Origin of the sequence: Haloferula sargassicola (assembly GCF_040362925.1) — a bacterium.
GTDB classification, from domain to species: Bacteria; Verrucomicrobiota; Verrucomicrobiia; order Verrucomicrobiales; family Akkermansiaceae; genus Haloferula; species Haloferula sargassicola.
In genome coordinates this window covers 1-57,671 of sequence record NZ_BAABRI010000023.1, presented here as the reverse complement: position 1 = coordinate 57,671, position 57,671 = coordinate 1, and the positions used below count along the sequence as shown (strand labels likewise).

The 57,671-nt window shown below is 64.3% G+C and carries 36 protein-coding genes (1 of these 36 running past the window's edge); 22 read left to right on the top strand and 14 right to left on the bottom strand.

From position 1 onward, the window contains the following. Positions 1–726, bottom strand: the 5' portion of a protein-coding gene (gene ald / locus ABXH26_RS17520; RefSeq protein WP_353568398.1) for an alanine dehydrogenase. The gene continues 399 nt to the left of window position 1, outside the view; 726 of the gene's 1,125 nt are visible here — the first part of the coding sequence; its start codon is at positions 724–726; the stop codon falls past the left edge of the window. Between the two features lie 194 nt (positions 727–920). Here ald and ABXH26_RS17515 point away from each other — a divergent pair, with 194 nt between their 5' ends. Both ABXH26_RS17515 and ABXH26_RS17510 read left to right on the top strand, forming a co-directional pair. Further along, positions 921–1,097 (top strand): hypothetical protein, encoded by a 177-nt coding sequence (locus ABXH26_RS17515; RefSeq protein ID WP_353568397.1) that lies wholly within the window; start codon positions 921–923, stop codon positions 1,095–1,097. Between the two features lie 127 nt (positions 1,098–1,224). Further along, complete coding sequence (locus ABXH26_RS17510; RefSeq protein WP_353568396.1) at positions 1,225–1,653, top strand: hypothetical protein; 429 nt, start codon at positions 1,225–1,227, stop codon at positions 1,651–1,653. Positions 1,654–1,700: 47 nt separating this feature from the next. On the opposite strand, the gene ABXH26_RS17505 is transcribed toward ABXH26_RS17510, so the two are convergent. Continuing rightward, entirely contained in the window at positions 1,701–4,019 is a 2,319-nt protein-coding gene (locus ABXH26_RS17505) for a beta-galactosidase (RefSeq protein ID WP_353568395.1), read from the bottom strand. A 70-nt stretch (positions 4,020–4,089) separates the two neighbouring features. Then, positions 4,090–5,016, bottom strand: a complete 927-nt coding sequence (locus ABXH26_RS17500) for a diacylglycerol/lipid kinase family protein (protein WP_353568394.1) — start codon at positions 5,014–5,016, stop codon at positions 4,090–4,092. 145 nt (positions 5,017–5,161) lie between these two features. Here ABXH26_RS17500 and ABXH26_RS17495 point away from each other — a divergent pair, with 145 nt between their 5' ends. After that, entirely contained in the window at positions 5,162–7,411 is a 2,250-nt protein-coding gene (locus ABXH26_RS17495; protein WP_353568393.1) for a GH92 family glycosyl hydrolase, read from the top strand. A gap of 1,042 nt (positions 7,412–8,453) precedes the next feature. Here ABXH26_RS17495 and ABXH26_RS17490 read toward each other — a convergent pair. After that, a complete protein-coding gene (locus tag ABXH26_RS17490) occupies positions 8,454–9,194 on the bottom strand; it encodes a ThuA domain-containing protein (RefSeq protein ID WP_353568392.1) in 741 nt (246 codons plus the stop codon). A 169-nt stretch (positions 9,195–9,363) separates the two neighbouring features. On the opposite strand from ABXH26_RS17490, the gene ABXH26_RS17485 reads away from it, so the two are divergent. The 7 genes from ABXH26_RS17485 (at position 9,364) to ABXH26_RS17455 (ending at position 20,228) form a co-directional block, all read left to right on the top strand. Then, complete coding sequence (locus ABXH26_RS17485; RefSeq protein WP_353568391.1) at positions 9,364–10,332, top strand: glycoside hydrolase family 43 protein; 969 nt, start codon at positions 9,364–9,366, stop codon at positions 10,330–10,332. A 22-nt stretch (positions 10,333–10,354) separates the two neighbouring features. Continuing rightward, the gene (locus ABXH26_RS17480; protein ID WP_353568390.1) at positions 10,355–12,763 is read left to right on the top strand and encodes an alpha-L-arabinofuranosidase family protein; all 2,409 of its coding nucleotides are present in this window, start codon (positions 10,355–10,357) and stop codon (positions 12,761–12,763) included. A 507-nt stretch (positions 12,764–13,270) separates the two neighbouring features. Beyond that, positions 13,271–14,608 carry a radical SAM protein gene (locus ABXH26_RS17475; RefSeq protein WP_353568389.1) on the top strand — a complete coding sequence of 446 codons (1,338 nt, stop codon included), beginning with the start codon at positions 13,271–13,273 and terminating at the stop codon, positions 14,606–14,608. Continuing rightward, positions 14,595–14,948: a hypothetical protein gene (locus ABXH26_RS17470; protein ID WP_353568388.1), complete on the top strand. Its 354-nt coding sequence runs from the start codon at positions 14,595–14,597 to the stop codon at positions 14,946–14,948. Before ABXH26_RS17475 ends, ABXH26_RS17470 begins: the two co-directional genes overlap by 14 nt. Before the next feature lie 3 nt (positions 14,949–14,951). Continuing rightward, complete coding sequence (locus ABXH26_RS17465; RefSeq protein ID WP_353568387.1) at positions 14,952–15,626, top strand: prolipoprotein diacylglyceryl transferase family protein; 675 nt, start codon at positions 14,952–14,954, stop codon at positions 15,624–15,626. Between the two features lie 8 nt (positions 15,627–15,634). Beyond that, positions 15,635–16,750, top strand: coding sequence for a glycoside hydrolase family 76 protein (locus tag ABXH26_RS17460; RefSeq protein ID WP_353568386.1), 1,116 nt, complete (start codon positions 15,635–15,637; stop codon positions 16,748–16,750). A 115-nt stretch (positions 16,751–16,865) separates the two neighbouring features. Continuing rightward, positions 16,866–20,228, top strand: coding sequence for a BNR-4 repeat-containing protein (locus tag ABXH26_RS17455; RefSeq protein WP_353568385.1), 3,363 nt, complete (start codon positions 16,866–16,868; stop codon positions 20,226–20,228). A 7-nt stretch (positions 20,229–20,235) separates the two neighbouring features. Here the strand turns inward: ABXH26_RS17455 and ABXH26_RS17450 are convergent, their stop codons facing one another. Next, positions 20,236–25,455, bottom strand: coding sequence for a lamin tail domain-containing protein (locus ABXH26_RS17450; protein WP_353568384.1), 5,220 nt, complete (start codon positions 25,453–25,455; stop codon positions 20,236–20,238). A gap of 216 nt (positions 25,456–25,671) precedes the next feature. On the opposite strand from ABXH26_RS17450, the gene ahbA reads away from it, so the two are divergent. Beyond that, complete coding sequence (gene ahbA, locus ABXH26_RS17445; protein ID WP_353568383.1) at positions 25,672–26,736, top strand: siroheme decarboxylase subunit alpha; 1,065 nt, start codon at positions 25,672–25,674, stop codon at positions 26,734–26,736. 431 nt (positions 26,737–27,167) lie between these two features. Here ahbA and ABXH26_RS17440 read toward each other — a convergent pair whose 3' ends face one another. The 3 genes from ABXH26_RS17440 to ABXH26_RS17430 form a co-directional block, all read right to left on the bottom strand. Beyond that, positions 27,168–27,872: an SDR family oxidoreductase gene (locus tag ABXH26_RS17440; RefSeq protein WP_353568382.1), complete on the bottom strand. Its 705-nt coding sequence runs from the start codon at positions 27,870–27,872 to the stop codon at positions 27,168–27,170. A 108-nt stretch (positions 27,873–27,980) separates the two neighbouring features. Further along, a complete protein-coding gene (locus ABXH26_RS17435) occupies positions 27,981–32,114 on the bottom strand; it encodes a beta strand repeat-containing protein (RefSeq protein WP_353568381.1) in 4,134 nt (1,377 codons plus the stop codon). Between the two features lie 262 nt (positions 32,115–32,376). After that, positions 32,377–32,940: a type 1 glutamine amidotransferase domain-containing protein gene (locus ABXH26_RS17430; RefSeq protein WP_353568380.1), complete on the bottom strand. Its 564-nt coding sequence runs from the start codon at positions 32,938–32,940 to the stop codon at positions 32,377–32,379. A gap of 225 nt (positions 32,941–33,165) precedes the next feature. Between ABXH26_RS17430 and ABXH26_RS17425 the strand changes: the two genes are divergently transcribed. Together ABXH26_RS17425 and ABXH26_RS17420 are read left to right on the top strand one after the other, a co-directional pair. Continuing rightward, positions 33,166–33,807 (top strand): lamin tail domain-containing protein, encoded by a 642-nt coding sequence (locus tag ABXH26_RS17425; protein WP_353568379.1) that lies wholly within the window; start codon positions 33,166–33,168, stop codon positions 33,805–33,807. Positions 33,808–34,011: 204 nt separating this feature from the next. Then, positions 34,012–39,663 (top strand): lamin tail domain-containing protein, encoded by a 5,652-nt coding sequence (locus tag ABXH26_RS17420; RefSeq protein ID WP_353568378.1) that lies wholly within the window; start codon positions 34,012–34,014, stop codon positions 39,661–39,663. On the opposite strand, the gene ABXH26_RS17415 is transcribed toward ABXH26_RS17420, so the two are convergent. Continuing rightward, complete coding sequence (locus ABXH26_RS17415) at positions 39,664–41,694, bottom strand: TonB-dependent receptor domain-containing protein (RefSeq protein WP_353568377.1); 2,031 nt, start codon at positions 41,692–41,694, stop codon at positions 39,664–39,666. It abuts the gene before it with no gap. Positions 41,695–41,825: 131 nt separating this feature from the next. Next, complete coding sequence (locus ABXH26_RS17410) at positions 41,826–42,245, bottom strand: hypothetical protein (protein WP_353568376.1); 420 nt, start codon at positions 42,243–42,245, stop codon at positions 41,826–41,828. A 106-nt stretch (positions 42,246–42,351) separates the two neighbouring features. Between ABXH26_RS17410 and ABXH26_RS17405 the strand changes: the two genes are divergently transcribed. From ABXH26_RS17405 to ABXH26_RS17395, 3 genes are all read left to right on the top strand, one after another. Next, on the top strand, positions 42,352–43,659 hold the full coding sequence (locus ABXH26_RS17405; protein WP_353568375.1) for a cytochrome ubiquinol oxidase subunit I: 1,308 nt from the start codon (positions 42,352–42,354) through the stop codon (positions 43,657–43,659). Continuing rightward, on the top strand, positions 43,656–44,666 hold the full coding sequence (locus ABXH26_RS17400; RefSeq protein ID WP_353568374.1) for a cytochrome d ubiquinol oxidase subunit II: 1,011 nt from the start codon (positions 43,656–43,658) through the stop codon (positions 44,664–44,666). The genes ABXH26_RS17405 and ABXH26_RS17400 overlap by 4 nt, the downstream gene beginning before the upstream one ends. Before the next feature lie 70 nt (positions 44,667–44,736). Continuing rightward, a complete protein-coding gene (locus ABXH26_RS17395; RefSeq protein WP_353568373.1) occupies positions 44,737–45,426 on the top strand; it encodes a hypothetical protein in 690 nt (229 codons plus the stop codon). Between the two features lie 2 nt (positions 45,427–45,428). On the opposite strand, the gene ABXH26_RS17390 is transcribed toward ABXH26_RS17395, so the two are convergent. The 3 genes from ABXH26_RS17390 to ABXH26_RS17380 all read right to left on the bottom strand — a co-directional run bounded on the left by ABXH26_RS17390 (position 45,429) and on the right by ABXH26_RS17380 (position 47,605). Then, positions 45,429–46,208 carry a rhomboid family intramembrane serine protease gene (locus ABXH26_RS17390; RefSeq protein ID WP_353568372.1) on the bottom strand — a complete coding sequence of 260 codons (780 nt, stop codon included), beginning with the start codon at positions 46,206–46,208 and terminating at the stop codon, positions 45,429–45,431. Between the two features lie 158 nt (positions 46,209–46,366). Beyond that, positions 46,367–46,840, bottom strand: coding sequence for a DUF6515 family protein (locus ABXH26_RS17385; RefSeq protein WP_353568371.1), 474 nt, complete (start codon positions 46,838–46,840; stop codon positions 46,367–46,369). Positions 46,841–47,017: 177 nt separating this feature from the next. Next, on the bottom strand, positions 47,018–47,605 hold the full coding sequence (locus ABXH26_RS17380; protein WP_353568370.1) for an EF-hand domain-containing protein: 588 nt from the start codon (positions 47,603–47,605) through the stop codon (positions 47,018–47,020). A 644-nt stretch (positions 47,606–48,249) separates the two neighbouring features. Here ABXH26_RS17380 and ABXH26_RS17375 point away from each other — a divergent pair. After that, positions 48,250–48,630, top strand: a complete 381-nt coding sequence (locus tag ABXH26_RS17375) for a hypothetical protein (protein ID WP_353568369.1) — start codon at positions 48,250–48,252, stop codon at positions 48,628–48,630. A gap of 218 nt (positions 48,631–48,848) precedes the next feature. On the opposite strand, the gene ABXH26_RS17370 is transcribed toward ABXH26_RS17375, so the two are convergent. Then, entirely contained in the window at positions 48,849–49,484 is a 636-nt protein-coding gene (locus ABXH26_RS17370; RefSeq protein WP_353568368.1) for a hypothetical protein, read from the bottom strand. Positions 49,485–50,355: 871 nt separating this feature from the next. Between ABXH26_RS17370 and ABXH26_RS17365 the strand changes: the two genes are divergently transcribed. From ABXH26_RS17365 to ABXH26_RS17345, 5 genes are all read left to right on the top strand, one after another. Next, positions 50,356–53,361, top strand: a complete 3,006-nt coding sequence (locus tag ABXH26_RS17365) for a type I restriction endonuclease subunit R (RefSeq protein ID WP_353568410.1) — start codon at positions 50,356–50,358, stop codon at positions 53,359–53,361. A gap of 12 nt (positions 53,362–53,373) precedes the next feature. Then, positions 53,374–54,648 (top strand): restriction endonuclease subunit S, encoded by a 1,275-nt coding sequence (locus ABXH26_RS17360; RefSeq protein WP_353568367.1) that lies wholly within the window; start codon positions 53,374–53,376, stop codon positions 54,646–54,648. After that, positions 54,645–55,775 carry an AAA family ATPase gene (locus tag ABXH26_RS17355; RefSeq protein WP_353568366.1) on the top strand — a complete coding sequence of 377 codons (1,131 nt, stop codon included), beginning with the start codon at positions 54,645–54,647 and terminating at the stop codon, positions 55,773–55,775. The genes ABXH26_RS17360 and ABXH26_RS17355 overlap by 4 nt, the downstream gene beginning before the upstream one ends. 6 nt (positions 55,776–55,781) lie before the next feature. After that, the gene (locus ABXH26_RS17350; protein ID WP_353568365.1) at positions 55,782–57,452 is read left to right on the top strand and encodes a type I restriction-modification system subunit M; all 1,671 of its coding nucleotides are present in this window, start codon (positions 55,782–55,784) and stop codon (positions 57,450–57,452) included. Positions 57,453–57,479: 27 nt separating this feature from the next. Next, positions 57,480–57,671 (top strand): hypothetical protein (locus ABXH26_RS17345; RefSeq protein WP_353568364.1); only part of this gene is annotated, 192 nt, incomplete at its 3' end.

Genomic DNA, 57,671 nt, shown 5'->3' with positions numbered 1-57,671 from the left:
GCCGATCAGCAAATCGACGCGCGGCAGGATTTCCATGAGGTTCGCCTCGTTCGAGTAGAGCGTGTGCGTCGAGCCCATGGTCACATCGAGGAAACGCATGCGCTCGAGGTCGACTTCGAGGATGGTGACATCGGCCCCCATGCCCATGGCCACGCGGGCGGCATTCACGCCCGCGGCGCCGCCGCCGATCACGCACACGCGACCGGGCAGCACGCCGGGCACGCCGCCGAGCAGGGTGCCGCGGCCGCCGTTCTGGGTGCCGAGGTGGTAGGCGCCGACCAGCGCCGACATGCGGCCGGCGATCTCGCTCATCGGCTCGAGCAGGGGCAGGCGGCGGTTCACCTCGATGGTCTCGTAGGCGATGCAGGTGGCGCCGCAGTCCATCAGGCCGCGGGTCAGCCCGGCATCGGCGGCGAGGTGGAGGTAGGTGAAAAGGATGTGCTTCGGCCCGAGGAGCGGAATCTCCGAAGCCTGCGGCTCCTTGACCTTCACGATCAGTTCCGCCTGCTCAAAGACGCCTTCATGGCTGTCCACCATGGTGGCCCCGGCCCGCTCGTACATCACGTCCGGGTAGCCGGCTCCGGCGCCGGCTCCTTTTTCCACGAACACGCGGTGGCCATCGCGCACCAACTCGGCGGCGGTGGAGGGAATCAGGGCGACGCGTTTTTCCTGCGGTTTGATCTCGCGCGGAACGCCAACGGACGAGGGTGTGGGTGTCGATTTCATGAGTTGTCTGAAAACAAAAACGAGCCGGTGGGCCCGGCTCGAAGCGGGCAGCAGAAGCAGGGTTCCTGCCATCATACGCAGCCAAGCGAGGGATTGCATGAGCAGGATCACAAAAAACGCCGGAAAATCATGCCGCCCGTTTGCGCATTTGCGGGTCGCGTCTATCAGTGAGCGAACCTGCATCCCCAGAGATCATGAAAACGAAAAAACTGACCCTGATGTTGGCCGCCGGCCTGTTCGCCCTTGGTGCCGTTTCCTGCGACAACAAGGAAACCGTACTCGATGCCGACACGCCTGCCGGCGACATGAAGGTGGAGAAGGACAAGGACACCGGTGCGATCGACGTCGAAGTGGACGGCGACAACCCATAAGTCCGTCCGCTTAGCCATTCCACCCGGACAACCCCGTTTTCCCGATATCCGGGAAGCGTCGGTTGTCCGGGTTTCTTATTATAAACTGCGGGGCGGACGTCGGAACGCATGGGGCTACCCTGCCATCATGAAGCATCGAATTCCCCCCATCGTGCTCGCCTGCCTGACCTTGGTCTTCGCCCTGCCCGCCGCGGCGCAGCGGGCGAGCTGGTCGAGCCTCGCCCAAATCGATGACGAACTGATCCTCCGCGAGGGGGAAACCGCGTTCGTGGTCAGTGTTTCCAAGCCGATTTATCTTTCGATCGAGCCCAAGGACCGGATCTGCCGCGGCATCCGGCTGCGACCGCAGCGTCACGCCACCTTGGTGGAGCGGCCCGGCACGACTTATTACGAGCGGAATGAAATCGTGGAAGTGGGCTGGCACCAGCCCTTCCCGATCGCCGGGCCGTGCAAGATCCGGCTGGGCACGCCCGCGCTGGTGACCATGCAGGTGGTTTCCCCGCCGAAACCGGAGCCACCTCAGCCGGCCCCGGGTTTCATCCGTCGGTTCCGCTAAGGGCGTGAGTCGGCGAAGCACCCGGACCCCGAGACGAGGAGGGCGGGCTATTCTTTCTCCACGGCAAGTCCGTCGCCGACGTAAATGCGGTAGTCCTTGATGTCTCCCGGATTGTGGCCGGAGCGGGGAACGAGCTTGAAGCCGCCAATGGTTTCCTGCTGGCCGAGGTCGATGACCAGACGGTGGGGGTAGTCGGGCGAGGCGTTCTTCCACTCGCTGTGCCAGAAGTCGGAGGTCTGGCCGTTGATCGCGTTGCTGGCGGAGCCGTCCTCGCCGACCATTTCCTGGCTGTCGACGTAGCCGATGGTCCACTTGGCGTGGGAGATCGACTGGCCGCGGCCATCGAGGATGTCGAGCTCGGCGATGGCGGCGTAGGGCTTGCCATCTTGCGAGTTGAGCGCCTCGAGGCAGAACTGGGAGCCTTTCACCGGCTTGTTGAAGTCGACGACCTTGTCCTTCTTGTCGCGGTCGAAGCTGGCCTCCAGCACGGGTTCCACGCCGTCGAGTTTCAGCTCGGTCTTGCTGCCGAGGCCGCGGGCGAAGTCGAGTTCGGGACGGAGGTCGTTGAGGATGGGCTTCTCATGACCGGACGACGACGGCTTTTCCGGGCCGACCAGATCGAGGATGACGATCTCGTTTTCCCCTTCCTTCAGCCACGGGCCGGGGATGTAGGCGGTCTGCGTGGGGCCGATGTTCCAGTAGCGGGCGAGGCATTGGCCGTTGACCCACACGACGCCCATGCCCCAGCTGCGCAGGTCGAGGAAGGTGTCGGCGGCTTTTTCCAGCGAAACGGTGGCCCGCCAGAACTTCGGACCCTCGCCGGCCTGGTCGGCGGGCTGGTATTTCAGAACGGGGAGCTGGGTGTCATCGAGCGCGAGCTTGTAGGCGCCCCACTGGCCCTTGATCTCGTCGCCGCCGAGTTTCACGGCGCCGAGGATGCCTTTCCGGTCGTGGATTTCCTTGCCGAAATTCACGTGGCCCATGGTGTGGACGAGGATATCGAGGACGGCCTCCTTTTCCCGGCCGGGCAGGGCGACTTTGAAGCGTTGGGAGCGACGGTCCATGATGCCGACCTCTTCGCCATCGACGCGGATCCAGGCGAAGTCGTGAAGCTGGTCGATCTCCAGCGGCGCGGCGGGGCCGGCGGGGATCTTCGTGCGATAGAGCATCGCGCCGTGGCCTTGGCCGTATTTTTCCATGACCTGGGGTGCCGGGGTGACCAAGGGTCGGGGGAGATTGTCGAAAATGGCGGCGGCCTCGGTGAACTCGAACTCGGGCACGCTCATCACGGGCATCGGGGCGGGCGGCTCGGGCAGGGTTTCGCCGGGCAGGAGGTATTTGCCCATCAGCTCGCGGGTTTGGTCGAACTTGTCGCCGATCCAGCCGGCCTCGCTGATCGGGGCGTCGTAATCGTAGCTGGAAGTGTCCGGCTTGAACGGTCGATCGGCCCCGGCCCACATGCCGAAAGAGGTGCCGCCGTGGGCCATGTAGATGCTGAACGACGCGCCTTCCTTGAGCATGTATTCGAGGTCGGAGAGGTAGCGCGAGGTGTCGCCGAGGTGGTGTGGGGCACCCCAGGTATCGAACCAGCCGGGGTAGAACTCGCCGCAGACGAGAGGGCCGTCCTTTTGCACCTCGCGCAGGGCGGCGAAGGAGCCGGCGGGATCGCTGCCGAAGTTGACCACCGAGAAAAGGTCGTCCCGGAAGCCGTTGCGGAGGTTGCCCCGCGGGTTGCAGGCGAAGAGCGGGACGTCGAAGCCGGAGTCGATCATCATCTGGAGCAGCTCGCCCATGTAGCGGGCGTCGTTGCCGTAGAAGCCGTACTCGTTTTCCACCTGCGCCATCAGGATCGGGCCGCCGTGGGTGACCTGCTGCGGACCGAGCACGCGGCCGACCTCGTTGAGCCACGCCTTGGTGGCCGCGAGGAACCTGGGATCGCGGGAGCGGAGGGCGATGTCGTCGTTTTTCAGCAGCCACCACCGCAGGCCGCCGCCATCCCACTCGGCGCAGGCATAGGGACCGGGGCGGAGCACGACCCACAGGCCTTCTTCCTGGGCGATCTTGCAGAACTCGACCGCGTCGCGGCGGCCGGACCAGTCGTATCTCCCTTCCTCGAACTCATGGAAATTCCAGAACAGGTAGGCGCAGACGGTGTTGAGGCCCATGGCCTTGCAGAGCTGCAGGCGGTGGCGCCAGTACTCGCGCGGCACGCGGCCGAAGTGGATCTCGCCGCAACGCATCTGGAAGCGCTGGCCGTCGAGGAGGAAGTCCTTTTTCCCGATCTTGAAGGTGTGGTCGGCGGCGGTGACGGGGACGGCGGAGAGCAGGGTCGCCGCCAAGGTCAGGGTTTGGAAAAGACGCGACATGGAACGTTTCTTGTGGAGGGCGGCCGCGATACTGGCCCCGACGCCGCGTCCTTGCAAGCCGGGTCGGAAATCAGGGCAGGATGTCCTTGTTTTCCGCATACTCGCGCGGAACGACCAGCATCGCGCCGCCGGGAATGACGTGGGCCTCGAAGGGCGTCTTGCCGATCGGTTCGCCATCGATCTCCAGGTTGAGCGGCGGGTCGGCCTCGACCTTGATCTTTTCCGCGGAAAAGTAGCGCAACTCGGTGGCGCCCTCGTAGCGGCGGGTGAGCAGCCGCCAGAGGACCTTGAGAATGCCGCCGATGCTGTTCGGCGAAACGATGGCCAGATCGAGCTTGCCGTCGTGCGGGCTGAGGTTCGAGCCGAGCGCGATGCCGGAGCCTTGGATTTCGCCGACGTTGATGGCGATGACCGTGTGGGCGCGGAAACGCAGCCGGCGGTCATCGACCGTGAGGCGGATGCGCGAGCGTTTCAGCGAAAAGAGGCTCTTCACGCCGGTGATGACGTAGGCGAAGAAGCCGAGCTTGTCCTTCAGGTCGCGGTCGGCGGCCTTGATCAGGTCGGCATCCCAGCCGGAGCCCGCCATCAGGGCGAAATAGCGGTCGTGATCGACCAGGTGGCCGACATCCATCGGCACGGCGACGCCGCTCCGAAGCGCGAGTTCGAGGGCGTCATCGACGTCGGTCGGCACGCCCAGCGCGCGGGCGAGCAGGTTGGCGGTGCCGGTCGGGATCTGGGCCAGCGGGATTTCGCGTTCGTTTTCGATGATCCCGGAAAGCGCCTCCATCACCGTGCCGTCGCCGCCGGCGACGAGGACCAGCTCGCGATCCGTCTCCGCCGCCCAGCGGCGGGCATCGCCTTCGCCCTCGGTTTCGCGCAGTTCGAAGTCGAGCCCGCTTTCCTCCAGCCTGCGGCGGATGGTCGCGAGGATGTCCTCCGCCTGATCCTGGCCGGCGGCGGGATTGACGATGGCGAGGACTCGGCGGGGCGGGCTCATGCGGTTCTTTTCCCGATACGTCAGTTAGAGAAGATGTCCAACGAAGCTGGCGGCGGGGCATGCTGACCGGAAAAATCCCGGGATTTCAGGAAATTGCGGAGATTCCGGGGTCCGGGCGCGTAGAAGAGGGGGTATCAACCCCACCATGAATCATCTACCGCTCCTCCTTCTCCCCGCGGCGGCCTTGGCGGCCGACCTGCCGGCACCGGCCAAATACGTCGATCCCATGATCGGCACCGCCGGCCACGGCCACGTGTTTCCCGGTGCCACCGCGCCCTTCGGCATGGTCCAGGCCAGCCCGGATACCGGCCTCCACGGCTGGGACCGGTGCTCGGGCTACCACTACGACGATACGGGCATCATCGGCTTCAGCCACACCCACCTCAGCGGCACCGGCTGCGGCGACCTCGGCAACCTGATGTTCATGCCGATGACCGGCGACATCCAGTGGGACCCCAAGCCGACCGGCAACGACGGCGGCGGGCTGCGCCCCGACTCGGGCGCGCGGGCAATGTTCAACCACGAAAACGAGCACGCCGAGACCGGCTACTACTCGGTGAAGCTCGACGGCTCCGACATCGAGGTCGAGCTGACCGCCACCGAGCGCTGCGCCGTGCACCGCTATACTTTTCCGAAAAAGGGCGACGCGGAGGTGCTGATCGACCTCAACCACAAGGTCTCGCCTCCGGGTGACGCGGCCTTCGAGGCGGAACTCGAAATCAAGGACCCGCATACCGTGGTCGGCTGGCAGAAAACCGACGGCTGGTCGAACCCCAAGACCTTCTACTTCGTCGCCGAGTTCTCGGAAAAAATCACCGGCCAGGATTTCCGCGAAGGCGGGGAGACCAAGGACGGGAAGTCGATTTCCGGCAAGAACATCAAGGGCGCGCTGCACTTCGACCTGGATGCCGGCAAGCCGCTGGTCGTGAAGGTCGGCGTGTCGCCCGTCAGCATCGATGGCGCCAAGGACAACCTGAAGGCCGAGGTGGGCGACAAGGGCTTCGAGGAGGTCCGGCAAGGCACCGTGGCGAAGTGGAACGAGCTGCTCGGCAAGGTCACCATCTCCGACAAGGACGAGGCCGAGCTGCGCACCTTCTACACCGCGCTCTATCACACCATGGTCGCCCCGAACGTCTACAACGACCACGACCGCCGCTGGATCGGCCCCGATCGCAAGGAGCACGCGGATCCGGGCTTCAACTACTATTCGACCTTCTCGTTGTGGGACACCTTCCGCGCCGCCAACCCGCTCTACACGCTGCTCGTCCCGGAAAAGGTCGGCGAGTTCACCGACGCGATGCTGATCCACTATGAAAACACCGGCTACCACCAGCTGCCGGTGTGGACCCTGTGCGGCAACGACACCTGGTGCATGATCGGCTACCACTCGATTCCGGTGATCGTGGACGCCTACTTCAAGGGCCTCACCGACTTCAACGAGCGCAAGATGCTCGACGCCATGGTCGACAGCTCGAACCGCCGCGAGTGGAACAAGGAGTACCGCGAAAAAGGCTACGCTCCCTCCGGCGATGACGGAGCCCAGGGCACCTCGCGCACGCTGGAGTATGCCTTCGATGATTGGTGCATCGCGCGCTTCGCCGAGGCCATCGGGAAAAAACGGATCGCCCACGAGTACGACGAGCGGGCCCGGAATTTCCGCAACGTCTTCGACAAGGACGCCGGCATGATGCGCGGCAAGGACCGCAACGGCGACTGGCTGGAGCCCTTCAAGCCGACGGTCGTCGACTTCCGCGCCTTCACCGAGGCCAACGCCTGGCAATACACGTGGTCGGTCATGCAGGACGTGCCGGCGCTGATCGAGCTGATGGGCGGGCCCGAGGCCTTCGTCGCCAAGCTCGATGAAATGTGGACCACCGAGGGGGTCGAGTCGCACGCCCCGGACGTGACCGGCCTGATCGGCCAGTATGCGCACGGCAACGAGCCGAGCCACCACACCGCCTACCTCTACGACTTCGCCGGCCAGCCGTGGAAGACGCAGAAGTGGATCCGCGAGATCTCGGAAAAGTTTTACACCGACCAGCCCGACGGCATCTGCGGCAACGAAGACTGCGGCCAGATGTCCGCCTGGTACGTGTTTAGCTCGCTGGGCATCTACCCGGTCAACCCGGCCAGCGGCGTTTACATGATCGGCAGCCCGATGTTCGAGAAATCCTCGATGAAGCTCGGCAACGGCAAAACTTTCACCGTGATCGCCTCCGGCAACTCGAAGGAGAATGTCTATATCCAGGAGGCCATGCTCGACGGCAAGCCGCTCGACCGGACCTGGATCACCCAGAAAGAGCTTTCCGCCGGCGGCACCCTGGCTTTCCGCATGGGCCCCGAGCCAAACAAGGAATGGGGTGTCGGCAAAACCCCGCCCGCTTTCGCCTACTGAGCGATCCTTTCGCGCCACCACCCAAAAACCCGGGCCGTGATGGCCTGGGTTTTTTTGCGGATGGCGGATGGAGCCGCCGGCAACCGGGCAGGGCCAAAGGAGCCGTGTTGCGCCGGAAACGCGCGGTGATTTGGGGGTGAACAGGCTGCGTTTCGCCGGGAACCGACCGTGTTTCGGGGGGCGGAAGGGCGTCTTTGCAGAAAACAGACCGTGTTTCGTAAGGTGGAGCCCGTGTTATGCGGAGAACAGGCCGTGTTTTGTGGGGTGGCGGGGGTGTTTTGTAGGAAACAGACCGTGTTTTGTGGGGTGAAGGGGGTGTTTTGTAGGAAGCAGACCGTGTTTTGTGGGGTGAAGGGGGTGTTTTGTAGGAAGCAGACCGTGTTTTGTGGGGTGAAGGGGGTGTTTTGTAGGAAACAGACCGTGTTTCGTAGGGTGGAGTTTGTGTGTTGAGAAGAGCAGGCCGTGTTTTGCGGGGTGGAGGGGTGTTTGGTAGGAAACAAATCGTGTTTTGTGGGGTGGAGTTTGTGTGTTGCGAGAGAACTGGCCGTGCTTTTTTTGCGGGTTTGAGACCGGGTCTCCCAAAAGGGCCAACGGCCCGCCACATACCAGCCCGGGCTGAAGGCCCGGGTTCGGAGGTCCTCCATGAACGGAGGGCTGAAAGCCTGACACATGCTGGGTTGAGTCGATCCGAGCCCACCGTGCATGTGCCAGGCTTTCAGCCCTCGGTATCTTCCCTGATATGCGAAACCCCGGGCGATGCCCGGGGCTGGTATGTGGCGGGCCGTTGGCCCTTTGGACGGCAGGGGCCCTCGGCCGGGGGGCGGGCGCGGCGCTCGGATGGGGCGGGCCGGTCGGGTGAGACCGGGCGCTCGGATGCGGCGGGAGCTCCGACGGGGCGGGACCTCCGAATCAAAGGGCGCTCGGAATGGGCTCCTCCGATCCCCGTATGGGCCGAGCCCCCGTATGGACCGAGCCGTCGCTTCTTCGTGAAGCCCTGAAAGGAAGCGGACGCACGAATCTCACGCGCGCCCGCCGCTACGGCTCAACGGCCGGCCACCCACTCTACCGAATTCGTCAGCAGCTGCTTGAATGCCGGGTTGTCATGCGCCTCGGCGGCGTGGCCGAGGGTGATGCAGACGATCTTGGCCTTCTTGTCCTTCACGATCCACACGCTCGGAATGTCGTCCTTGGTCTGGTCGGCCGCGTTCTCGCAGCAGACCTTCACCTTCGCCCCCTTGTTGAGTTCGAACCGGTAGTTCTCGTCGGTGATCTTGAACTTCTTCGGCACCTCGGTGGTGATCGGGTTTTTGCCGCCCTTCACCGTCACTTCGAACTCGCCGTAGCCGTGGCTCGGCGTGCGACCCCCGATGAAGCGGTCGTTGTAGCCCGGCCACGGGTGCGACCAGGTGGCGGCGTGCAGGAAAACCAGGCCCTTGCCGGCATCGGCGAAGTCGTTGAGCGCCTTCTGCCACTCCTTGCCGCCCCACTGGTCGTGGTTGCCGCTGAAGACGAGCACGTCCGCCTCCTTGATCAGCTCGAGGGCCTCCTTGAGGTTCGGCGTGGCGGCGCAGTCGATCTTTTCCGCCGCCTCGAGCGTCTCGGTGTCGGTGCCGAGGAAGAACTTCGGAAAGTCGTGCGACGACCCGGAGCCGACCAGCAGGACCTTGAGCGTGCCCTTCGGCATGACCTTTTCAAAGCTCTGGCCCATCGGCGCGGTGGTGTCCGGCGGCAGCGCGATCAGGGGTTGGGCGGCGAGGGCGAAGGGAAGAAGGTAGCGGAGCATGAGTGTCGGGGTTTGGCTTGGAATCCTGATCGAGCAGGGGGTTTGGAAGACGTTCCCATACCGTTCCTTCGCGGGGCACCTTTCATGGGCCCACCCCCGGCGCTGCGGGGGAAAGATGACCCACGCCGCAGGTTGCATTTTTCCCCAGAACCCCGAAGCTCCGTCTCCCATGAAACGATTCCTTTCGATCCTTGCCTGCTTCCTTTCCCCGCTCGCCGCGGCGGAAAAGGGCGGATTTCTCTTCACCACCTTCAAGGGGGAGCAGACGCCGATGACCGAGCAGATCTACTTCGCGCTCAGCCGCGACGGCCGCGACTGGAAGGCGCTCAAGGGCGGTGAGCCCGTGCTGGTCAGCGAGCTGGGCGAAAAGGGCGTGCGTGATCCCTACCTCCTGCGCTCGCACGACGGCAAAAAAACCTGGGTGATCGCCACCGACCTTTCCATTCACCTCACCCACCACAACTGGGGCCGCGCGGTGACGCAGGGCAGCAAGTCGATCGTCATCTGGGAAAGCGAGGACCTGGTGAACTGGAGCGAGCCGCGGCTGGTCAAGGTGGCGCCCGACGATGCCGGCTGCACCTGGGCGCCGGAGGCGATCTACGACGAGAAGGAGAAGGACTACCTCGTTTTCTGGGCCTCGAAGACCGGCCGCGACGACTTCAAGAAGCACCGCATCTGGGCTGCCCGCACCAAGGATTTCACGGAGTTCGGCGAGCCCTTCATCTACATCGAGAAGCGCAACGACGTGATCGACACCGACATCGTGTGGGAAAACGGGACCTACTACCGTTTCAACAAGGACGAGACGACCAAGGCGATCGCCATGGAGAAGTGCGACGAGCTGATGGGCAAGTGGAAGAAGGTGAACGGCTTCTCGCTCAAGCGCCTGCAGGGCTACGAGGGCCCGGCCTGCTTCAAGCTGGAGGACGCCGCACCCGGCAAGCCCGCCAAGTGGTGCCTGCTGATCGATCACTACGCGCAAGGCCGCGGCTACCAGCCGTACGTCACCGACGATCTCGACAAGGGCAAGTTCGAGAAGGCCGACGACATCACCTTCCCCTTCCACTTCCGCCACGGCTCGGTGCTGCCCGTTTCCGAGGACGAATACCAGCGGCTGGCCGGAAAATACGGACTCTGAACCGCACGATCGAATCCCACCCATGAAACCCATCCCTACCCTGATGGCCGCCGCCCTCGTGGCGACCGCCGGCGCCTCCGTCGAGATCGAGGTCGATGTCTCGAAGCCCACCATCGACCTCCCGGAGCACCTCTACGGCTTGTTTTTCGAGGATATCAACTGGGCGGCCGATGGCGGCCTGTATGCCGAACTCGTCCAGAACCGCTCCTTCGAATACTTCCCGGTCGCCGAGAACGATCCGCTGGGAAAGAAGATGGTGCCCCTCTTCGCCTGGGAAAAAATCGGCGGCAATCCGGTCGAGCTGAGCGTCGAGGAAACCGACCCGCTCAACTGGAACAACAAGCACTACGCCAAGCTCAAGTCCGCCGCCACGGCCAAGGTGGGCGTGGTGAACGCCGGCTTCGACGGCATCCCGCTCGACCAAGGCGCCAGCTACCGCGTGTCCGTCTTCGTGCGGACCCGCGGGTGGTCGGGCAACGGCGCGATCACCGCGACGCTGCTCGATGCCGATGGCAGCGAGTGCGGCACGGCTTCCCTCGGCGAGGCGACCGGGGAGTGGTCGAAACTCGAAGAGGAGATCGTTTCCTCGAAAACCACGGACCAGGCGAAGCTCGCGATCTCGACCGAGGGGTCGGGCGTGATCGACCTCGACATGATCTCGCTTTTCCCGAAGGACACCTACAAGGGCCGGGTGAACGGCCTGCGCAAGGACCTCGTCGAGGCGCTGGCGGACCTGCACCCGAAGTTCCTGCGTTTTCCCGGCGGCTGCATCGCCCACGGCTGCGGCCTCGACAATGCCTACCGATGGAAGGACACCGTCGGCCCGGTCGAGGAACGACGGCCGAACTGGAACCGCTGGGGCTATCACCAGACCTACGGGCTGGGATTTTTCGAATACTTCCAGCTCTGCGAGGATCTTGGCATGACCCCGCTGCCGGTGGTGCCGATCGGCGTTTCCTGCGGCTTCACCGACCCGTACGAGGTGGTGGACATCGAGAACCTCGGCGAGTGGATCGATGACGCGCTCGATCTCATCGAGTTCGCCAACGGCCCGGCCGACAGCGAGTGGGGCCACGTGCGCGCGGAAATGGGGCACCCGGAGCCGTTCCAGCTGGAGTTCGTCTGCCTCGGCAACGAGGAGCACGACACGCCGGAAATGCGCGAGCGCTTTCCCCGCTTCGTGGAGGCGATGCGGGACCGGTATCCGGACATCAAGATCATCGGCACCTCGGGCCTGGACCCGGAGATCCCGATCTACGACCTGATGACCCGCGAGAAGGTCCACAGCTCCGACGAGCACTACTACAAGGACCCGAGCTGGTTCATCGCACACCAGGATCGCTTCGACGATTTCGACCGCAGCAAGCCGAAGATCTTCGTCGGCGAGTATGCCTCGCGCGACAAAAAGCAGATCAACGCCGTCGCCGAAGCGGCCTATCTCACCGGCATCGAGCGCAATGCGGACCTCGTCGACATGACCTGCTACGCGCCGCTCTTCGGCCGCCTCGGGCACTGCCAATGGAATCCCGACCTGATCTACTTCAACCATCGCGAGGTCGTCAAAACGCCGAGCTACCACGTCCAACGCATGTTTGCCTCGAACAAGGGCGATGTTTATCTGGCGAACACCGTCGAGGTGGTTGATCCGCAACCGCAGCCGACGGTTTCCGGCACCATCGGGCTCGGCACCTGGGGCACCGCGGCCGAGTTCGACGAGATCCGCGTCAATGGCCGCCGGGTCGATCCGGCCGGCTGGCAGACCGCGCGGGGCCGCTTCGCGGAAACGGCCGGTGTTTTCGCCCAGACCGACACCGAGGCCAGGCCTGCCATGGCCACGGGGACGGAAAGCTACGCCGGCGAGGAGGTGACGATCACCCTCAAGGCGCGGAAGGTTTCCGGCGCGGAGGGCTTCATCATCGCCTTTGGCGGAAACGACGGCTCCAGCTGGTGGTTCAACGTCGGCGGGTGGGGAAATCGTCAGCACGGCCTTCAGCATGGACGGGGCGATGGCCTTTCGATCGTCAAGCAGACCGGTGGCCGCCTCGAACCCGGGCGCTGGTATGAGGTGAAAGTCGAGCTGACGCCGGGCCGCATCGTTTGCTCGCTCGACGGCAAGCCGGTCATCGACCATCCGGTGCCCGCCCCGCGGGTCAGCGTCGCCAGCGCCCTCGACCGGAAAGCGGGCGAGGCGATCGTGAAGTTGGTCAATCCTTCCGAGCGCGAGGTTTCCGCGACCATCCGGCTGAAGGGTGCGGAAAGGGTAGCCGACCGCGGCACCGCGATCCTGTTGGCGGGCGACGCGGATGCGCAGAACACGCTCGAGGAGCCCGACCGTATGGCACCGACGACGCGGGAGATCTCGACCGGGAGCAAGTTCCGCGTCCCCCTGCCTCCGACGTCGGTCCAGTTCATCCGGACAAAGGTAAGATAAATAAAGCCGGAGGCGGGATGTAGTTGCGCGCGCAACTACATCTGAAAGCAGGCCGGCTCCGTCGTCGAGGCAGACTTCGGTGTCCCGGCACAAGGTCTGGGGGTGGCGCACCCCGGGGGATGTCGGTGGATGTGAAGGAGGGGCACAACTGGCGCGGCACAACCGGGGGGCACAACCGGGGGGCACAACCGGGGGGCACAACCGGGGGGCACAACCGGGGGGCACAACCGGGGGGCACAACCGGGGGCACAACCGGGGGCACAACCGGGGGCACAACCGCGGGGCACAACCGCGGGGCACAACTTCCCCGTCAGGTGGCGTCCGGTCGAGATATTGCACAAAATTTCATCCTTGGGAGAAGGCTGATCTTCCGAGGGCGGGGAGGGAGCCGGGGTGTCGATGGATGAAGGTGGTCGGGGGAACAGGCAGATCCAAGATATTGTCATTGCCCGATCTGATAGGTTCCGTTGATATGAGGCCACCGGTTACTCCCCTGTCCGCCTCCCCATGTCCCAGATATCTCCCACCAAGCTCAAATCGACGTCCTCACGCTGCCCCGTCTGCCATCAGGCCTGCCCGGCCGAGGTGTGGAGGCGCGGCTCCGATCCCGGAGAAATCTGGATGACCCGGATCTGCGACGATCACGGCCCCCATGAAGTCTGCCTCGCCAGCGATGCCCGCTTTTATTGGTTGTCCCAGGGCGACCCATCCAATGGCTGTGGTGCGGGCTGCGCCTGCTCTTCCTCGCCCGAGGGTCGGGTCGGCACCTTGGGCGGTAATGCCACGCGCCCGGGCACGCCCGAGGAGCTTTCGACCTGCCTGGCCCTGATCGAGATCGTGGATTCGTGCAATCTCCAGTGCCCCACCTGTTTCACCGACGCGCCGCCGGGCGTGTCCCGGGAGCGGCTGAAAGCCCATCCGATCGCGGACCTCATGCGCCGCATCGAGGGGGTGCTCGAACGCAAGCACAGGATCGAGATCCTCCAGCTCTCCGGCGGCGAGCCCACGCTGCATCCGGAGCTGTTCCAGCTGATCGACTGGATCCAGGCCGAACCGCGGATCGACTACTGCCTGCTCAACACCAACGGACTCCGGCTGGCGCGTGACGGGGAGTTTTCCGCGAAGCTCGGCGAGCGGGCGCGGCGCGGGGGCTTCCAGCTCTACCTTCAATACGATGGCCCCCAGGAGGAAGGGCAGGTCGAGCTGCGGGGCGGCGACCTGCGCGAGGTGAAGCACACCACGATGGAGCGCTGCGAGCAGGAAAAGATCCCCTTCACGCTGGCCATGACGGTGTGTCAGGAAAACCTCGGGCACCTCTGGGAGACCATCACGGTGGGTCTGCGCTTCGGGCTGTGCCGCGGGGTGGCCCTGCAGCCGATGTTTCTCAGCGGCCGGGTGGGGCTCGCCGGCAGCCGGCTCAACACCGCGGATCTGGTGCTGGCGGCGATGCGGCAGTCCGGCGGGAAATTGACCGAGGCCGACTTCACCCCGCTGCCTTGTGGTGACCCGAACTGCGCGGTGATCGGTTACCTGATCCGCAGCCCGGAGGGGCTCCGGAGTATCTCCGAGTTCGTCGATTTCGCCAGTCTCCAAGGGTTTCTGCGCGACAAGGTCCGCTATGAAATGGCCGACCTGACGCGCTGCGGGTGCGAGAACACGGAGCTGGGCGAGCTGCTTCATCGCTACGAGATGGAGGAAAAGAACGCCTTCCGCATCTTCATCAAACCGTTTATGGACTCGTGGACATGGGACCAGGACCGGATCGACCGCTGCTGCACCCATGTGATCCGGCCGGACGGCCGGCTTGATTCCTTCTGCCGCTACTATGCCAATGGAGCCACCTGAGCTGCCCCCGCCGCCGCCGAACAACGCGGCGATCGGCTGGTTCCGTTTCGTGCTGTGGATCCTGCCGGCCGGGATGCTGGCCTTGTGGGCGGCCTTGTTAGGCTCGCTCGGCCTAAGGGGTTCCGATCAATGGCTCATGACGGCGTGGGTCCTGCTTTCCGTGGCCTCGACCTATGGCATCGGCTGGTTCGATGCTCGGCTGTCGCAGAAACGCAAGCTCCTGGGACGGTCCGAGTGGAGCCACGCCGCGATTTTCGTGCTGGCGCAGCTGGTGGTCGCTCCCGCGGTGCTGGTCGGCGTGCTGTTTTCGATCTGTCTCGTGGCCGGCGGAAGCTTTTGATCCATGGTCGCCGGCTCCCCTGTTTATCTTGTGATGATCGTGGTCGGCGTGTTGCTGGGAGCGATCTACTGGTGGTTCCAGGCCCGCGATGACGCCCGGATTCCGATGATCTATCTGGGCGGGTTGGTCGGGGCGTTTCTCGGGGCCAAGCTCGCCTACCTGATCGCCGAGGGCTGGCTCGATGCGGCCTCGCCCGACCGGTGGGCATTGTGGCTTTCCGGGAAATCGATCACCGGCGCGCTGCCCGGCGGCTGGGCCGGGGTGGAGATCGCGAAGCAGCGGATGGGCTACCGGGCGGTCACCGGCGACCGGTTCGCGCTGCTGCTGCCGGTACCGCTGGCGCTGGGCCGGATCGGCTGCCTGGATGCCGGCTGCTGCCGGGGCCTCGGCGGCTGGCCGGCGGTGCCGGTGGAGATCGGCTTCCAGCTGGTGGCGCTGGTGGGGCTGCTGTTTCTCCGCCAGCGGAAATGGCTGCCGGGCCAGCATTTCCACATTTATTTGATGGCCTACGGGCTGTTCCGGTTTTTCCACGAATTCCTGCGTGCCACTCCGAAGGCGCTCGGCGGGCTGTCCGGCTACCAGTGGGTCAGCCTGGCGACGGCGCTGGGCGCCGCGATCGCCTTCCGCCAGCGGGCGATGTCGTCGATTTCGCTAAGACCCGGAGGCGGGGCCACGTAAGGGGCGGCATGCATCGATTTCTGGCGTGGCTGACGACCCTGCTCGTGGTGATTTCCCCGGGCCTCGCCAAGGACGTGCCCGGCATCGAGGGCGATCTCCACCAGAAGCGCGCCGTCGAGGTGATGGAGTATCTGGAGGATACTTACTACAACCGCCGTAGCGGCTACTACTCGAACAAGGCGGACGAGGACGGGCCGACGACCGTGTGGGGTGCCGGAATCATGTTCTCCGCGCTGGCTGGCGGGGCCCGTCACGAGGCCCGCTACGAGCGGGACATGCGGAAGTATTTCCGTGCACTGGACAACTACTGGGACGTGGCGGTGGAGATCCCCGGATACGAGCCGCTGCCGACCCAGGGCGGCCACGACAAGTATTATGACGACAACGCCTGGATGGTGATCACCTTCCTCGAGGCCTACGACATCACCGGCGACAAGCGCTACCTGAAGCGTGCCGACGAGACGCTGACCTTCGTGCTCAGCGGCTGGGACGATGAAGCCGGCGGCGGCATCTGGTGGCACGAGGGCCACAAGGGCGGCAGCAAGAACACCTGCGCCAACGCCCCGGCCGCGCTCGGGTGCTATCGTTTGTCCCAGTACGTCGATCCCCGCCGGCGCATCGAACTGATCGAGTGGGGGAACAAGATCGTCGCCTGGACCGTGAAGCAGTTCCAGGGCGATGACCTGCTGTTCGAGGATGCGGTGGTGGTGGCGACCGGAGAGGAAAACAAGGGCAAGCTGACCTACAACACCGCCCTGATGATCCGGAATTTCATCGCACTCTACGGACTGAGCGGCCAGCAGCCCTACCTGCAGGAAGCGCTGGAAACAGCCGACGCCGCCCAGTCGATGATCCAAGGCAACGGCGCCTACCGCGATCAGTGGAAATGGTCGCACCTCCAGGTGGAGGCGGACATCGAGCTCTACCGCACCACCGGCATCCGGCGTTACCTGCAGCGCGCGATCGATACCGCAGCCGTCCACTACCAGGAGTGGAAAGAGAAGCCGCCGGAGGAAATGATCGATGTGGCCTCGCTGGCGCGGGAGCTGTGGCTGCTGGCCGACCTGGAAACGGCGAAAGGGCGCGCGTTCTGGGAGCGGGTCGATCGCTGGAAAAAGGGCTGACGGCCGGAGTTCGCGGCGGGAATGCCGCGTCCCACCATTTAGGGGGGCACGCGCCGCCGGACCTTGAACCGGCCGGTTGCGGGACCCACGGTCGGGGTTCTCCGCCGCTCGCCCGATGAAGTTCCGCCCGTGGTTCACCCTTGTTTTCGCCCTCCCGTCCGCGCTCGCCGCCCAAGGTTTTTCTCCCTACGCGCCGGATGCCGCCACGGTGATCCTCTACCACATGGACGAGTCGGCGGGGGCGACCGTGGTCACCGACGCGGCGGGCCATTTTCCGGGAGTGTCCTCCGCCGGGGAAACGCCGTGGTCGGTCTTCGATGGAGCCAACGGCATCACGGGCTTCGGAGCAGCGGGAAACAACATGAGCGGAACGGGAATCGGCATCGATGCGAACCTCGACGGGGTCTTCCGGTTCGACGACAACGTTTCCTCGCCGGACCGCTTCGACGCGCTCGCCCAACTCGGGGCGGCCTTCACGTTGGAGGCGATGATCCGTGTGGGCTCGATCACCACCGGCTCGCCCCAGCACCTGTGGGGCCTCGACGGCTCCGCCAGCCGCGCGCTTCAGTTCCGCATCAATGGCGATGGCGTGCTGAACTTCGACCCGATCGACGGCGGCGGCGCGCCGGTGACCTTCAACCTGCCGAGCCTGACCGGCCCCCACGCCTTCGTGCCAAACAAGTGGTTCCACGTGGCCGCGGTCTACGACGACGGGGAGGTCTCGCTCTACTGGACGCGGGTCGATAGCGGTGCCGCGGTGGCCAACCGGGTCGCCGTGGGCACGAGCCGTGTGGCTTTCCAGTCCGATGACTCGCCGCTGGTGTTCGGAAACGAGGGCCGCTCCATCGGTGGCATGGGGGAAGGTCTGGTCGGGCTGCTGGACGAGGGCCGCGTCAGCCGCATCGCCCGGGCCGACAACGAGTTCATCTTCGACAGCGTGGCACTGCTGGGAGCCAGTTCCTACGAGGGTGGTAGTACGAACGATCCCGCAAAGGTGCTCGATGGCGACCTCGGCACCCGCTGGTCGGCCTTCGGTGATGGCCAGTGGATCGCCTTCGACCTTGGAAAGCCGCGCCGGATCTCATCGGTGGAGATTGCCTTTTATGCCGGCGACCTTCGGACTTCGACCTTTGACCTTGAGACCTCGAGCGATGGCCTGGTGTGGACTCCGGTGCTGGTGTCCCAGGTGAGCAGCGGCGCCACGCAGGCGCTGGAGGTCTTCCCGCTGGCTGACCTTCCGGTCGCCCGCTACGTCCGCTATTTGGGTCATGGAAATTCGGTGAGCGGCTGGAACAGCCTCACCGAAGTCAAAATCCAGACCACCACCGTGACCGACACCGATGCCGACGGCATGCCGGATTCGTGGGAACAGCAGATCGTCGATGCCGACGCCACCGATGCCCTCGTGGCGATCGCCGATGTCCTGCCGGGCGGCGATTTCGACGGTGACGACCAGACCAACCTTGAAGAGTACTACGCCGGTAGTAATCCGATCGTCTTCAATGCTCCGGGAGACAGCGACAACGACGGGCTGCCCGACGGCTGGGAGGTCATTTGGTTCGACAGCCTTTCCCAAGGGCCGGCGGGCGATCCCGACGGCGACGGGTTCTCGAACCTGGAGGAATGCGAGGGAGGATCCGATCCGACTTCCCCCACTTCCCGCCCCGGCGACTCCGATGGCGACGGCCTCCGGGACGAGTGGGAAACAAGCGCGCTCGGCAACCTTGATGGGGGCGCCTACGACGACCCCGACTCGGATGGCAGCACCAACCTCGCCGAATTCATCGCCGGAACCGATCCGCTCGAGCTTGTCTCGAAACCCTCCTGGAATTCTCCGGCCGTGGCCTATCTCGGCGGCTCCACCGTGGCGGCCAATGCGTGCATCATGCCGAGCTCGGCGATTTATGGTCGAGCGATCAACGGTCTATCATTCCAGGATCAGATCCTCTACACGTTCCAGGGTTATCAATACACGGCCTTCTATGACAGCAACGGCACCACGCAGCGGGTGGTCCTGGCGCGGCGGACGATCGATGGTACGACCAAGGGGGCATGGGAAACTTTCCAGACCGACTCGGAGTTCACGCATGGTGATGAAGAGGCATGGGATGCGCACAACGTGGTGGCCCTCGGGATTTGTGAAACGGACGGCTCGCTTCATCTTGCCTGGGACCACCACGGGCACACCTTGCGCTACCGCCGGTCCATTGCGGGCCTTTGCACGACGAACCCCGCGGCCTGGGGAGCCGGCATGCTGCAGCCGGAGCAGGACTGGTTGGTTGCTGCGGACGAGACCGTGACGGGGGTCACCTACCCCCAGTTCGTTTCCAAGCCGGACGGCGGGCTCGCCCTCAACTGGCGCACCGGGGCCTCGGGCAATGGCGACCAGGTGTTCTGCTCCTACGATCCCGCCGCAGGCCATTGGTCCGGCACCATCCGCTTTCTGGAACGCACCGGGGACTATAACGGATCGACCAGCCGCTGTGCCTACCTCAATGGCTTCGATTATGCGCCCAATGGCTCGATCCATGTCTCCTGGACCTGGCGGGAAGGCGCGGGCTCTTCCAACCATGATATCTGCTATGCTTGGTCGGACGACGGGGGGGTGAGGTGGAAAAATACCGCCGGCACGGTGATCGCGGACACCTCCACGGGGGGCGGCATCGACCTCAACTCGGCCGGAATCGTCATCAAACCGCTCGACCTCAACCAGCTCCTCATCAATCAGCAGACCCAGTGCGTGGACAGTGACGGCCGCGTGCACGTGATGATGCTTCACCGCCGCGAGGATCCCGGCTTCGCGTTTCCGAACGTCACCCACCAGGTCTACTCGACGCTCGGCACCGCCTATTACCACTACTTTCTCGAGCCCGGCACCGGCAAATGGCAGCAGCGCCGCATCCCGCCGGATCGGTTTCCGGTCGGTTCGCGGCCGGCCATCGGCTACGATCCGGCCGGCAACGTCTATGCGGCCTTCGTTTCCTACGACGTGAGCACCGACGTCTTCCCCGGCTACGCCTCAGGCCGGCTGGCCATCGCCCGCGCCTCGAAGGAATCCCGCTACAGCGATTGGAAGGTGCTGCAGACCGTGGAGGTGCCGAACGCCTTCACCGGCGAGCCGCTCATCGACCAGCCGCGGCTCGTTCACGACCGCATCCTCAGCGTTTATCTCCAGGAAAACAGCGCCGCGTCCTCTTCGGGCGCGACTCCGCTGCACGTCTACGAGTTCGCCGTGGGCGTGGGCGAGCCGACGGGCTCCGGGCAGTCGGAGATTTCGATGCTGGGGGATCACCTCGTGGTCACCACCTACGGTGAAACGGGAGCGACCTACCAACTGCAGACCAGCCCGACCCTGCAGGCGGACTGGACGAGCCTCGGTGAGTCGCTGGGCGGCAATGGCGGCCTCCTCGCCGTGCCTGACGGCAGCCGGAGGGTGGCTCGCCGCCGCTTTTACCGCTTCGAGGTCACCTCGAACTAAAACCCGTTCACCGCTGATCGACGAGCAGTCGGAAGAACAGCTGCCGGCCGGAAGCATCGACGCTGGCCCGCAGGACCACGCCGCCGCCGGTGTCTTCGAGCGTCACCCCGGTGGCAGTGGACCAGTCACCCGAGAGCTGCTCGGACTGCTCGATGGCGTAGATCAGGTCGTCGCGCAGCTGCGGAAGGTGGAACTCGACGAAAGCCTGTCCCGCCTCGACGCCGGTCGATTGGAAGGGCGGGTTCGCTCCGCTGAGGGGTGGCAGGCCGAGGGCGTATTCGAGCAGGTTGGCGATGCCATCGCCATCCGCATCGTCGGTCGGACCGTCGAGCCCGGCGGGCAGGGAGGCATCGGCGGACCACTGCGCGAATCCGGCCAGGACTTCCGGGGCTCCGGGCGAGGCGGGCGCTGCGGTCCAGTTGGCGAAGTCGTTGCCATAGTCGTAGACATTGACCCGTTCGAGCCCCGGACCGTTCCCGTCGGCAGCGAGCGGCCACGGGTCGGTGTCGGCGTAGTTCACGCGATCAACGCGGATGTACTGCCGTTCAAGTAGGTCGTTCAGCTCGCCGGGCATGCCGAGTTCGAGGGTTTCGCCACTGTTGCTGAGACCCCCGGAAGTCCACTGGAGAACCTGGGTGCCGGCCGGCGCCCCGTAGGCCGCGTTGAAGGCGGAGATGCTGCGGGTCACGATGATCCGCTCGCCGGGCTGGAGCGTCACCGGCGCCGCGGTCGGGAAGGTGAAGTCGATGCCGTCGGTGAATGCCCAGGCCGCGCCCTTGGCCGCATCGTAGAGGGTCACCGGCGCGTCGGAAATATTGAGCAGCTCCACGTATTCGGCATCCGCGTTCGAGTCCGGGTGATACATGATCTCGCTGATCACGACCGGCCCGACCTTCGGCAGGCTGTTCGCCACCCCGGGTGTCGGGCTTTTCATGGCCACGAAGTTGAAGGTGCCGCTACTGGACTTGTAGTAGCGGCCGAAGGTCACACCGGGCTCGGCGGCGCCGAAATCCTCCGACTCCAGATATTCCAGGTCGAGGCCCTCGGCCGGCTTGTAGAGATAGACCGTCTCCCCGTTTCCGCTCAGGGCGAAGGGGGTGAGCGCGCCGGGATCGGTGCTCGCCGCACCGAAATGATCGCTTTCGTTGAAAACGATGTAGCCGTCCGCGGAAAGCACCGTGCCGTCAGCGATGCGGTACTTCATCAGGTCGGCGTCGTTGTCGCTCAGATACCAGCCGCCCAGATCGATCGAGGTTGATCCGGTGTTGTGGAGTTCGATCCAGTCGGGCTCCGCGCCGGGCGAGGCGGAGAGCACTTCGTTGATGACCACTACGTTCGGCGTCAGGAAGGGGTAGTCGAGCGCGTCGTAGCTGTAGGCCATGCCTAGGTCGGCGCGGGTGCTGTCGGGATCCAGCACGTGGGCCGGATCGCCGGCATCGATCGCGGGCGAGGTCGGTTGAAGGGAAAAGTCGTAGATGCCCGGGCTGGTGAACTGCGGGTCGGCGACGAAGTTGCCGACTCCGACGATCGGCAGCGTATCGGACAAGGAATAGGTCACCGCCACGGTCGACAGCGAATCGACCGTGACCGGCGCGTCCTTCGAGCGGGAGAAGATGCAGTTGCTGATCACCGCGTCGCCGCCGCCGGCGCCGGGGTTCTTTTCATAAACGGCGACTCCCACGCCGTTGCGGGCGAAGGTGGTCTGGTCGATGATCGCCGTGGATCCGGCGTCCTTGATGCCGACGCCGAGCGTACAGCCGACGATCAGGTTCTGCCGCATCACCACCTCCGAGCCCTGGCCGACGGAGACGCCCTTGTCGGAATTGTTATAGATGCGGTTCTGTGCGACCAAAAGGTTCACGCAGCCCTCGCCGACATCAATGCCGTCGCTGTTGTCGCCACGGAAGTTATAGACGCGGTTGTCGCGGATGATGCCGTCGATCACGCCGTCATAGTCGATCGCGTCGGTATCGACCGAGCTGTTGCCGGTGAAGGTGCAGCGCTCGACATGGGCGTCGCCTTTTTTCACGTTGATGCCATCGCCGGTGAAGGTGATGTGGATCCGGCTGTCGAGCAGCGTGGTGGATCCAAAGCGCGCGAACACCGGTTCGGGCCCCTCGATGTCGAGGTGATCGAGCTCCAGCTCGGCGTGAAAGCCTGAGACCGCCGCCTTGAGGTTGAGTGGATCGATGCGGCTGACGGTGGCGTCGCGAATGACCACGTGGGAAAGACTGGAGACGGTCGTGGTGTCGACGAAGCCCAGGTTTCCCCATGGCTGCCCGTCGCGGGAAACGAAGTGGATCGGTCCGGCTTCGGTGCCGGCGGCATCGAGGGTGCCGTGCACCAGGATCGACGAGCCGGCCGTCATCCGAATCTCCACGCCGGCCTCGATCGTCAAGGTGGCACCGCTTTCCACGATCAGGTCGCCATCAATGACATACGGCGACCCGGCGGCAGCGAAGGTGGTGGCGGTGTCGATCACGAGGGGAGCCACGGTTTCCGCACCCGATGCGAAATTGGCGGTAAGGCTCATCGCACCGGAGAGCGTCACGGTGAGGGTGGGCTCGGTCGATCCGTCGCTCCACGAAACGAAGGAGTAGCCGGGGGCCGGCACGGCGGTGATCTCGACCGGGGTGTTGTCGAAAAGCGAAACGGTGTCGTTGTAAGCCGGCAGCATGTCCACCCCGGCAATGCGGATCGAACCGCCGGCCGCGGGCGAGGCGGCGAAGGTCATGGGCGACATCGGGCGGCTGATCCCCAGCTCCAGCTGCAGGCGGCTCAGGGCGTAGGCCGGGCGATCGGCGACGAACTGCTTGATCTCCGCGATCTGATCCTGCCGGGTGCTGGCGCTGAAGCCGCCGCTCGAGCTCCAACGCGCGATGTGGCGGGCGATTTCCGGCTCCTGATCGGCGGTCAGCTGGTCGAACTCGGCATTGAAGCGGGCGGGGAAAAAGGTGCTGCCGAGGTGCGCGGCGTAGCGCTGGATGAGGCGGTCGACGAAGCCGCTGTTGTGGTCGAGCCGGCCGAAGAGCGTGTAATCGGAGATGAAGTTGTCGATCAGCGAGCCGGTGATGTTGGCGTTGTCGAAGCCGCGGTCGAAGTCGTTGATGATCCACTCCCACTTCGAGCCCTCGGGACGTCCGCACCAGAACTCGCGGTTGTGCGACCAGCTGGTGTTGACTGCGAAGTCGGTGGCGACCACGTAGTCGATGAAGGAATCGACGTTCACCTGCGCCTCGACCTGCGACCAGATCGCGGGATCGGCCGGGTCGTTGCTGGTCAGGAAATCGAGCAGCGCTTCATAGCGGTCGGTCGAGCCGCCGTCGGAGGTCAGTCGTGTCACGCCGTTCTCGTCGTGGGCGTATTGGACCAGGTCGTAGTCGCCGTCGGCGAGGTAGTGCTCATTGGCGAAATAGGAGGGATCGAACCGCTTGCGGATGTTGTAGATGCCCCAGAAGTCGCCATTGAGATAAAGGATGCTCGGGCGGTAGCTGTAGAGGCTGGCATCCATCCGGCCGCGCAGGATCGGCGCCATCATGGCATCGCGCAGCAGGGTCTCCTCCCAGTCGTCGCCGCCATTGCGCAGGCTGAACTCGGCCGTCGTCGCCGAGGGCTCGCCGGGGAACAGCTGATAGGGCACGAAGTCGTCGCCATACTTGCCGCGGCAGTAGATGTTGAAGGGCTTCTGCGGCTTCAGCCAGATGTTCTCGCCGGCGATCTTGGTGCCGGCGCTGATGGCGAAGGCGGACGTCTGGTCCTGCTCGAAAAACTCCAGCCGCAGAGGAACCTCCCGGCCCTTGAAGGGGTAGGAGGTGTCGTTCGAGTAGATGCCGATGTCGTTGCCAAACAGTGTCTCCGGATCCGCCACCATGGAAAAGACCGGCAGCCCGGGCGAGGCGTCGCCATCGAGAAAATACGAGCGCGTGAGGACGGGTCCGGGGATCTTGCCGTCCTCGAACACCCGCGCGCGGACGATGGTCGTGGCCGTGACCGCGATCGGCGCGCTGTAGACCGGCGAGCCGGGCTGCGGATCCGAGCCATCGAGCGTGTAATGCACCGCGCCGGCGGGGCCGTCGAGTGACACGCTCTGGGCCGTGGTGTAGAAACCGCTGTCGAGATCGGCCGCGACCGCCGCCGAGGTCGCGAAGGGCACGGTGAGCGGTGCGGCGGTGTTGGCGGCTCCCGGGGTCGGCACGCCGAAAAAGCCCCAGTTTCCTCCGGCATCGCGGCCGTAGGAAAGGTCCGAGGTCTGGGAGCCGAAATCCACCGAGTCCACCTGCACCGGCGCGCTGGTGAGCAACTCGGCGATCAGTTCGAGATCGAAGCTCTGGTCACTGCTGGTGCCGGACTCCTGGTGGACCTCCACCGCGATCACGTTGTCGCCCGGCAGGAGGGAAAAACCGCCCAGCTCCACGCTTTCGTAGACATGCTCGGCCGGCGCGAGCTGGTGGGAGTAGGCGCTGGAATCGACAGGCCCCGCAGGCATCCGCAGGCGGGCCACCTCGGCTCCGTTGAGATACACGACCGCGCTGTCGTCGGCCATCAGGTTGAGCCGCAGGTTGCTGACCGTGGTCGGATCAGCGACGGTGAAATGCCGGCGGAACTGGCTGGAGGCGAACTTGCTGCTACTACTCGGGCCGTAGCTCAGCGTCGTCGTGATCCAGCTGTCGTTGTAGCCGAGCGGGGCCTCGCCGGCGGACCAACTGCTGTCATCGTAGGAGTTGGTGAACCAGTCTGGACCGGGATCGGTGCCGAGGTCGCGGTATTTCCAGGACGATTCCCTGGCGACCAAGGTTTCATCCACCGGATCCGAATCGACGCGGAAGATGCCCACCGACTCGCCGCCGGAACTCAGCTTGAACGAGGTGTGGAAATGCCGCGTGGTGAAGGTGCTGCCCCACGGATAGTAGCCGCGCAGGTGGGTTTCACCCGGACCCGCGTTGAAGCCATCGGCCCGGACGACCAGATAGCCCTCAGCCGGGATCGAAGCACCCGCCGGAAAACGCCACTTGGTCGGCGCGGTCAGGTCGTCCGTCAGGTAGTAATGGTCGAGCGCCACCGCAGAGGTGCCCGCATTGTGAAGCTCGATCCAGTCCGAGTAGTCGTCGAAGTCCGCATTGTCGGGAAACACGGTGTCGTTCGACGCCATGAACTCGCTGATGCGGAGGTCATCGCCCTGGGCGGAGGCGATCGGTGGAAGCAGGAGGGAAGCAAAAAAAGGTGCCAAAAAGGTCAGAAAATGGGCGCGTGGGTGCATGGGCGAAGGTGGCTTTTAAGTCGCTAAAGCTGAATAATCTAGGGTTATATGGTAACGACCTGTTCATGTCCGCGTGATGGCCTGAATGAGGCTCTGGCCGGCCGCCGCGTGAGCCGTCGTGCCCGGTTTCCGGCAGATTTTGCTGAGACGGGTCTCACCCTTCCGGGGTTTTTGGGATGCATGTCCATGACCTCTTCCGTCCCCGCCGATGCCGCCCTGCTGGGCGCCATCCAGGAGTCGATCCCCTTCGTTGCCCGTCCTTTCGCCGCCATCGGCGCGCGTTGCGGACTCACGGAAAAGCAGGTCCTCGACCGCCTGCGGGCCTTGAAGGAGGGAAAGGTCATCCGCCAGATCAGCGCGATCTTCGATACCCGCAGCCTCGGCTACGCCTCCAGCCTGGTCGCCGCACGGATCGCGCCGGAAAAAATCGACTCCGCCGTGGCGGTGATCAACTCGCACCCCGGCGTGAGCCACAACTACCTGCGGAACCACGATTTCAACCTCTGGTACACCATCGCCGTGCCGCCGACCAGTCGGCTGGGGCTCGAGGAAACGGTCAACCGTCTGCACCAGCTTTCCGGCGCGGAAACCACCCGCCTGCTGCCCACCCTCAAGCTGTTCAAGATCGGCGTCCGCTTCGATATCGAGGGCTCGGCCACGCCGACCGACCAGGTCAAGCCCGCCTACACCGAGGCCAGCCGCCAGCAGGCCGGTCCGCTGACGGATCAGGAAATCGAGTTCGTGCGCCGCATGCAGTGCGATCTTGACCTCGGGCCCGAGCCCTTCGTGGAGGTGGCCGGGCAGCTCGGGTTGTCGTTTGAAGAGGCCGCCGCGATGCACGAGCGTTTCCTCACCACCGGACGGATGCGTCGCTTCGCCGCCGTGCTGCACCACCGCCGCGCCGGCTTCGGAGCCAATGCGATGGGCGTGTGGGCCGGCCCGCAGGACGATCCGGGGGCGCTGCAGAAGCTTGGCGAAACCATGGCCGGCTTCCGGGCCGTCAGCCACTGCTACCTGCGGCCGAGTTATCCCGACTGGCCCTACAATCTCTTCACCATGGTCCACGGCAAGACCGCGGAGGAATGCGAGGAAACGCTGGCAGCCATCAGCGAAACCACTGGCATCACGAACCGCCAGGCTCTCTATTCGACTCGCGAGTTCAAGAAGGTGCGGGTGCGGTATTTCACCGATGAGGAGATCGACTGGGAAAAGGCGTATGGTTCAAGCGCCGGCTCGCAGCCGACCTGCTGAAACTCCGGGCCCGGCCCGGAGGTGACGACCGGCGAGCCCTTTGCCGGAGTACTGCGAACGTAGTGGAAACGCGCGTCCTTCACCTCCTGAAGGTGGAATGGCGGGCGCAGGTCGGGCTTTTCCGTGGTCACGGAAACGCGGTCGAGCGAGGGCGCTCAAGCCTGCCTTCACCAAGAGGGCGACGGCCCCGGGCGTGGTAGGGACGACCGCCCTCGGTCGTCCGCCGCCTGTGGGTGGGGCCGGCACCGCGGGACCATTCGCGGTCGAGCGAGGGCGCTCGACCCTCCCTTCACCAAGAGGTCTTCGTCGTCCCTCAGCCGATTCGGTTTCCTCAAGCAGACCGTTCGACGGGGGATGAGCGCGCGGAGGAGGTGCTGATGGGTTATCCCATGCAGGCACTCGAAGAGCCACCCAGGCGGGCTGCGGGAGGCCTACGTGTAGATCATCTTCCGCGTCATGCCGCCGTCGAGGATGAACTCGGCGCCGGTGATGAAGCCGGCCTCGGGGTCGAGCAGGTAGGCGACCATTGAGGCGACGTCCTCGGGTCGGCCGACCCGTCCGGCGGGATGCTGGGCGTGCTGCTCGGATGTCGGCTCCTGGTCGGAAACGTTGATCCAGCCCGGTGAGATGCAGTTCACCCGCACGTCGGGTCCGAGGCTGATGGCGAGCGAATGGGTCAACGCCAGCAGGCCGCCCTTGCTCGCCGAGTAGGCGTGGGTATCCGGCTCGGACATGTGGGCACGGGTGGAGGTGGTGGCGACGATCGCGCCCTTGCTTTCCCGCAGCAGCTTCTCGCACTCGCGGGCCAGCAGAAAGGTGGCGGTGAGGTTGGCGGTGAGGATCCGGTTCCAGTCATCGAGCGAGCACTGGGCGAGGCTCTTGAACTCGCTGAGACCCGCATTGGAAACGAGGGCATCCAGGCGGCCGTGCCGCGACCGCAGCCGGCGGATCACGGCGCGCAGATCACCCTCATCCGCCACGTCGGCCTCGATGGCCTCGGCCCCTTCGGGGATGCCGGATGCCTTGAGGTCGAGGCCGAAGACCTTCCACCCGTCCATGAGCAACCGTTCGGTGATCGCCTTGCCGATGCCACTGCCCGCCCCCGTCACGATCGCAACCTTCGATGACTCGCTCACGAGTCGATCCATCGGCCTGCTAGAGGCGGTTGTCAACGGTCCCGACACAAAAAGAATCCGGCTCCGCACGGGGCGGAGCCGGATGGAAGGGACGCGCTTTCGGACCGCTCAGTTGGTGGCCACGTTGAGGCGCAGGAACTGCTTCAGCTCCGTGCCGACCGGGGTCGAAAGAGTGATCGTTTCCCTGGTGGGCGACAGGTCCTCACGCATCAGGTCGGGCATGGTCACCGCGTTCCAGTCCATCAGGTCGGTGGACACCTCGAGCGTGGCGGAGTTCGAGGCGACCAGCTTCGACATCGGGAAGGTCAGCGACAGCTCGCCGTCCGCCATGACGAAGGCGAAAGGAGGCTGGTCGTTTATTTCCGGATTCATGCCGGTGAAGTACTCGAGGCCGTTCGAGATGCCGTCGAAATCCGGGTCGTCATCGGGATCGCGGAAATCGATCGCGGTGGCGGCGGTGAAGTTCGCCGCGACCCAGTCGGCATAGGTGAGGATGAAACTCTCATAGGCGCCCAAGTCCGGTGCGCCGCCGGAGATCCGGGCGTAACCGCTGCCACGCTGGTCGAAATCGAGCCCGCTGGCCGCGGCCGGGCTGCCGGCATCGACCGCGGCGCTGGTGCTCAGCAGCCGGTGGGTGAGGGTCATGCCGCCGTTATCGACGAGCGCGACCAGCATCGGATCGGTGCCGACAAGGTTGCCATCGACGCCATCAGTGATGCCGAGAGTGCCGGCGCCGTTTTCGACCAGGCTGGACATGGCGGAAACGGTGCCGCTGACATCGGGTCCGCTGCCGGCCGTGTTGTCGGCCACCAGCGAGTTCGACAAGGATGCGGAACCGCCATTGAGGGCGAGGCCGCCGCCGGTGGTGGCCATGTTCGAGGCTACGGTGACGTGGGTCAGGTCGAAGGACCCTCCCTCGCCGAGCAGGCCGCCGCCGGTGGTGGCGGTATTGCCGGAGACGGTGGTGTTGACCACGGTCGTGACCCCGCTGCCCGCCTGGTTGAACAGGCCGCCGCCATCGGGGGCGTCGTTCATGCTGACCACGGTCGAGGCGACCATGAGGGTGCCCGCGCCGGAGTTCCAAAGGCCGCCGCCCTCATTGGCCGCGGAGTTGGAGGAAACGATGGCGTCGGTGATTTCCACGGAGGCCCCTCCGGAAATGTGGAGCGCCCCGCCGTTGCCGGGGTTGGCCGTGCCGTCGGGCCCGGCGGTATTGCCGGACATCTCACCGGCGGCTACGGTGGACATCGTACCCGCGGTGACCTCGAGCGCGCCGCCGGCGCGGTTGGCGGTGTTGCCGCTGAGCTTGGTGCCGGTCACGGTCAGGCTGCCGCTGGCGTCGTTGAGAATGCCGCCGCCGCTGCCGGAAGCGCCATCGGCGACGTTGCCCGTGATGATCGAGTCGCTGACCATCAGCGTGCCGCCGGCATTGAAGAGCGCGCCGCCTCCGTTGTCGGCCGCCGCGCCGGAAGCAGTGTTGGTTTCGAAGGTGACCGAGGCGATGCTCATGGTGCCGCTGCCATTCCAGAGGCCGCCGCCTTCGGAGGCTGCGAGATTGTTGGTCACGCTGCCGCCGGTGAATGCGACGCCGCCGCTGCCGGTGACGTGAAGCGCGCCGCCGCTGCCGGGTGCGCCCACGGCCGGAGCGATGCCCGCGTTGTTGGCATCGAAGGCGACGTCGGTGAGCGTCACCGCGGTGCCGGTGAGGCCGGACTGGTCCTCAATGCCGCCGCCCGCGCGGTTGGCCAGGTTTCCTGAAATGGAGGAGCCGCTCACGGCTACGGTGCCTCCCGTCGCATTGTGGATGCCGCCGCCGCTGCCGGCCGTGCCGTCGGCCACGTTGGCAGTGATCGAGCTGCTGGCGGACACGGTGAGGGTGCCGCCGTTGTTGAAGATGCCGCCGCCGCCGTCGTCGAGCGCATCGCCCGAGGCGGTGTTGCCGGAAACGGTGGTGCCGGAGACGGTCATGGTGCCGCTTCCGTTCCACAAGCCGCCGCCTTCGAGCGCGGCATCGTTTCCAGAAACCGTGGACGAGGTGATCATCACATCGCCCGCGCCGGAGATGTGGAGCGCGCCGCCGTTGCCGGGATTCGCGGCCGGGGTGCCGGCGGTGTTTTCACTGAGCGTGACGCTGGTGAGCGTGAGGCCGAGACCGACGCCGGAGTTGTCCTCGATGGCCCCGCCCGCACGGTTGGCGGTGTTGGTGGCGAGGGTCGAGTTGGTGATTTCCACGCTGCCGCCCGCGTCATTGAAGACGCCGCCGCCGCTGCCGGAAGCGCCGTCGGCGACGTTGCCGGTGATCATGGTCGAGTTCTTGATCATGACCGTGCCGCCCGCGTTGAAAATGCCGCCGCCGCCCATGGTGGCGTCGGCCCCGGAAGCGGTGTTGCCGGTGATCTCCGCGCCATCGACGGTCATCAGGCCGCTGCCGTTCCACAAGCCACCGCCTTCGGAGGCGGCCCGGTTTCCGCTGACGGTCGAGGCGGTGAGGGTGATGCCTCCGTTGCCGGTCACGTGAAGAGCGCCGCCGCTGCCGGGCATGGGGGTGGCGGGGGAAATGCCGGCCGCGTTGTCCTCGATCGTGGCGTTGAGGATTTCCACGGCATCGGTGGAGCCCGAGGCGTCCTCGATCGCGCCGCCGGCACGGTTGGCGAGGTTGTTGGAAAGAGTGGCGCCGTGGACGACGAGCGTGCCGCCGGCGATGTTCTGGATGCCGCCGCCGCTGCCGGAGCCTTCGGTGGCGGTGTTGCCATCGATCACGACCGCGCCGTCGGTGGCGTTGATCATCACGCTGCCGCCGTTGTTGAAGATGCCGCCGCCGCCGTCATCGGCCGCGGTGCCGAGGGCTGCGTTGCCGGAGACTTCTGCGCCGCCGGTGAGGGTCATGGTGGTGCCGGCCTGGTTCCACAGGCCGCCGCCCTCGCGGGCCGCGGTGTTGGAGCCGACCAGGCCGCCGTCGATCATCACGGTGGCCTCGGCGCTGACGTGGAGTCCGCCACCGTTGCCGGGATTGGCGCTGCCGGAGGGGCCGGCGATGTTGCCATCCACGTCGGTCGCCCCGCCGAGGGTCACGTCGGTCAGGTGCAGCGATCCGGCGATGAGTTCGATGCCGCCGCCGGCCCGGTTGGCCGAGTTCGCGGAAATGGTGGCGTCGGTGATGGTGACCAGGCCCTCGGTGCTGAAGACGCCGCCGCCGCTGCCGGAGGTTCCATCGGCGAGGTTGCCGGAGATCACGCCGCCCTGGATTTCGAGGGTGCCGCCGTTGTTGAAGACGCCGCCGCCGCCGTTGTCGGCCGCCGCGCCGCTGGCGACGTTGTCGGTGAGGGTGGCGTCGGTGATTTCCATGGTGCCGCTGCCGTTCCAGAAGGCCCCGCCCTCGGCGGCCGCGAGGTTGCCATCGGCCGTACCGCCGGTGATCCGGATCGAGCCGCTGCCGGTGATGTGGACGGCTCCGCCGTTGCCGGGAGCCGCGGTGGCGGGGGCGACGCCGGCGTTGTTTTCGGTGAAGTCGACGTTGCTCAGCACCAGGTCGAAGCCGCTGGTGCCGCCAGACTGGTCCTCGATTGCTCCGCCTGCCCGATTGGCGACGTTGAGGCTGAAGGTCGAGTTCGAGACGGTGAGCGTGCCGCCGGCTGCGTTGAAGATCGCGCCGCCGCTGCCCGAAGCTCCGATGGCTTCATTTTCGCTGAACACCGAGCCGCTGACGGTCAGCGGGGCTCCGTTGTTGTAGATCGAGCCGCCGTTTTCGGCGCTGCCGTCGGTCAGCTCGAAGTTCCGGATTTCGACATCCTCGCGGGCCCCTGCGGCGGATGAGGTATCGATCATGAAATGACGGGTGATGCCGCCGCCATCGAGCGTGGTGGGGTTGATCACGCTGAGCAGCACGCCGCCATCGATCACGACATCATCGGTGACCAGCAGCTCGGAGTTGAGGGTAATGGACGGAGCGCCGAGGAGGAACACGAGCGGGTCGAAGGCGATCGTGTCGCCGTCGTCATCGCCGCCGTTGGGGACGGATCCGTTGGCATTGGCCAGGCCGATCGCCTCGCGCAGGGAAAGGCCGGTGCCATCGACGAATTCATCGTTCAGGCTGCCGCCGTTGTAGGGTTCGTCATCGTCCGTGCTGACGACGAAGTTGGCGGCGTGCGAGATCCCTGCCATGAGCGGAAGCATGGTGGCGAGGGAGAGGATCCAGCGGCGTCGCATGCCGGCGGAGGGATGGGGCAAGACATGGGTGTTCATGATCGATGGGGTTAGGTTTTCGTTGGTTGGAGACAGGGAAAAGCCATGAGGCTTTGGAGAGGCAACGACGACCGGCCGCGACCGGATGCGCCTCGATGGACGCTTTTTGGAAAAAAACCGCGGGCAGGCGACCGGGCCCGGACATGCCGGCGGTCCAGCCCCGTCAGCTACGATTCATCCCGTAGTTCGGGCCGCGAAGGTACGGAAAAACGGCCCGACGCGGGAGAGGTCGGGCCGTAGGCGAGGCGCGCGGAGGGCCCGATCAGGCGGTCTGGGCGCTGTGCTTGCCCTCGGCGAATTCCTCGATGGCCTTGTCGCAAAAGGCGTCGAGGTCGTCGGGCTTGCGGCTGGTAACGAGTCCCTGGTCGCAGTGGACCTCCTCGTCGACCCATTCGCCGCCGGCGTTCTCGATGTCGGTCCTGAGGCTCGGCCACGAAGTGAGGGTCCGTCCTTTCACCACGCCGGCTTCGACCAGGGTCCACGGGCCGTGGCAGATCGCGGCCACCGGTTTGTGCTGTTCGAAGAAGGCGCGCACGAACTGGACGGCGTCCTGATTGACGCGGAGGGCATCGGGATTATGGACGCCGCCCGGCAGGACCAGTCCGTCGAATTCATCCGCCTCGACCTCGTCGATTCCATGATCCACCGGAAACGAGTCGGCTTTGTCGGCGTGATTGAATCCCTGGATGTCGCCTTTCTTGAGGGAGACGATGCGGACCGTGGCACCGGCTTCTTCGAGGGCGGCGCGGGGGCGGGTGAGCTCGATTTGTTCGAAGCCGTCGGTGGCGAGGATGGCGATGGTTTTTTGGGAGAGATCGTGTTTCATGGAGGGAGATCCCCAGCCGACGGCGTGCCCGACGTGGCAGCAAGGGTTCCGGGGTTTTTTCCGCCGGTCGCCATGCGGCCTGCACGGGCCCGGGTTGCGGAATGAAGAGGGGTGGGGTGAAAAAAATGTCACAAAACCATGTTCGACCTGATAGAACAGCGGCGTGGAATCGTTGCCATGAAATCCAGCCGGGTTTTGGCCACGGCCGGAGTTCAACAGAAAGCCATGAAAACCTCATTCCTGCCCCTCGCCCTTGCCTTCGTCTCGATCCTTCCCTCGAAGGGCGCCGTTTTCATCACCGAGTGGATGTATTCCGGAAACGGCGACGAGTTCGTGGAGTTCACCAACCTCGGCAGCAGTGCCGTCGATTTCACGGGATGGAGCTTCGACGACAACAACGCCGTCGCCGGAACCTTCGACCTTTCCGCCTTCGGCATGGTGGCGCCGGGGGAATCGGTCATCCTGGCCCAGACCGACGAGGCTTCCTTCCGCACCGACTGGGGGCTTGCCGGCTCCGTGAAGGTGATCGGCTTGCTCGGCGACACGACGGGCAACAATCTCGGCCGCAACGACGCCATCAACCTCTTCGACGCCTCCAACACGCTGGTCGATACCCTGACTTACGGTGATCAGGACATCGCGGGTTCGATCCGCACGCAGGATGTCAGCGGCTACACGACTCCGGCCAACTACGGCAGCGATGACGTGTTGCAGTGGATGCTTTCGGTCGATGGGGTCGACGGTGCCTTCACCTCGACCGGCGGGGACGTCGGTTCGCCGGGTTTTGCCCTCGTTCCGGAGCCTTCGTCGGTGCTTTTGATCGGGTTGGGAAGCCTCGGCCTGCTTCGCCGTCGGGTGCATCGGTGAGTCGGCGGTATTTCCTGCGGGCGCCACAAAGTCCTGATCGCCAGCGGATGATGGACCGTTGGTGTTCGAGGTTCGACGTATTGCAATCCCCGCTTGCGGACCTAGGGTTGGGACCAACCCATGACATCCCCTGAAAAACCCACTGTCGCGGGGCTCCTCGCGGCAGTTCTTGTTTTATCGTGTACGCTTCGAGGTGACGAACTCGTGACCTTGGACGCTTCGTCCCTCGCCGTCGGCAGCGTGTCGAGCTGGTCAAATGCCGGCTCCCTCGGCGGTTCATTCTCGCAGGACTCGAATTTCAGGCGCCCCAGCGTTGAAGATATCAACGGAGTCCGCGGCGTCAGCTTCGATGGCAACAACGACTATCTGACCGGGCCCGATGCGCCGGCGGCGATCACGGGCAATGGCAGCTGGACGGTGATCGCGTGGGTCTACAATCCTTCGGTGGGCCAGGAGGACACGGTGGTGGGCTGGGGTCGGCGCGACGGACCGGACAAGTCCAATGCCGGATTTTTCCACGGCTATCATGACACCTGGGGTGCCTTTGGCGGCTGGGGGGCGGGAGATGTCGGCTGGTCGAACACCGAGATCGAGGGTGCCTGGACCTGCGCGACCTATGTTTATGACAGCGCGCAGGGGCTTTTTTCCTGCTATACCGACGGGCACCTCGCGACGGCGAAGACGCTCGGGTCATTGAGCATCTGGTCGGTCGATAGTTCCGGCGATCCGCTGCCGATCCGCCTGGCGGCCCAGTCGTCCTCGGATGGCGGCGTGACCAGCACGAACGGTTCGCTGTCGATCGCCCGGCTTCGGGTCTACGACGCTCCCATGGATGCAGGGCAGGTGGCGCAGCAGTTCGCCGGGGAGGCCGGCGACTTCGGCCTGAGTTCGTTTTTCATCCTCAGCTTCGGTTCCAGCGCCCCGCAGATTTATGCGGGGCAGTCGGTGGATCTTTCGTGGGAAACGGTCGGCGCGACCAGCGTCAGCCTCTCGCCCGGCGTCGATGTTTCGGGCGGGAGTCCGGTGACGGTGTCCCCGACGGAAACGACGACCTACACGCTCACCGCCTCGAACGGCTCGGGCGAGCTGACCTCCGAGGTGACGGTCACGGTGCTGCCGGGAGTCCCCGAGGCGCAGGCGGGCAACCTCCAGGTCGAACAGGATGGCTCGGCCTCGGTGACGCTCGCGGCCAGCGATCCGAACGATCCGATCGGCTCGCTGACCTGGGAGATCGTGGGTCAGCCGGTGCATGGCTCGCTTTCCGGCACCGCGCCGGACCTGCTATACACGCCGCACGCCGGCTACAGCGGCAGCGACAGCTTCAGCTTCCGCGTGAGCGACGGGACGAACCTCTCGAACATCGCCACGGTGTCGATCCTCGTCGATCCGCCGCCGGCGGCTCCCAGCGCGGTGGCCGTTTCCGAGGCGAGCTTCTCCACCGCCTCGGTGGCGGGGAGTTTCATCGGCCATCTGACCACGACCGATCCGAACTACGGCGACACTCATACTTTCGAGCTGGTCGCCGGGGCCGGCGATACGGACAACGCGCGGTTCTCCATCGCGGGCAACCAACTGCTCGCCCAGGGCAGCTTCGCGGGGCAGGATGGGTCGACCTTTTCCATCCGCGTCCGCGTGACGGATGCCGGCGGCCTGGCATACGAACAGGCGATCGAAATCACCGCTGTGGAGCTGCCGCAATCGGTCGTGATCAACGAGATCCACTACGATCCGGACAACAACGCGCGGACCGAGTTCGTGGAGCTCTACAATCCGACGGAGGAAGCGATCGACTTGTCCGGATGGCAGTTCACCTCCGGCATCGACTACACCTTCCCGGCCTTTTCACAGATTGAGCCGGGCGGCTACGTGGTGGTCGCGATGGACCTTGCGGTGTTTGAAAGCCAGTTCGGCTTCACGCCCTTCGGGCCCTTCGACGGCAAGCTTTCGGGCGATGGCGAGGAGGTCCAGCTGCGCGACCATCTCGGCCAGGAAATCGACAGCGTCGATTACGGCTCGACCTTCCCGTGGCCGATCGGGGCCGGTGGGTCGGGCTCATCGATGGAGCTGATCCACCCGTCGCTCGACAACGACCTCGCCGGTTCCTGGCGCAGTTCCGGGGCCACCGGAAGCTATCCGGAACTCACCTACATCGCGACGGACTCCGGCGGTTGGAGCTGGCGGCGCGGCGACTCGGAGGCCTCGAGCCCGGTCGATGCCTGGCGGCTGAAGGGCTTTACCGAGGATGGCACGTGGACCGGCTACCAGTCCCCGATCGGCTACGGCCTGATCAGCAGTGCGGCGGGAACGCTGAACCTGAACACGGTGATCTCCGGGATGCGCTACAACTACTCCAGCATCTTCCTGCGCAAGACCTTCACCATCGCGCCCGGCGAGATTCCCTCCCAGCTGGCGCTCCGTTTTTCCAAGGACGACGGCGTGCTCATCTGGATCAACGGCACGCTGGTCGCCGAGCGGAACATGAACACCACCGGACCGAGCTACGACACCTTCGCGGCCAGCGACTCGGACACCGAGGGCCTGTGGTATGACGTGGCCATCGCCAATGCCGCGACCTTCCTCCAGGAGGGGGAAAACACGGTGGCGGTGCAGGTTTTCAACGGCACGCTCGGCAGCTCGGACCTGGGCTTCGACATGGAACTGGTCCGCCCGGCGGGCGCGAACTCCGTCCAGCCGACCCCCGGCGCGCGCAACTCCGTCTACTCGACCACGCCGCCGCCGCAGATCCGGCAGGTCGATCACTCCCCGCAACAGCCCAAGGGCGGCGAACCGATCACCATCACCGCCAAGGCGACCGACCCGCAGGGCATCGGCGAGCTGCGCCTGCTCTATCAGATCGTCGCTCCCGGAAACTACATCCCCGCCCGCTTCCCGCGCACGGTGAGCGAGGTCCTGGCCGATCCGAATGGCGAGCGGCCGGAAAACCCGGACTTCGAGGACCCGGCGAACTGGACCACGATGATCATGTCCGACGATGGTTCGGATGGCGACGCGGTGGCCGGCGACGGCGTTTTCACGGCGGTGATTCCCGGCCAGGTTCACCGCACGCTGGTGCGTTACCGGGTCGAGGCCGAGGACCTTCCCGGGGCGTCGGTTCGCGTGCCCTATGCCGATGATGAAGCGCTCAACTTTGCCTGCTTCGTTTACGACGGAGTGCCGGACTTCGTTGCCTCCGCCACCTCGATCGAGGGAGCGGGCAAGGTCTGGCCGAAAGATCTACTTACCTCGATCCCGGTCTATCATTGGATCATCCGCCACGAAGACATGATGACGCTCCAGGCCTACAACTCCTGGGAGCAGTTCCCGAACACCGGCGATGACAACGTGCTCGCCGCCCGGCGCTCCGAGGAATGGGAAGGCGCCTTTGTTTACGACGGAGTCGTCTACGATCACGTCAGAACCCGCCTGCGCGGGGGAAACAGCCGCTACGGCGACAACATCGGTCGCTACTCGAACGGCAAGCGGCACTACAAGTTCCGCTTCAACCGTGGCCATTACTTCCAGGCGCGCGATGAAAACGGCAACCTCTACCCGGCGAAACGGAAGCGTCTCGCCTTCAACCGGATGTATGAAAACAAGGGCACCAATGGCTGGGGCATGCCGGAAGAGATCGGTGCGACCCTCTGGCGGACCTTCGGGGTGCCCGCGGCCTATACCGACTGGATCCACTTCCGCGTGATCGATGGCTCCGACGAGGCGCCGAATCAGTACGACGGGGACTTCTGGGGGCTGTCGCAGATCGTCGAGGAGTATGAGAGCGGCTTCCTTGAGAACCGGGACATGGTGAAGGGCAATCTCTACAAAATGTCCGACTGGATCTGGGACTCCGAGCGCCAGCGCCGCTACCAATCGCCCGACATGGTGTCGGACGGCTCCGAGTTCAACAACATCCGCGACAACCTCCACGGCGCGCAGAACGCGGCCTGGCTCCAACAGTATGTGAACTATGACAAGTGGTATCACTACTCGGCGGTGGCCGAGGGCATCCGCCACTACGATCTTTTTCCCTACATTAACGAGGACTACCGTCATGCGATGAAGAACCTGGCCTGGTACTTCGAACCGACCGGATCCGATCCCGCCCGCGGCCTCTGCTGGTTCCTGCCCTACGACTGGGATGCGAGCTTCGGCCCGAACTGGAACAACGGCTGGGAGCACGCCAACAACGCCCTCTATGGCTGGGACATGAGCGTGGCCTCGGCGCCTGCCGGAGCGTCGTATGTCGACAAGCCGGACATGAAAATCGAGCACCGCAATGTGTTGCGGGAGTTCCGGGATTTGATCTGGCAGCCGGACCAGCTGCTCGGCCTGATGAACGATCGCACCGAGGTGATCCGCGAGTTCCAAAAGGCCGACATCGACCGCTGGCGCCACGCGCCGATCGGCTCCGGCACCGAGAACGACGACCCGCTCACGCTGATCCCCAGCCTCGGCAGCTATAACAAGCTGCAGGACATGGAGGACTTCGCATTCAACGGCTGGTATGGCTCGACCGGTCCGTCGGTGCCGAACGGTCGCGGCGCTTATCTCGACAGCCTCGCTGACAGCGCCGACGCCTCGCTGCTGCCGGTGAAGCCGACCGTTTCCTACACCGGCGCCCCCGGTCATCCGATCAATGGCCTGACCTTCCAGACCGGACCTTTTTCGGATCCGCAGGGCAGCAGCACCTTCGGCGCGATGGAGTGGCGCGTGGGCGAGATCGAGGACCCGGCCGCTCCCGCATGGGAGGCGAAAAATGATTTCATCATGGAATACACGCCGGTCTGGTTGTCCGGTGAGTTGACCAGCTTCGACAGCACCCTCTCGGTTCCCGCCGGGGCGCTGAAACCCGGGCACACCTACCGCGCCCGCGTCCGGATGAAGGACAACACCGGCCGCTGGAGTCACTGGTCGGCACCCTATGAATTCACCACCACGGTGGCGGATGATCTCGATGACCTGCAGCAGAACCTCATGATCACCGAGGTCATGTATAATCCCGCGGGCCCGCCGCCGGCCAGCGGCGAGGAGCAGGACTTCGAATACGTGGAACTGCAGAACATCAGCAGCACGCTCACGCTCGACCTGACCAACGTCCGCTTCACCAAGGGCGCGGACTTCGATTTCGCCGGCTCGGCGATCACCAGCCTGGCTCCGGGCGAGCATGTGCTGGTGGTGAAAAGCCTGGCCGCCTTCGAGGAGCGTTACGGCACCGGCCTGCCCGTGGCCGGGGAGTGGGACCCCACGCAGAACCTCTCCAACGGCGGCGAACAAATCAAGCTGTCCTACGGCGCCGGCGTGACGATCCATGATTTCGAGTATGATGACAAAGCGCCGTGGCCGACCGAGCCGGATGGCGACGGCCCGGCGATGGTGTTGGTCGATCCCTACTCCGCGCCCGACCACTCGTTGCCGGAGAGCTGGACTTCCGCGCCGGGTTCGCCGGGGACCTCGGGCGCCCAGCCGGATCTCTTCGGCGACTGGCTGGCGCAGCAGGGCGCGAGCGATCCGAATGCGGACGCCGTGCCGGGCCTTTCCTGGCTGATGCTCTACGCGCTCGGCGGCGACCTGCTGACCGACCCGCTGGCCGCCCTGCCGACCGCGGGTTTCCTGAACGATACCGATGGCGAGCACCTCTCCCTCAGCTTCCGCCGCCGCAGCGATGCCACGCAGCTCAGCTACGAGGTCGAAACCTCCACCGATCTTGTCGGCTGGCAGACCGGTCCGGGCGTGGTGGAAACGGTGGGCACACCGGTGGACAATGGCGACGGCACCGTGACCGAGACCGTCCGCGTGGTGAATCCCGCAGCCGGCGAAGACGAGCGCTTCATCCGACTGCGGGTGATCCTCAATGAGTGATCAGAAACTCCAGCCGATGGAGGTGTAAGCAAAGCGGCCGGCGTTCGGAATGCGGGCGCCGACCGCGACGTCGCTGCCGGCCACGCGGTTGATGCCGCCCAGGTGGTCGACGTAGCGGTGGTCGAGGAGGTTCTCGATGCCGGCCTCGACGCGCACGCCGTTTTCGAACTCCCGCGCCGCGCGGAGGTGGAAGACGGCGTAGCCCGGCGTCTTCAGCTCGGAGTGGAGGCGGGAAACGTCGCTCTGTGCCGTGGCCCACTCGCACTCCAGCGAGGCTTCCCAACTACGGTAGTTGTAGTCGATCGCGCCCAGCCCGCTGAGCGGGGCGATGCGGTAGAGCGCGTCGCCGCTGGCGGTGTCGCGGCCGCGGGTCCAGCTGGCGTTGGCGCGCAGGGCGAACCTTTCCGTGAGGTCGGCGTGGAAGGCCAGCTCGGCCCCGTAGAGTTCGGCGCGGTCGAGGTTCTGGAACTGCAACACGGGCCTGCCGGCGGTGTCGGTGCGGGTCGGGTGCGGCCGGCCCTCGATGAAATCGCGGACGCTCTGGTAAAACGGCGTCAGCGAGACCTCCCAGCATTCCTGCCGGTGGTGGATGCCCACCGAGGCCATCAACGCGCTCTCGGGATCGAGCGCCGGATTGCCCAGGTAGGTGCGGCCGTCGGCAAGGCCCGCACTGGCGTTCGAGGGCGAGTAAAGATAGCGCTCGATCAGCGAGGGAGCGCGGTTCTTCAGGCCGAGCGCGAAGTCGATGCGGGTCGTCTCGTGCGCCTGCCAGCGCAGTGCGGCCATCGCATCGACCAGCAGGTCGGAGTGCTCGCGCTTGCCCGCATTGAAGGACGCCACATCGGCCGCCACGACCGGTCCGCCGAACTGGCTGAACACGCGGCCGGCCCCGGTTTCGACGAAGTCGCCCCGCAGCCCGACGAGGGTCTCGACCGTGTCCGTCCACGGCTTCTCCCATTCGCCGAAGAGCCCGTAGCGGGTGCGGCGGTTGTCGCGGAAGGTATCGCGGACCTGGCCCATGGCGTTGACTTGTTGCGCCTCGAGCTCGCCGCGATGGAGGTCGACCCCGCCGCGCAGCAAGCCGCCGGCGAGCCCGGTTTCGATGCTACTGGAAATGCCGTAGTCGCGGCTCTCGGCCGGGGCCTGCATGCGCATCGCGGCCGGGCGCAGGCTGAAGTTGTCCATCAGGTGGTCGATCTCGTGGACGTAGGCCCGCGTTTCCAAGGTGCCCCAGGCGAAGCGCTGCTTCTGGCGCAGGCCGAGGTGCCAGGAGTCGTCCCGCACCATGTCCATCGGCAGCGCGGGCGCGCCGGCATCGCGGGTCGAGGAAACGCCGGCATCCACCTCGATGAAGCCGCTGCCGGTGTTCCACGAGCCGATGATCGTGTGGCGCTGCGTTTCGTAGCCGCTGGCCCGCACGGTGCCGCCGGGGAATCGCAGGTCGTCGGCATCGAGATACTCGCCGCGGTAATCGGCCCGCACCTCGTCGGTGGCATCGAAAAGCCGGGCGGTGAAGCCGAAGGCATCGTGGTCGCCACGATACGAGGCGCCAAGGTCGCCTCCGAAACGAGAGCCGAACTCCGGGTCCGGCCGGGAAAGCCGGATCGTGCCGGCGATCGAGTCGCCCCCGGCGCTGACCGGCGTGATGCCAGCGAAGGCCTCGACGAGGTCGCCCTCCGCCACCTGCGCGTAGTGCAGCGGCGGGTCCATGTGGTTCGGGCAGGCGGGAGTGATGGTCTGGCCGTCGACCTGCACGCGGACGCGATCGCCGGACAGCCCGCGGATCTGGGCGATGCCGGTCTGCGGCCCGTTGCGGATCGCGGAAACCCCGGGCAGCGAGCGGAACAGATCGGCCCCGTCGGCACGCAGCGCATTGCCGGCGGGGACGGTGGCATCGGTGGAATTCCAGCGGCCTGGATCGGCGCCGGCATCGAACACGAGTGGATCGAGCCGGCCCTCGGTCTGGGCCAGGGAGGCGAAAGGAAGGAAGCCGGCCAGGGCGGCCGGAATGGCAATAAGGAAAGAGTTCATCGAACGAAAAATGGAATGCAATGGAGTCGTGCCACGATGCACGGACGGCGGCGATCCCCGCCGGATGCGGGGACGCCGAAGGGAGCCCGGTTCCAACGGCGGAGCGGGCGATTCAACAACAACGGGTGGGCTCAACAGCCGGCTCGTGGCGGCGGGAGCTCGGGCCGCTCGCCGAGCGAGCGCAGCGGCGGCAGGGAGTCGGCCAGGCGACGCTGCCAAGCCAGCCAACGGGTGGCGGGCGGGGAAAGCTCCGCGATTTCCGAGCGGCTCAAGGTTTCCGAAAGCAGACGGCCGAGCAGACGGCGGTCCTGCTTTTCCGGCGCGGCCGGGGAGTCGGACTGCTGCTTCTCCATCGCCGCGGCCTTGAGGCACAGCGCGCAGGGCTTCTCGCCGCTGAAGGTGTCCTTCACGCCCTGGGCGAGGCCGTCCTGGGCGGAGTAGTTCACCAGCATCGAGGCCCAGGCGATCCCTTGGACCAGCGCGGCCGGGCCGCCGAGCAGGTGCACGCAGCCGAGCACCACCAGCAGGTGGCGCCACCAGCCTCGTGACATGCGGCGGAGCATCGCGGCGGAGTGTGGGCGGGGCGGGCGGCATGGATCAAGCTCCATGCAGGTCGTTTCCGTTTGCAGGCGGAGAACCCGATCCTAATCTCGCGCCATGGACAACCTCACCGCCGCGCGGTCGACGATGGCCTTTTCACTGGGGTTCCACATCATTTTCGCGGCCATCGGCATGGTCATGCCTTTCCTGATGTGCGCCGCGCACTACCTGCACCTGAAGGGCCGCGCGGGGCCCTACCTCGAGCTGACGAAGATGTGGATGCGCGGCGTGGCGATCCTGTTCGCGGTCGGCGCGGTCTCCGGCACGGTGCTGTCCTTCGAGCTGGGCCTGCTGTGGCCGGAGTTCATGGAACACGCGGGGCCGATCATCGGCATGCCGTTTTCCTGGGAGGGCACGGCGTTCTTCGTTGAGGCGGTGATGATCGGGCTGTTCCTCTACGGCTGGGATCGCATGAAACCCTGGGTCCACTGGGGAACCGGCCTCGGGGTCGGGATTTCCGGCTTTCTCTCGGGGATCTTCGTGGTGGCGGCAAATTCGTGGATGAACTCGCCCGCGGGCTTCGACTGGGTGGACGGGAAGGCCGAGAACGTCGATCCCGTCGCGGCGATGTTCAACGACGCCTGGCTGCACCAGAGCATCCACATGCAGGTGGCGGCCGTGCAGGCGGTCGGATTTGCCGTCGGCGGCGTGCATGCTTTTCTCTATCTCCGTGGCCGGGCGCGGGAGCTGAACCTGAAGGCGATGAAGATCGCCATGCTCTTCGGCGCCGCGGCGGCAATCGTGCAGCCGATGGTCGGCCACTTCTCCGGCGAGCAGGTGGCCAAGCTGCAGCCGGCGAAGCTGGCGGCGATCGAGGGCCTGTTCGAGACGCAGACTTACGCACCGCTCACGCTCGGCGGCATTCCCGATGAGGAAACGCGGACCATGGACTGGGGCATCGAGATCCCCGGCGCGCTGAGCATCCTCGCCCACCTCGATCCCTCGGCGGAGGTCATCGGTCTCGACCAATATCCCGAGGAGGACTGGCCGCCCGTTCTGATCGTCCACGTGGCCTTCCAGGTGATGGTCGGGCTGGGCATGCTGATGGCGCTGCTCGGACTGCTGTATTTCTGGTTTCTGAAAAAGCGGTCGTTTCCCCGCTGGTTCCTGTGGGCGCTGGCGGGCTCGACGCCGCTCGGCATGCTGGCGATCGAGGCCGGCTGGGTGGTGACGGAGGTCGGCCGCCAGCCGTGGATCATCTACGAGGTCCTTCGTACCAGTGAGGGCGTCACGCCAGTGCCGGGGATGGTCTGGCATTTCCTGCTGTTCCTCGTGCTCTATCTCGGGCTGGCGGGAGTCACCGTGTGGCTGTTCGGCCGGCAGATCCGGGTCACCCAACGCCAGGTGGAGGAGGGCTCGCCATGATCGACATCCTCATCTTCTTCATTGCCGCCTCACTGCTGCTCTACATCCTGCTCGGCGGCTCGGACTTTGGCGCGGGGATCATGGAGCTGCTGCCGGCCCGCGACTACCGCGAGCGGCAAAAGAAGGTCATCAACCGCGCCATGGGCCCGGTGTGGGAGGCCAACCACATCTGGCTGATCCTGATCGTGGTGATCCTGTTCATGGGCTTCCCGCGGATCTTCAGCGTGCTGATGATTTCCCTGCACCTGCCCATGCTCGCGCTGCTGGTGGGCGTGGTCGTGCGCGGCACCATGTTCACCTTCCGCCACTACGATTCGATCCAGACGCCCCGCAGCCAGGGTGCCTACACCTGGCTTTTCGGGCTCTCCAGCCTGTGGAGCGCGGTGTGGCTGGGGATCATCGCCGCCAGCCTGAACCGCGGCCTGATCGAACCCGAAGCCACCGATCCGTGGGCCGCCTACGTGGCTCCATGGTGGGGCTGGTATCCGCTGGCGGTCGGCCTGTTCGTGGCCTGCATCTTCGCCTTCCTCGCCTGCGTGTTTCTCATCGGGGAAACGGAGACCCCGGAGCTGCGGCAGCGTTTCCGCCGGCGCGGCGCGGCTTTCAATGCCGGGGTCATCGTCACCGGCGGCCTGGTGTTCCTCAGCTCGCTGGGCGAGGAGCCGAGCCTCGCGCGGATGTTCCTCGGCCATCCGTGGGCGATGGCTGCCATGGGGCTGGCCACCTTGCTGTTCGTGCTGCTGTGGAGCTTCGTCGCCCGCCGCCGCGCGGTGCTGGCCCGCGTGGTTGCTTCCGGCCAGGTCGTCCTGATCCTGCTCGGCTGGTGGCTGCTCTACGCGCCGAATGCCGCCATCACCGCCGAGGGCCCGATGAGTTTCTATGCCGAGGCCGCCCCGCCCGCGACCCAGCGCCAGCTGGTGCTCGCCCTGCTCGTCGGCAGCGCCTTCATTTTCCCCAGCCTCATTTTCCTGCTGCGGGTTTTTAAAACGAAGCGGGCGCAGGGGTAGGACCCACTTCGCTTTCCGGCGACCCGATTTCCGCTTGGCAGCCGGACCGGTCGGTGGCTCGTTCCGGCGCGTGAACGAGATGCCGCCCGCCGCCGTGAGAGAAGCCCCGTGGAAGGCGGGCGTGCGGGCGGCCCGGGCGAACCTCGTGCCCGGCCTGGTCGTCCAGCTCACCATGGTCGGCCTGCTGGTCAGCTACGACGTTTACCCGACTTTCCGCGAGGCGCTCGGGCACCTGGCCGAAACCAAGGTCCGGTGGGGCTGGATCTACAGCGGCCTCTCCGGCGCCGTCGCCGGCGGCGTGTTGCCCGAGCTGCTGCGCATCTTCGTTTTCCAGAAAGGACGCCTCCGCCGCTCGAACCTCTCCGAGCTGGGGTTCGCGATTCCCTTCTGGGCCGTCATGGGCATCGCGGTCGATTTCTTTTACCGCGGCCAGGCCCTGATGTTCGGCGATGAGGCGAAGCCCTCCGTCGTGATCCCGCAGGTGCTGGTCGATCAGTTCCTGTTCACGCCCTTCTATGCGAACCCGGTCACCGTCTGGCTCTACGGCTGGAAAAACCGCGGCTACCGCTGGCCGGAGCGGGCGTTCACGCTCGGCTTTTTTCGCGAGAAGATGCTGCCGGCCCTGATCGCCAACTGGGGCGTGTGGATCCCCATCGTCTGCGTCATCTACACCCTGCCGGAGCCGGTCCAGATCCCCATGTTCTCGCTGGCGCTCTCCATGTGGGTCATGCTCTACAGCTGGATCGCCCGCGAGGGCTGAGCTCACCGCCGCCGGGGGTAGCGGGAAACGAGATCATCGTCCCGTTTCGCGATCCTGCGAAAGGCGGTGTCCGGCTCATGATCCATGCCCAGCCTCGAGAGCGCACCCGCGATCAGCCCGGCGAAGAAGCCGCCGATGTGCGCGGCATAGGCCACGCCCCCGGTCTGCTCGGAGGCCATGATCTGGCCGCCACCGTTCGCGAACTGCAGCAGGATCCACAGACCCAGCACCAGCACCGCCGGCAGCGAGACCATGCGGAAGAACAGCAGGCAGTGCACCCGGTTGGTCGGAAACAGCACCATGTAGGCGCCGAGCACCCCGGAGATCGCACCGGAGGCCCCCAGCGTGGGGATGATGCTGTCCGGATCCACCGCGATCTGGGCGAAGGTCGCCGCGATCCCGCTCACCAGATAGAAGATCAGGAAACGCACCGCGCCGAAGCGGTGCTCCACGTTGTCGCCGAAGATCCACAGATAAAGCATGTTCCCTCCGAGGTGCAGCCAGCCTCCGTGCATGAACATCGCGCTGAGCACCGTCAGCTGGATCGGCACCGGCCCGGCCGCGTGCCGGATCGCCACCTCCTGCCCGCCGAGCGTGGCCGTGACCGTCCCGACCAGGTCCTTGCCGGTCGTGATTTCCGCGGGCACCGCCGCGAAGCCGTAGGAGAACGCCGGGTGGAGGTACTGCAGCAGAAAAAGGGCGACGTTTGCCGCCAGCACGAAGATCGTCACCCACGCCGGGCGGACCAGGGTGCTGTCGTCATCGCTGATGGGAAAGAACATCGGATCGGCCGTCGGGGTGCCGCACCATGGCGCGCTTCCCGCCATCTTGCCAGTCCTTGCTTCGAAAGCCTCCGCGAGGCCGGAAACGAAAGAAACGAAACGGCCGGCCCCGTCGATGGGGCCGGCCGCCGGTTCATCTGCCTACCATGCAAAAGGGATTAGAAAGGATTGGCGACGATCACGTAGCCGTTGTCGCGAGGCACATAGTAGGTGTCGTTCGCCACGTAGTAGCGCGTGCCGCCACGATTGATCACGCGGTAGCCGCGGGGCAGCGTCTGCACGTAGTTGTTGCCGCGGTGGCGGTTGTCGCGGCGGTCGTGCCAGTTGTCGATGCCGTCGTGGTCGCGATCCCCGTCGGGGCCGTAATGGTGATCGTGTCCGCGTCCGCCGCGGTTCGGAGCTTCCACCACCACGTAGCGATTGCCCCGGGGGCGGTAGTAGGTGTTGTTGTGGCGGTAGTAGGTGGTGCCGCCGATATCGACCGTGTTGTAGCCGGAAGGCAGGGTATTGATCACATAGCCCGGCTGGTAGGTCGTCGCGCCGGCGGCTCCATAGTAGGGATCCACACAGCTGGAAAAAGCGAGGGCTGCGCCGGTGGCGGCGAGGGTCAGAATGGCATGTTTGAGTTTCATGGGATCGGTAGTGGTTGAGGCAGTGCCTGTTCTCCACCGACCCTCGCAATCCCCGGTCCAGCCCGGCCGATCCGAACGCAAGCCCCTGAGGGCGAACCCTTCACGTGCCTCCTCATCAGCTTCCGCCGCCGGTCCCTTCATGCAGGCCGCACGTCGATGACGGACCAGGCGTGCCTTTTACAATGCCCAGACGCCGGGCCGCTGGAAGAAAGCCCAGCCATAGAATCCGCCGAAGACAGGCCGGATCCGGATCCCGAATTCATACTCGCTCAGCAGCGAGTCATCATCGCGGTCCAGGCGGTCGAAGGTGCGGAGCAGGCGCTGCCACGACTGGTTCTGGCCCACGGTGGTGGCGTACTCCTCCGGGTCCAGGTGGTTGTCCTCATCCACGTCCGCCAGGTCGAAGGTCTCCTGCTTCGAGGGGCGGCCGCCCATGCGCCCGCCGCGCGAGGCCAGGTATTCCACCCGGTCGACGCCGCCGTTCTCGTCGGCGTCCGCGTAGTTGAAGCGGAACTGCGCCTGCACCAGCGAGGATGAAGCCGGCTGCGTCTGCAGCCATTCGATGGAGTCCAGTTTGCCGTCATTATTGACGTCAAAACGTAAGAAACGGCGTTCCATGAAGCTCATCGGCGCGGCCGAAAGACTTCCGATCAAAAAGGCGAAAAGCAAAACGATTTTCATAAGGGTGGTCGAAAAGTTCGGAATTCCTAAATAAACGGCCTTTATTCCCCGGTCAAGGCGGGTTTTTTCAAATTTCTCCGCCATGCCATGACGGCTCGAGTCGTGTCGGCCACCCTTGTGGTAAATGGCGGGCCTTCACACGCATGCTGGGAAATGGAAACGTGTGGCGGGGATCCAGGGAGGCACGAAGGACGGCGGGAGTGGGGAACCACGAAATCGGCGAAAAGGGCCAAACCTGGAGAGCGATAGCAACCCTCTCCCCATGCGAAGCCAAATCGGCATGGCGTGAGCACAGCGAGGGCAAGTCCTTGGTCCGTGATCGATAAAGGAGCGGCGTGCCTATGGCCGCCGGCCCTGCGAGCCCGCCCCATTTTGCCTCCTACGAACAAGCTCGAACGCCCGCCACGGTCGTGCTTGGTGCTTTGCTCCCTGCTCCCTGCTCCCTGCTCCCTGCTCCCTGCTCCCTGCTCCCCGCTCCCCGCTCCCCGCTCCCCGGGAGACCGCCAGCGAGGCCGGCCGAGCCCAGTGCTTCAAGATGCATGGTCGTGGATCATCGAACCAACGACGAAGGCCCATCTCCGCAGCACGAAGTGGAATTCAGGGGATATATGCAGTTTCTCGTTCTCTCCCCGGTATCTCTCGTTCGAGAGTGAATCCCCCCGTGCGGTTTTCCGTGCATCCCCACCTCCCGATTTCTCGCGCACCTGTCCTCCGCCGCGGCCTCCGCGGTGGCCGATGCCATCATCCCCCCGCGCGCCATCTCCCTGCCCGACTTCCTGATCTCCCCGCCGGAGCCCTCGGAAAGCCCGCCGGAGTCCTCGGAAAACCCGCCGGACCCCTCGGAAAGCCTGCCGGAGCCCTCGGAAAGCCCGCCGGAGCCCTCGGAAAGCCCGCCGGAGCCCTCGGAAAGGCTGCCGGAGCCCTCGGAAAGGCTGCCGGAGCCCTCGGAAAGCCCGCCGGAGCACTTGGAAAGCCTGTCGGAGCACTTGGAAAGCCTTCCGGAGCACTTGGAAAGCCTTCCGGAGCACTTGGAAAGCCTGTCGGAGCACTTGGATAGCCTTCCGGAGTGCTCGGAAAGGCTCCCGGAGCACTCGGAAAGCCCGGGCTGAGATCCCCGATCCCCGATCCACGATCCACGATCCACGATCTCCCATCTCCATCTCCATCTACCATCTCCCATCTCCCATCTCCCATCTCCCATCTCCCATCTACCATCTCCCATCTACCATCTACCATCTACCATCTACCATCTCGAAAAAAGCCGCGACCCACGACGGGCAGCGGCTTTTTGATGCGACGGGAAGTCGATGGCTTCTCGGCGGCTTCCTCACATGCTCCACTGGGTCACCGGCAGGCTCCAATCGGAGGAGCCGGTGGCACCGCCGATCGCGCGGGCCTGCAGGGAGTAGCGCTTGCCGGGGATCAGGCCGCCCACTTCCGCGCCGCGGGCGCGGGTCGAGAGCGCGCCCAGTCTGTAGTCGCCGGGTGCCCCGTCTTCGCCCAGGATCGCCACGTCGATCTGGTAGCTCTTGGCGTTCGTCACCCGCTCCAGGTTCACCTTGAAGCGGCCCCCGCCTGCCGGCTGCACCGCCAGGATCACCGGGGCGGCCAGCGTTTCCGAGGCCCGGTTCTTGCTCACCGCCTCAAACCCGCTGGATAGGATCACCGCCAGGTTGTTGTTCGCGGTGTCCTGCACGTAACCCGCCAGCGTCCGCATCAGACCGATCAGCGTCTGCCTCTTCTCATTCTTCACCGCCGTGTTGGCCGTGCCGCCCTGGGCCATGTCCGCCATCGCCGTGCTGAAGGCGGTCAAGGCTTCCCTCAGATCCGCTTCCGCCACCGGTGGGGTGGCGAAGGCGGCGTTCCCATACAGGTTCACCAGCACATCATGGGTGCGGGCTTCGAGGACGTGGTCGGATGCCTGGGCAAAGCCCACGTTCACGCGTTGTCTTGACGTATTCATGCGTTGTTGTGTCTGTGTTTTGGTCGATGATTTCCGGATGCCGATGTGCGTCCTTCCATCGTCACCATGATTCCAGAGTCATGCCACGGCGCCCATGCCTTCATGTCGGAATAGACAGTATTTAAGGAAATATAACCTTCGTAAACCACTGAAATAGTAGGAATTGTGATGAAATGAATGAAGTTGAAGGTGGTTTCATGGGTCGGTCGACCGCCGGTCGAGGTATGTGATGTGTGTCATAATGCGACCCTGATGAGGCCCATGGTCGACCCAGATCCATGCCGGAAAAATCGTGTTCTCCGTCGCCAAAGCCTCGTGTCAGGACCTCATGACTTCCGTGATATCCGGCCTTTTCATCACCCGATGAACCGTTTCGGAATCCGGAAACCGGCTTTCGGTGTCCGGGATTCCATTTTCGGAACCCAAAAGCCGGAGCAGTTCATCCAGAAACGAGTTATTTGAGTCCGAAAGTGCCGTTTCTGGTGCCCGTTCCGGCGAATCTTGATCCCGAAAGGGCGTTTCGGCACTCAGACACGCCCTTCGAAAGCCCTGATACGGAGCTTCTGGATGCCAAAGGGCCGATCTGGATCCCGAACTGTGGCTTTTGGGGAGAGCAATTCGATCCCGTGCGGCCTGGACCGCGTTTTCGCCACGCGACCTTCGGCCGGGTCTCATGGCGAGAATCCAGCCGCACGACCAAGCGTGATTCAGCTTGAGGGCGGAGACTCGCACTGACGATGAGTCAGCCATCGCAAGAGAACATCCCACAGCCTTGCCAAGAACGGCTGGAATTTTCTAATTTCCACCCGTGCCAGCCCGCAAGCGGAACGCCATATCCAAGTACGACTTCCCTCCGGATCCTCCGTCATTCCTGAAGGAAGGCGATGTTGAGGACGACCTCATCCAGAAGCTCACCAATCTTAAATACACCTACCGCCCCGACATTCGGGACCGAGCCGCCCTCGAAGCCAATTTCCGCGAGAAATTTGAGCGCCTCCACGCCGTCAAACTCACCGACACCGAGTTCTCCCGACTGCTCGAACAAATCACTGATGCCGACGTCTACCAGTCCGCCCAGACCCTGCGTCAGATCAACGACTTCCAGCGCGACGACGGCACACCGCTCAACTTCACCCTCGTGAACATTCGCGACTGGTGCAAAAACGACTTCGAGGTCGTCAACCAGCTGCGCATCAACCACGATACCAGCCACCATCGCTACGACGTCCATCTCCTCATCAACGGTATTCCCTGCGTCCAGATCGAGCTGAAGACCCTGGAGGTCACCCCACGCCGCGCGATGCAGCAGATCGTCGACTACAAGTCCGATCCCGGAAACGGCTACACCAACACCCTGCTGTCATTCGTCCAGCTCTTCATCGTCAGCAACCGCAGCAAGACCCACTACTTCGCCAACAACAACAACGAGCATTTCGCCTTCGATGCCGACGAGCGCTTCCTGCCCGTCTACCAGTGGGCCACCCGCCGCAACAACAAGATCACCGGCCTCGAGCAGTTCGCCGACACCTTCCTGCAAAAGTGCCACCTCGGCCACATCATCAGCCGCTACATGGTGCTCGTCGCCACCGAGCGCAAGCTGCTTATGATGCGCCCCTACCAGATCTACGCCGTCAAGGACATCGTCGACTGCATCCACCAGAACAGCGGCAACGGCTACATCTGGCACACCACCGGATCGGGGAAAACCCTCACCTCCTTCAAGGCATCCACCCTGCTCAAGGACAACCCCGACATCCAGAAATGCCTCTTCGTCGTCGATAGGAAAGACCTCGACCGCCAGACCCGCGAGGAGTTCAACAAGTTCCAGGAAGGCTGCGTCGAGGAAAACGCCAATACCTACTCCCTCGTCCGCCGGCTGCTCTCCGACGACTACGCCGACAAGGTCATCGTCACCACCATCCAGAAGCTCGGCCTCGCCCTCGACGAGAACTCCAAGCGCAACACCAACCGCAAGGGACAGGGCAAACAAACCTACAAGGAACAGCTCGCCCCCTTGGCCGACCAGCGCGTCGCCATTATCTTTGACGAATGCCACCGCTCGCAGTTCGGCGAGAGCCATCAGGCAATTAAGAGGTTCTTCCCCAAGGCTCAGCTCTTCGGTTTCACCGGCACGCCCATCTTCGAGAAAAACTCGACCGCCAAGCAGATCAACCACGAGGAGGCAGGTGCCCTAGCGACCTACAAGACCACCGAGGATATCTTCCAGCAGGAGCTGCACAAATACACCATCACCCACGCCATCGACGACCAGAACGTGCTCCGCTTCAAGGTCGACTACTTCGCTCCCGAGAAGGAGAAGGGGAAGAAGACGCCCAAGCCGCCGTTCCCCAAGCGCGCCATCGTCGAGGAAATCCTCAACCGCCACGACCCGACCACCGGGCAGCGCAAGTTCAACGCCCTCTTCGCCACCGCCTCGATCAACGACGCCATCGCCTACCACCAGCTCTTCACCGAGATCCAGCAGGAACGCGCCGCCGCCGATCCCGATTTCCGCCCGCTGAACATCGCCTGCGTTTTCTCACCGCCCGCCGAACCCATCGCCGAGGACCTGCCCCAGGAGCAGGAGGACAACAAGACCGACCCCGACGGCAAGAAAGCCGCCCTCGAGGCCATTATTGCCGACTACAACAGCCGCTTCGGCACCAACCACACCGTCAGCAAATTCGACGAGTATTACCAGGACGTGCAGGACCGCATCAAGGCCCAGCGCTTCCCCCTCGCCGACCTGCGTAAGGCCGAGCCGAAGGCCAAGGCGCACAAGATCGACATCACCATCGTCGTCGACATGCTCCTCACCGGCTTCGACTCGAAGTTCCTCAACACTCTCTACGTCGACAAGAATCTCCGCCACCACGGCCTCATCCAGGCTTTCTCACGCACCAACCGCGTGCTCAACGACACCAAGCCCCACGGGCACATCCTCGACTTCCGCCAGCAGCAGGCCGCCGTCGATGAAGCCATCAAGATGTTCTCCGGCGAGCACGAGGAAAAAGCCAAGAACATCTGGCTGGTCGATCCCGCCCCCGTCGTAATCGGGCAACTCGAAGAGGCGGTGAAGAACCTCGAAAAGTTCATGGAGTCCCAAGGGCTCGATTGCACCCCCGAGCAGGTGCCCAACCTGAGGGGCGACAAAGCCCGCGCCCAGTTCTGTAAGACCTACAAGGAGGTCCAGCGCCTCAAGGTCCAGCTCGACCAATACACCGATCTTACACCCGAGCAAAAGGCCGCCATCGAGCAGACCCTGCCCACCGATACCCACCGGTCCTTCAGGAGCCAATACATCGACACCGCCCACGATCTGAAACGCGGTCGCGAGACCGGCGGCGACGACACCCCGCCCGAGGTTGATGAGCTCGACTTCGAGTTCGTCCTCTTCCACACCGCCACCATCGACTACGATTATATCATGGAGCTCGTCGCCAAGGCCGATGGCAAGAAGCCCGGCAAGCAGAAGATGACCCGCGCCCAGCTCGTTGCTCTCATCGCCTCTGATGCCAAATTCGCCGACCAGCGCGAACTCCTCACCGCCTACATCAACCAGCTCGACCTCGGCCAGAACCGCAGCAAGGAGGAAATCCTCGAAGGCTACGAGACCTACAAGTCCGAGCACGAAAAGCAGGCCCTCGTCACCATCGCCCAGACCCACGGCCTCGCGGCCGAGGCTCTGAAAGCCTTCACCGACGAAATCCTCAGCCGCCTCGTCTTCGATGGCGAACGCCTCACCGACCTCATGGCGCCCCTCGGCCTCGGCTGGAAAGACCGCCGCCAGGCCGAACTCGCCCTCATGGCCGACCTCCGCCCCCTCCTCGAACAACGCGCCAACGGCCAATCCATCTCCGGCCTCGAAACCCACTAGCACTGATCCACCATGCCGAAGACGAAAGAGAAAAAGGCGTTGATGCCCGAGCTTCGGTTCCCCGAGTTTGAGGGGGAGTGGAGCGAGACATCTCTGAAAAGCATCTCAACGCGAATTCGCAAGAAGGTTGGCGAGAAAAAACTGACACCGGTGAGCATTACCGCAGGGGTCGGATTCGTGGACCAAACCAAGAAATTCGGGCGACGCATTGCAGGCGCACAATACAAGAACTACATCCATGTTCGACGCGGAGACTTCGTCTATAACAAAGGAAACTCAAAAACCTTCGCGCAGGGCTGCATCTACCAGCTCAAAGAGTTTGACGAGGCAGCAGCATCTACCGCGTTCATCTGTTTCAAACTGGATGAGGACTGTATTGACCACTACTTCCGGAATCTCTTCGAGTGCAATACTCACGGAAAACAACTGCGGAAGTTCATCACGAGCGGAGCGCGAAGCGACGGATTGCTCAACATCAATCCGGATGACTTTTTCAGTATTCAACTCCCCATTCCACCCACCAAACCCGAACAACAAAAAATCGCCGACTGCCTGGACAGCTTGGATGAACTGATCGCCGCGCGCATTGCCAAGCTCGCCGCCCTCCAAGACCACAAAAAAGGCCTCCTTCAGCAACTCTTCCCCGCCCCCGGCCAAACCATCCCCAAGCTCCGCTTCCCAGGCTTTGAGGGGGAGTGGGAAGAAACAACGTGGGCAGAGTTGGTAACATTCAAATCGGGAGGAACGCCCGCGAAAAGCAATCAATCATTCTGGAATGGTGATATTCCTTGGGTAACGGCGAAAGACATGAAAGAGATTTGTCTTTCTGATACTCAGGAGCACATATCAGAAGAAGCTGTGAAGAACGGGGCGAAGATTGCTCGCGAATCATCAGTGCTGATTCTGGTCAGAGGCATGACCCTCTTTAAGGATCTTCCAATCGTTTTCTTACAGAGGGATATGAGTTTCAATCAGGATGTTAAAGCTCTCTGGACGAGGGGTAATGCGGATCAAAGCTTTTTGCCATTCCTTCTGTTGGGGAATAAAGCAGAAATTCTCGAGGCAGTAGATGCTGCTGGCCATGGAACAGGTAGGCTCAACATGGACGACTTTAAGTCTATGCCGGTGTGTTGCCCCACACACCCCGAACAACAAAAAATCGCCGACTGTCTCAGCTCGCTCGATGCCCTGATCACCGCTGAGGCCGACCTCATCGCCGCCCTCAAACAGCACAAGAGGGGCCTCATGCAAAAACTCTTCCCTAACCCGGAAAGGAGCAAGGCATGAGCGGCATCCGCGCCTACCGGAATTTGCGCAATCTCGTCACCCGTCTTCGGGACGATCTGAACGGCGGCGGGCAGGACGTCCTCCTTCTCTATGCCTACAATCGAACGGGGAAGACACGGCTATCCATGGAGTTCAAGGATGCGGGCAAACGAAGCGTTGCGCGGGACACCCTGTATTTCAATGCCTACACCGAGGATCTCTTCGTATGGGAGAACGATCTGGAAAACGATGAGATTCGTTACCTGCGGCTGAACAGGGATTCCAACTTCTTCAACGGGCTGGACGATCTGGCTTTGGACGAAACCATCGCGGGCTTTCTCAGCCGCTACGCGGATCTCGAATTCCATATTGATTACGAGGAATGGATTGTCTCGTTCCAAAAGGAGGATCAGGATGCCATCAAGATCTCTCGGGGCGAGCAGAATATTTTCATCTGGTGCCTTTTCATGGCCATTTGCGAGAGGGTTCTGGACGGGCATGTTGCCTATCAATGGGTGAATTATCTGTACATCGACGACCCGATTTCTTCGCTCGACGACAACAACGCCATCTCCGTCGCCTGTGACCTTGCCAAGCTTCTCCGGCGTGCCGGCTATCGGACATACGGAAATAACGATCCTGCTCCTGTAAAGGTCGTCTTCTCCTCGCACCACAGCCTCTTCTTCAACGTGATGTGTAATGAGCTCGGCAGAAGCCAAGAGGGCGAACCGAAAGTGAAGCACAAACGCTATTTCCTCCATCGCCCGAACAACGAGGGTCGCTACACCCTTCGCGCCACCGAGGACACCCCCTACTTCCACCACGTCGCCAGTCTCGCCGAACTGCAAAAGGCCGCCGATCCCGACACCGGCACCCTCTACACCTTTCACTTCAATGCCCTGCGCAGCATCATGGAGAAGACCTCCTCCTTTTTCGGCCACAAGGACATTTCCTTCTGCCTCAAGGTGCTCGACAACGAGGAAGACCAGGCCCTTTTCAACCGCGCCCTGAATCTCCTCAGCCACGGTAAATACGCGATCCACGAGCCCACCGTGATGGGCGAAGACAACCAACAGCTCTTTCGCCGTATCCTCCGCGAGTTCGTCGAGCGTTTCCAGTTCGAGCTCCCCGAGATTCTCAATTCCTGATTTTCCATGACCCAGCAAGACCAAGCCCAACTCGGCAAAACCCTCTGGAACATCGCCGATCAGCTACGTGGCGCGATGAGCGCGGACGACTTCCGCGACTACATGCTTTCCTTTCTTTTCCTCCGCTACCTTTCGGACAACTACGTCGATGCGGTGAAGAAGGAGCTGGGGAAGGATTACCCGGAGCAGACCGATGACAACGAGCTTCGCTACACGCCGCTGAAGAAGTGGTATGAGGAGAATTCGGGCGACGTTGAGGAGTTCGAGAAGCTGATGCGCAGCAAGGTGCACTACATCATCAAGCCCGAGTTCCTCTGGAGCCACATTGCGGAGCTGGCGCGGGTGCAGAGCCCCTACCTGCTGGATACCTTGCAGAACGGTTTCAAATACATCGAGAACGAGTCGTTTGACCGCACGTTCCGGGGACTTTTCTCGGAGATTAACTTAGCTTCAGAAAAACTCGGCAGAGACCTCACCGCCCGTAACAAGAAGCTCGTCAGCATCATCGGCGAGATTGCCAAGGGCCTCGCGAAATTCTCCACTGACCGCGACACCCTCGGCGATGCCTACGAGTACCTCATTGGCCAGTTCGCGGCAGGCTCCGGCAAGAAGGCGGGCGAGTTCTACACCCCGCAGCAGATTTCCGACATCCTCTCCGCCATCGTCACCCTCGACAGCCAGGAGCCGAAGACCGGCAAGCGGAACAAACTCGACAAGGTGCTCGACTTCGCCTGTGGCTCCGGCTCGTTGCTCCTGAACATCCGCCGCCGCATGGGATCACGCGGCATCGGCCACATCTACGGGCAGGAAAAGAACATCACCACCTACAACCTCGCGCGGATGAACATGCTGCTGCACGGGGTGAAGGACGCGGAGTTCGAGATCCATCACGGCGACACCCTGCTCAACGAGTGGGACCTGTTTCGCGAAGAAAACCCGGCGAAGAAACCGCAGTTCGATGCCGTCGTCGCCAACCCGCCGTTTTCGTTGCGCTGGGATCCAAAAGAGGAAACCTCGAAGGACGTGCGCTTCAAGAACCACGGTGTCGCCCCGAAATCCGCCGCCGACTTCGCCTTCCTCCTGCACGGCTTCCATTTCCTCAAGGAGGACGGAGTGATGGCCATCATCCTGCCGCACGGCGTGCTTTTCCGAGGCGGTCAGGAAAAGAAGATCCGCGAGAAGCTGCTCAAGGACGGCCACATCGACACCGTGATCGGCCTGCCCGCCAACCTCTTCTACTCCACCGGTATCCCTGTGTGCATCCTCGTGCTCAAGAAGTGCAAGAAGCCGGACGACGTGCTCTTCATCAACGCGAGCGAGGGCTACGCCAAGGACAAGCGCCAGAACCGCCTGCGGACCGGTGGCAACGGCGAACCGGACGACATTCAGAAGATCATCGACACCTACACCCACCGCACGGAGGAGGAACGGTACTCCCGCCGCGTGGGGATGAAGGAGATTGCGGAGAACGACTACAACCTCAATATCACTCGCTACGTCAGCACCGCCAAGCCTGAGCAAGTGATCGATCTAACGAAGACTCACAAGGCGATCGTCGCGGCCCACAAGGACATTCGGGAAATGACCGCGAAGCACAACGAGTTCCTCAAGGAGCTGGGCATTCCCCTCTTGCCAGGAGACGCCTCGGGTGGCTCTGGTGTAAAGACTATGAAATAGGGGACTACCGCAGCTGGCTTACGAAGCATGGACTTCTACGCGCGGGTTCCTGAAGAGGAGATGGAGCCGCTCATCGCCGGATGGTCCCACGGCCTGGGCATCGATGGGAAGACGCTGAGGGTCTGGATCGAGAATCAACTGTGGGAGAGCACGGGAGGCATCCGGCTCCCGGCCACCCTCGCGAATGGATCAGGCTGGATCGATGTCGGGCGGAGGGAT

Bases quoted from the DNA above. Each gene is read 5' to 3' on its own strand.
- ABXH26_RS17495 (WP_353568393.1), top strand. From the start codon at position 5,162: ATGAATCATCTACCGCTCCTCCTTCTCCCCGCGGCGGCCTTGGCGGCC.
- ABXH26_RS17370 (WP_353568368.1), bottom strand. From the start codon at position 49,484: ATGAATACGTCAAGACAACGCGTGAACGTGGGCTTTGCCCAGGCATCC.
- ABXH26_RS17425 (WP_353568379.1), top strand. From the start codon at position 33,166: ATGAAAACCTCATTCCTGCCCCTCGCCCTTGCCTTCGTCTCGATCCTT.
- ABXH26_RS17460 (WP_353568386.1), top strand. From the start codon at position 15,635: ATGCATCGATTTCTGGCGTGGCTGACGACCCTGCTCGTGGTGATTTCC.
- ABXH26_RS17380 (WP_353568370.1), bottom strand. From the start codon at position 47,605: ATGGCGGAGAAATTTGAAAAAACCCGCCTTGACCGGGGAATAAAGGCC.
- ABXH26_RS17385 (WP_353568371.1), bottom strand. From the start codon at position 46,840: ATGAAACTCAAACATGCCATTCTGACCCTCGCCGCCACCGGCGCAGCC.
- ABXH26_RS17355 (WP_353568366.1), top strand. From the start codon at position 54,645: ATGAGCGGCATCCGCGCCTACCGGAATTTGCGCAATCTCGTCACCCGT.
- ABXH26_RS17485 (WP_353568391.1), top strand. From the start codon at position 9,364: ATGAAACGATTCCTTTCGATCCTTGCCTGCTTCCTTTCCCCGCTCGCC.
- ABXH26_RS17470 (WP_353568388.1), top strand. From the start codon at position 14,595: ATGGAGCCACCTGAGCTGCCCCCGCCGCCGCCGAACAACGCGGCGATC.
- ABXH26_RS17510 (WP_353568396.1), top strand. From the start codon at position 1,225: ATGAAGCATCGAATTCCCCCCATCGTGCTCGCCTGCCTGACCTTGGTC.
- ABXH26_RS17455 (WP_353568385.1), top strand. From the start codon at position 16,866: ATGAAGTTCCGCCCGTGGTTCACCCTTGTTTTCGCCCTCCCGTCCGCG.
- ABXH26_RS17475 (WP_353568389.1), top strand. From the start codon at position 13,271: ATGTCCCAGATATCTCCCACCAAGCTCAAATCGACGTCCTCACGCTGC.
- ABXH26_RS17430 (WP_353568380.1), bottom strand. From the start codon at position 32,940: ATGAAACACGATCTCTCCCAAAAAACCATCGCCATCCTCGCCACCGAC.
- ABXH26_RS17405 (WP_353568375.1), top strand. From the start codon at position 42,352: ATGGACAACCTCACCGCCGCGCGGTCGACGATGGCCTTTTCACTGGGG.
- ABXH26_RS17400 (WP_353568374.1), top strand. From the start codon at position 43,656: ATGATCGACATCCTCATCTTCTTCATTGCCGCCTCACTGCTGCTCTAC.
- ABXH26_RS17410 (WP_353568376.1), bottom strand. From the start codon at position 42,245: ATGTCACGAGGCTGGTGGCGCCACCTGCTGGTGGTGCTCGGCTGCGTG.
- ABXH26_RS17415 (WP_353568377.1), bottom strand. From the start codon at position 41,694: ATGAACTCTTTCCTTATTGCCATTCCGGCCGCCCTGGCCGGCTTCCTT.
- ABXH26_RS17505 (WP_353568395.1), bottom strand. From the start codon at position 4,019: ATGTCGCGTCTTTTCCAAACCCTGACCTTGGCGGCGACCCTGCTCTCC.
- ABXH26_RS17515 (WP_353568397.1), top strand. From the start codon at position 921: ATGAAAACGAAAAAACTGACCCTGATGTTGGCCGCCGGCCTGTTCGCC.
- ABXH26_RS17435 (WP_353568381.1), bottom strand. From the start codon at position 32,114: ATGAACACCCATGTCTTGCCCCATCCCTCCGCCGGCATGCGACGCCGC.
- ABXH26_RS17350 (WP_353568365.1), top strand. From the start codon at position 55,782: ATGACCCAGCAAGACCAAGCCCAACTCGGCAAAACCCTCTGGAACATC.
- ABXH26_RS17480 (WP_353568390.1), top strand. From the start codon at position 10,355: ATGAAACCCATCCCTACCCTGATGGCCGCCGCCCTCGTGGCGACCGCC.
- ABXH26_RS17500 (WP_353568394.1), bottom strand. From the start codon at position 5,016: ATGAGCCCGCCCCGCCGAGTCCTCGCCATCGTCAATCCCGCCGCCGGC.
- ABXH26_RS17390 (WP_353568372.1), bottom strand. From the start codon at position 46,208: ATGTTCTTTCCCATCAGCGATGACGACAGCACCCTGGTCCGCCCGGCG.
- ahbA (WP_353568383.1), top strand. From the start codon at position 25,672: ATGACCTCTTCCGTCCCCGCCGATGCCGCCCTGCTGGGCGCCATCCAG.
- ABXH26_RS17465 (WP_353568387.1), top strand. From the start codon at position 14,952: ATGGTCGCCGGCTCCCCTGTTTATCTTGTGATGATCGTGGTCGGCGTG.
- ABXH26_RS17490 (WP_353568392.1), bottom strand. From the start codon at position 9,194: ATGCTCCGCTACCTTCTTCCCTTCGCCCTCGCCGCCCAACCCCTGATC.
- ABXH26_RS17360 (WP_353568367.1), top strand. From the start codon at position 53,374: ATGCCGAAGACGAAAGAGAAAAAGGCGTTGATGCCCGAGCTTCGGTTC.